Origin of the sequence: Paenibacillus lentus, assembly GCF_042714055.1 — a bacterium.
GTDB lineage: Bacteria > Bacillota > Bacilli > Paenibacillales > Paenibacillaceae > Fontibacillus > Fontibacillus lentus_A.
The window spans coordinates 1-57125 of the sequence record NZ_JBHGVC010000002.1 but is presented as its reverse complement, the minus strand read 5'-3'; the positions used below and the strand labels follow the sequence as shown (position 1 = coordinate 57125).

The 57125-nt window shown below is 49.3% G+C and carries 56 protein-coding genes, 2 tRNA genes, 1 pseudogene, 1 riboswitch and 1 other annotated feature (1 of these 61 running past the window's edge); of the genes and pseudogenes, 17 read left to right on the top strand and 42 right to left on the bottom strand.

Going from position 1 to position 57125, the window contains the following annotated elements:
* The 5 genes from ACE3MQ_RS03885 to metA all read right to left on the bottom strand — a co-directional run.
* Window positions 1–805, bottom strand: partial view of a putative sporulation protein YtxC gene (locus ACE3MQ_RS03885; RefSeq protein ID WP_379390845.1) — the 5' portion only. 107 nt of this gene lie to the left of the window's left edge; only the first 805 of its 912 coding nucleotides appear in the window; its start codon is at window positions 803–805; its stop codon lies beyond the left edge, outside the window.
* Window positions 806–1076: 271 nt separating this feature from the next.
* Window positions 1077–2213 carry a cyclic dehypoxanthinyl futalosine synthase gene (mqnC, locus tag ACE3MQ_RS03880; protein WP_379390843.1) on the bottom strand — a complete coding sequence of 379 codons (1137 nt, stop codon included), beginning with the start codon at window positions 2211–2213 and terminating at the stop codon, window positions 1077–1079.
* A gap of 190 nt (window positions 2214–2403) precedes the next feature.
* Window positions 2404–3594, bottom strand: coding sequence for a trans-sulfuration enzyme family protein (locus ACE3MQ_RS03875; RefSeq protein WP_379390841.1), 1191 nt, complete (start codon window positions 3592–3594; stop codon window positions 2404–2406).
* Window positions 3591–4775 carry an aminotransferase class I/II-fold pyridoxal phosphate-dependent enzyme gene (locus tag ACE3MQ_RS03870; RefSeq protein ID WP_379390839.1) on the bottom strand — a complete coding sequence of 395 codons (1185 nt, stop codon included), beginning with the start codon at window positions 4773–4775 and terminating at the stop codon, window positions 3591–3593. Before ACE3MQ_RS03870 ends, ACE3MQ_RS03875 begins: the two co-directional genes overlap by 4 nt.
* A 19-nt stretch (window positions 4776–4794) precedes the next feature.
* Entirely contained in the window at window positions 4795–5730 is a 936-nt protein-coding gene (gene metA / locus ACE3MQ_RS03865; protein ID WP_379390837.1) for a homoserine O-acetyltransferase MetA, read from the bottom strand.
* A 135-nt stretch (window positions 5731–5865) separates the two neighbouring features.
* Window positions 5866–5989: riboswitch (SAM riboswitch) on the bottom strand.
* A gap of 445 nt (window positions 5990–6434) precedes the next feature.
* On the opposite strand from metA, the gene corA reads away from it, so the two are divergent.
* A complete protein-coding gene (gene corA / locus ACE3MQ_RS03860; protein ID WP_379390835.1) occupies window positions 6435–7370 on the top strand; it encodes a magnesium/cobalt transporter CorA in 936 nt (311 codons plus the stop codon).
* Window positions 7371–7455: 85 nt separating this feature from the next.
* Here corA and ACE3MQ_RS03855 read toward each other — a convergent pair whose 3' ends face one another.
* Window positions 7456–8460: an HRDC domain-containing protein gene (locus ACE3MQ_RS03855; RefSeq protein ID WP_379391849.1), complete on the bottom strand. Its 1005-nt coding sequence runs from the start codon at window positions 8458–8460 to the stop codon at window positions 7456–7458.
* Window positions 8461–8713: 253 nt separating this feature from the next.
* Here ACE3MQ_RS03855 and ACE3MQ_RS03850 point away from each other — a divergent pair, with 253 nt between their 5' ends.
* Window positions 8714–9016 carry a DUF3055 domain-containing protein gene (locus tag ACE3MQ_RS03850; RefSeq protein WP_379390833.1) on the top strand — a complete coding sequence of 101 codons (303 nt, stop codon included), beginning with the start codon at window positions 8714–8716 and terminating at the stop codon, window positions 9014–9016.
* Window positions 9017–9240: 224 nt separating this feature from the next.
* Here ACE3MQ_RS03850 and ACE3MQ_RS03845 read toward each other — a convergent pair whose 3' ends face one another.
* From ACE3MQ_RS03845 to ACE3MQ_RS03800, 10 genes are all read right to left on the bottom strand, one after another.
* Window positions 9241–10344, bottom strand: a complete 1104-nt coding sequence (locus tag ACE3MQ_RS03845; RefSeq protein ID WP_379390831.1) for a phosphodiester glycosidase family protein — start codon at window positions 10342–10344, stop codon at window positions 9241–9243.
* On the bottom strand, window positions 10337–11254 hold the full coding sequence (locus ACE3MQ_RS03840; protein ID WP_379391848.1) for a 5'-3' exonuclease: 918 nt from the start codon (window positions 11252–11254) through the stop codon (window positions 10337–10339). The genes ACE3MQ_RS03845 and ACE3MQ_RS03840 overlap by 8 nt, the downstream gene beginning before the upstream one ends.
* Window positions 11255–11265: 11 nt before the next feature.
* Window positions 11266–11628, bottom strand: a complete 363-nt coding sequence (locus ACE3MQ_RS03835; RefSeq protein WP_379390828.1) for an arsenate reductase family protein — start codon at window positions 11626–11628, stop codon at window positions 11266–11268.
* Window positions 11629–11660: 32 nt separating this feature from the next.
* A complete protein-coding gene (locus ACE3MQ_RS03830) occupies window positions 11661–12629 on the bottom strand; it encodes an RluA family pseudouridine synthase (RefSeq protein WP_379390826.1) in 969 nt (322 codons plus the stop codon).
* On the bottom strand, window positions 12626–13195 hold the full coding sequence (locus tag ACE3MQ_RS03825; protein WP_379390824.1) for a cob(I)yrinic acid a,c-diamide adenosyltransferase: 570 nt from the start codon (window positions 13193–13195) through the stop codon (window positions 12626–12628). Before ACE3MQ_RS03825 ends, ACE3MQ_RS03830 begins: the two co-directional genes overlap by 4 nt.
* A gap of 168 nt (window positions 13196–13363) precedes the next feature.
* A complete protein-coding gene (locus ACE3MQ_RS03820; protein WP_379390822.1) occupies window positions 13364–13630 on the bottom strand; it encodes an aspartyl-phosphate phosphatase Spo0E family protein in 267 nt (88 codons plus the stop codon).
* Between the two features lie 126 nt (window positions 13631–13756).
* The gene (locus tag ACE3MQ_RS03815) at window positions 13757–14959 is read right to left on the bottom strand and encodes an aminotransferase class I/II-fold pyridoxal phosphate-dependent enzyme (RefSeq protein ID WP_379390820.1); all 1203 of its coding nucleotides are present in this window, start codon (window positions 14957–14959) and stop codon (window positions 13757–13759) included.
* A 13-nt stretch (window positions 14960–14972) separates the two neighbouring features.
* A complete protein-coding gene (locus tag ACE3MQ_RS03810) occupies window positions 14973–15473 on the bottom strand; it encodes an Lrp/AsnC family transcriptional regulator (RefSeq protein WP_379390818.1) in 501 nt (166 codons plus the stop codon).
* A gap of 187 nt (window positions 15474–15660) precedes the next feature.
* The gene (locus ACE3MQ_RS03805; RefSeq protein WP_379390816.1) at window positions 15661–16053 is read right to left on the bottom strand and encodes a spore coat protein; all 393 of its coding nucleotides are present in this window, start codon (window positions 16051–16053) and stop codon (window positions 15661–15663) included.
* A gap of 25 nt (window positions 16054–16078) precedes the next feature.
* Window positions 16079–16312: a hypothetical protein gene (locus ACE3MQ_RS03800; RefSeq protein ID WP_379390815.1), complete on the bottom strand. Its 234-nt coding sequence runs from the start codon at window positions 16310–16312 to the stop codon at window positions 16079–16081.
* Window positions 16313–16521: 209 nt separating this feature from the next.
* Between ACE3MQ_RS03800 and ACE3MQ_RS03795 the strand changes: the two genes are divergently transcribed.
* Window positions 16522–17769, top strand: coding sequence for an NAD(P)/FAD-dependent oxidoreductase (locus ACE3MQ_RS03795; RefSeq protein WP_379390813.1), 1248 nt, complete (start codon window positions 16522–16524; stop codon window positions 17767–17769).
* A gap of 27 nt (window positions 17770–17796) precedes the next feature.
* On the opposite strand, the gene ACE3MQ_RS03790 is transcribed toward ACE3MQ_RS03795, so the two are convergent.
* From ACE3MQ_RS03790 to ACE3MQ_RS03775, 4 genes are all read right to left on the bottom strand, one after another.
* A complete protein-coding gene (locus ACE3MQ_RS03790; RefSeq protein ID WP_379390811.1) occupies window positions 17797–18984 on the bottom strand; it encodes an MFS transporter in 1188 nt (395 codons plus the stop codon).
* Window positions 18985–19053: 69 nt separating this feature from the next.
* Window positions 19054–19590, bottom strand: a complete 537-nt coding sequence (locus tag ACE3MQ_RS03785; protein ID WP_379390810.1) for a hypothetical protein — start codon at window positions 19588–19590, stop codon at window positions 19054–19056.
* 128 nt (window positions 19591–19718) lie between these two features.
* On the bottom strand, window positions 19719–20090 hold the full coding sequence (locus ACE3MQ_RS03780) for a DUF350 domain-containing protein (protein WP_379391847.1): 372 nt from the start codon (window positions 20088–20090) through the stop codon (window positions 19719–19721).
* A 65-nt stretch (window positions 20091–20155) separates the two neighbouring features.
* Window positions 20156–22519, bottom strand: coding sequence for an endonuclease MutS2 (locus tag ACE3MQ_RS03775; protein WP_379390809.1), 2364 nt, complete (start codon window positions 22517–22519; stop codon window positions 20156–20158).
* 194 nt (window positions 22520–22713) lie between these two features.
* Between ACE3MQ_RS03775 and ACE3MQ_RS03770 the strand changes: the two genes are divergently transcribed.
* The gene (locus tag ACE3MQ_RS03770) at window positions 22714–23076 is read left to right on the top strand and encodes a phage holin family protein (protein ID WP_379390807.1); all 363 of its coding nucleotides are present in this window, start codon (window positions 22714–22716) and stop codon (window positions 23074–23076) included.
* 176 nt (window positions 23077–23252) lie between these two features.
* Entirely contained in the window at window positions 23253–23624 is a 372-nt protein-coding gene (locus ACE3MQ_RS03765; protein WP_379390806.1) for a cupredoxin domain-containing protein, read from the top strand.
* Between the two features lie 48 nt (window positions 23625–23672).
* Here ACE3MQ_RS03765 and ACE3MQ_RS03760 read toward each other — a convergent pair whose 3' ends face one another.
* The 3 genes from ACE3MQ_RS03760 to pheS all read right to left on the bottom strand — a co-directional run bounded on the left by ACE3MQ_RS03760 (window position 23673) and on the right by pheS (window position 28849).
* Window positions 23673–25223, bottom strand: coding sequence for a hypothetical protein (locus tag ACE3MQ_RS03760; RefSeq protein WP_379390804.1), 1551 nt, complete (start codon window positions 25221–25223; stop codon window positions 23673–23675).
* Between the two features lie 111 nt (window positions 25224–25334).
* On the bottom strand, window positions 25335–27785 hold the full coding sequence (gene pheT, locus ACE3MQ_RS03755; protein ID WP_379390802.1) for a phenylalanine--tRNA ligase subunit beta: 2451 nt from the start codon (window positions 27783–27785) through the stop codon (window positions 25335–25337).
* Between the two features lie 29 nt (window positions 27786–27814).
* Window positions 27815–28849, bottom strand: coding sequence for a phenylalanine--tRNA ligase subunit alpha (gene pheS, locus ACE3MQ_RS03750; protein ID WP_379390800.1), 1035 nt, complete (start codon window positions 28847–28849; stop codon window positions 27815–27817).
* 93 nt (window positions 28850–28942) lie between these two features.
* Window positions 28943–29240, bottom strand: a binding site (T-box leader).
* A gap of 170 nt (window positions 29241–29410) precedes the next feature.
* Here pheS and ACE3MQ_RS03745 point away from each other — a divergent pair.
* On the top strand, window positions 29411–29623 hold the full coding sequence (locus ACE3MQ_RS03745) for a YwbE family protein (RefSeq protein WP_379390798.1): 213 nt from the start codon (window positions 29411–29413) through the stop codon (window positions 29621–29623).
* Between the two features lie 67 nt (window positions 29624–29690).
* Here ACE3MQ_RS03745 and ACE3MQ_RS03740 read toward each other — a convergent pair whose 3' ends face one another.
* Window positions 29691–30398, bottom strand: a complete 708-nt coding sequence (locus ACE3MQ_RS03740; RefSeq protein ID WP_379390796.1) for a general stress protein — start codon at window positions 30396–30398, stop codon at window positions 29691–29693.
* 212 nt (window positions 30399–30610) lie between these two features.
* Here ACE3MQ_RS03740 and ACE3MQ_RS03735 point away from each other — a divergent pair, with 212 nt between their 5' ends.
* On the top strand, window positions 30611–30901 hold the full coding sequence (locus ACE3MQ_RS03735; protein ID WP_110933629.1) for a hypothetical protein: 291 nt from the start codon (window positions 30611–30613) through the stop codon (window positions 30899–30901).
* A gap of 190 nt (window positions 30902–31091) precedes the next feature.
* Here ACE3MQ_RS03735 and ACE3MQ_RS03730 read toward each other — a convergent pair.
* From ACE3MQ_RS03730 to ACE3MQ_RS03715, 4 genes are all read right to left on the bottom strand, one after another.
* A tRNA-Gly gene (locus tag ACE3MQ_RS03730) sits at window positions 31092–31165 on the bottom strand.
* 70 nt (window positions 31166–31235) lie between these two features.
* A tRNA-Pro gene (locus ACE3MQ_RS03725) sits at window positions 31236–31312 on the bottom strand.
* Between the two features lie 131 nt (window positions 31313–31443).
* Entirely contained in the window at window positions 31444–33564 is a 2121-nt protein-coding gene (locus ACE3MQ_RS03720; protein WP_379390794.1) for a putative bifunctional diguanylate cyclase/phosphodiesterase, read from the bottom strand.
* A 184-nt stretch (window positions 33565–33748) separates the two neighbouring features.
* Window positions 33749–34708, bottom strand: a complete 960-nt coding sequence (locus ACE3MQ_RS03715) for an aldolase catalytic domain-containing protein (protein ID WP_379390792.1) — start codon at window positions 34706–34708, stop codon at window positions 33749–33751.
* Window positions 34709–34914: 206 nt separating this feature from the next.
* Between ACE3MQ_RS03715 and ACE3MQ_RS03710 the strand changes: the two genes are divergently transcribed.
* From ACE3MQ_RS03710 to ACE3MQ_RS03700, 3 genes are read left to right on the top strand one after another with little or no spacing between them, the layout of a single operon-like run.
* A complete protein-coding gene (locus ACE3MQ_RS03710) occupies window positions 34915–35166 on the top strand; it encodes a FeoA family protein (protein ID WP_379390790.1) in 252 nt (83 codons plus the stop codon).
* Entirely contained in the window at window positions 35163–37184 is a 2022-nt protein-coding gene (feoB, locus tag ACE3MQ_RS03705; RefSeq protein WP_379390788.1) for a ferrous iron transport protein B, read from the top strand. Before ACE3MQ_RS03710 ends, feoB begins: the two co-directional genes overlap by 4 nt.
* Before the next feature lie 29 nt (window positions 37185–37213).
* Window positions 37214–37381: a FeoB-associated Cys-rich membrane protein gene (locus ACE3MQ_RS03700; protein WP_379390786.1), complete on the top strand. Its 168-nt coding sequence runs from the start codon at window positions 37214–37216 to the stop codon at window positions 37379–37381.
* Between the two features lie 25 nt (window positions 37382–37406).
* On the opposite strand, the gene ACE3MQ_RS03695 is transcribed toward ACE3MQ_RS03700, so the two are convergent.
* The 8 genes and pseudogenes from ACE3MQ_RS03695 to ilvB all read right to left on the bottom strand — a co-directional run bounded on the left by ACE3MQ_RS03695 (window position 37407) and on the right by ilvB (window position 45890).
* A complete protein-coding gene (locus ACE3MQ_RS03695) occupies window positions 37407–38549 on the bottom strand; it encodes an ATP-binding protein (protein WP_379390784.1) in 1143 nt (380 codons plus the stop codon).
* 321 nt (window positions 38550–38870) lie between these two features.
* Window positions 38871–39278 (bottom strand): hypothetical protein, encoded by a 408-nt coding sequence (locus tag ACE3MQ_RS03690; protein WP_379390782.1) that lies wholly within the window; start codon window positions 39276–39278, stop codon window positions 38871–38873.
* Window positions 39279–39559: 281 nt separating this feature from the next.
* Window positions 39560–39718, bottom strand: a pseudogene (locus tag ACE3MQ_RS03685) (peroxiredoxin); the annotation flags it as partial.
* 148 nt (window positions 39719–39866) lie between these two features.
* Complete coding sequence (leuB, locus tag ACE3MQ_RS03680; RefSeq protein ID WP_379390780.1) at window positions 39867–40946, bottom strand: 3-isopropylmalate dehydrogenase; 1080 nt, start codon at window positions 40944–40946, stop codon at window positions 39867–39869.
* 233 nt (window positions 40947–41179) lie between these two features.
* A complete protein-coding gene (locus tag ACE3MQ_RS03675) occupies window positions 41180–42286 on the bottom strand; it encodes a glycerol dehydrogenase (protein ID WP_379390778.1) in 1107 nt (368 codons plus the stop codon).
* 218 nt (window positions 42287–42504) lie between these two features.
* Window positions 42505–43497 carry a ketol-acid reductoisomerase gene (ilvC, locus tag ACE3MQ_RS03670; protein WP_379390776.1) on the bottom strand — a complete coding sequence of 331 codons (993 nt, stop codon included), beginning with the start codon at window positions 43495–43497 and terminating at the stop codon, window positions 42505–42507.
* A gap of 153 nt (window positions 43498–43650) precedes the next feature.
* Window positions 43651–44145, bottom strand: a complete 495-nt coding sequence (ilvN, locus tag ACE3MQ_RS03665; RefSeq protein ID WP_379390774.1) for an acetolactate synthase small subunit — start codon at window positions 44143–44145, stop codon at window positions 43651–43653.
* The gene (ilvB, locus tag ACE3MQ_RS03660; protein WP_379390772.1) at window positions 44145–45890 is read right to left on the bottom strand and encodes a biosynthetic-type acetolactate synthase large subunit; all 1746 of its coding nucleotides are present in this window, start codon (window positions 45888–45890) and stop codon (window positions 44145–44147) included. Before ilvB ends, ilvN begins: the two co-directional genes overlap by 1 nt.
* A gap of 686 nt (window positions 45891–46576) precedes the next feature.
* Between ilvB and ACE3MQ_RS03655 the strand changes: the two genes are divergently transcribed.
* A complete protein-coding gene (locus ACE3MQ_RS03655; protein ID WP_379390770.1) occupies window positions 46577–47032 on the top strand; it encodes a GNAT family N-acetyltransferase in 456 nt (151 codons plus the stop codon).
* A 15-nt stretch (window positions 47033–47047) separates the two neighbouring features.
* On the opposite strand, the gene ACE3MQ_RS03650 is transcribed toward ACE3MQ_RS03655, so the two are convergent.
* The 5 genes from ACE3MQ_RS03650 to ACE3MQ_RS03630 form a co-directional block, all read right to left on the bottom strand.
* Window positions 47048–47362 carry a hypothetical protein gene (locus ACE3MQ_RS03650; RefSeq protein ID WP_379390768.1) on the bottom strand — a complete coding sequence of 105 codons (315 nt, stop codon included), beginning with the start codon at window positions 47360–47362 and terminating at the stop codon, window positions 47048–47050.
* Window positions 47363–47673: 311 nt separating this feature from the next.
* The gene (gene rplT, locus ACE3MQ_RS03645) at window positions 47674–48033 is read right to left on the bottom strand and encodes a 50S ribosomal protein L20 (protein WP_125084392.1); all 360 of its coding nucleotides are present in this window, start codon (window positions 48031–48033) and stop codon (window positions 47674–47676) included.
* A gap of 30 nt (window positions 48034–48063) precedes the next feature.
* Complete coding sequence (gene rpmI / locus ACE3MQ_RS03640; protein ID WP_019639356.1) at window positions 48064–48264, bottom strand: 50S ribosomal protein L35; 201 nt, start codon at window positions 48262–48264, stop codon at window positions 48064–48066.
* Between the two features lie 76 nt (window positions 48265–48340).
* Window positions 48341–48835, bottom strand: a complete 495-nt coding sequence (gene infC, locus ACE3MQ_RS03635) for a translation initiation factor IF-3 (protein ID WP_379390765.1) — start codon at window positions 48833–48835, stop codon at window positions 48341–48343.
* Between the two features lie 262 nt (window positions 48836–49097).
* Window positions 49098–50336, bottom strand: a complete 1239-nt coding sequence (locus tag ACE3MQ_RS03630; RefSeq protein ID WP_379390763.1) for a glycosyltransferase family 2 protein — start codon at window positions 50334–50336, stop codon at window positions 49098–49100.
* A gap of 618 nt (window positions 50337–50954) precedes the next feature.
* Between ACE3MQ_RS03630 and ACE3MQ_RS03625 the strand changes: the two genes are divergently transcribed.
* Together ACE3MQ_RS03625 and ACE3MQ_RS03620 are read left to right on the top strand one after the other, a co-directional pair.
* Window positions 50955–51482 (top strand): phosphatase PAP2 family protein, encoded by a 528-nt coding sequence (locus ACE3MQ_RS03625; RefSeq protein ID WP_379390761.1) that lies wholly within the window; start codon window positions 50955–50957, stop codon window positions 51480–51482.
* Window positions 51483–51534: 52 nt separating this feature from the next.
* Window positions 51535–52668 (top strand): MGDG synthase family glycosyltransferase, encoded by a 1134-nt coding sequence (locus tag ACE3MQ_RS03620; protein ID WP_379390759.1) that lies wholly within the window; start codon window positions 51535–51537, stop codon window positions 52666–52668.
* A 115-nt stretch (window positions 52669–52783) separates the two neighbouring features.
* Here ACE3MQ_RS03620 and trmB read toward each other — a convergent pair whose 3' ends face one another.
* Window positions 52784–53491 (bottom strand): tRNA (guanosine(46)-N7)-methyltransferase TrmB, encoded by a 708-nt coding sequence (gene trmB, locus ACE3MQ_RS03615; RefSeq protein ID WP_379390757.1) that lies wholly within the window; start codon window positions 53489–53491, stop codon window positions 52784–52786.
* Window positions 53492–53866: 375 nt separating this feature from the next.
* On the opposite strand from trmB, the gene mnmL reads away from it, so the two are divergent.
* The 4 genes from mnmL to ACE3MQ_RS03595 are packed head-to-tail and all read left to right on the top strand — an operon-like array spanning window position 53867 to window position 56799.
* Window positions 53867–54817: a tRNA modification radical SAM protein MnmL/YtqA gene (mnmL, locus tag ACE3MQ_RS03610; protein ID WP_379390755.1), complete on the top strand. Its 951-nt coding sequence runs from the start codon at window positions 53867–53869 to the stop codon at window positions 54815–54817.
* A 1-nt stretch (window position 54818) separates the two neighbouring features.
* Window positions 54819–55400: a tRNA 5-(aminomethyl)-2-thiouridylate-methyltransferase MnmM gene (gene mnmM, locus ACE3MQ_RS03605; RefSeq protein WP_379390753.1), complete on the top strand. Its 582-nt coding sequence runs from the start codon at window positions 54819–54821 to the stop codon at window positions 55398–55400.
* Window positions 55401–55447: 47 nt separating this feature from the next.
* Window positions 55448–55849, top strand: coding sequence for a VOC family protein (locus tag ACE3MQ_RS03600; RefSeq protein WP_379390751.1), 402 nt, complete (start codon window positions 55448–55450; stop codon window positions 55847–55849).
* 23 nt (window positions 55850–55872) lie between these two features.
* Window positions 55873–56799, top strand: a complete 927-nt coding sequence (locus ACE3MQ_RS03595) for an alpha/beta hydrolase (RefSeq protein WP_379390749.1) — start codon at window positions 55873–55875, stop codon at window positions 56797–56799.
* Window positions 56800–57125 lie beyond the last annotated feature (326 nt).

The window sequence follows — 57125 nt, the reverse complement described above, 5'->3', positions numbered from 1 at the left end:
TAGCCAAAGCTTCGGGATCCCGCGTATGCAGTAGAATCCGTTCCGGGGATAAGGAAATCAGGGTGCTGACAATGACATCCTCCATCAACAATTCCTGATCCGCCATGCGCATGACTACGTCACCGGATGATGCTTCTATTTGCTTTAACCCTTCGTTGAGGATGACAAATTCACTGCCCCGCTTGTGCATGACGTGGATGAACGGAGTTAACGGCTCTTGAAAATAAACAAAGTACTGCAGCAGTCCGATAAAATCCTCATACTGCTTATCCAGCAAAAATTCCTCCACTGCATAATCGACCATTTCGCGCAGCTTCATTCCATAATCCTGCAGTCTGAACGTCACAAAGCCATCAAGATCCAGCGAGCTTTGCCCTTCAATCATTTCTCGAAACGCTGTCCAAACGAGCATGACTCGAGCTTTTCTAGCCTCAGCCTGTCCTTCTTCCATGCCAAGAAACCTGTGGCAAATCGCTTCAACAGCCTGTTTCTCGCTTTCGTCGAGTTCATAATCCTTTGTTAAGATTTTACGGACGATTCCCGGTTCCCGAACATCCACGACATACTCCGCGATAACGCGAGCTAATTCATCCATGATTTTTTTGCTGTGCTCCTCAGCCTGAGCACCCTTCTTCTTAGGCCGAAGACTAATGCTCCACTCCGCTCTTGAGTGTTTTGGCATGTACACAAAATCGGATTTTACGCTCCCTTTATGTAAACTCTTGGTCAGCCGCTTCAAATAATCGGCAAACTGGTTGGCTGACACGGCGGATTCGACATTCGTGCTAATCGTAAAAAAATCCATGAACTCGCCCCTTTCCGCTTCCTTCTCAAAGTATATGGTGAGGAGGAGGCAGATATACGGAGCGGCTCATGGAAACATAAGCAGCTATTCCATTGTTTTGGCAGTTTACCTTTTGATCACGAAGTATATCCTGGAGTAATTCGGCATCGAATCTTGCAATCATCCTTGAAGTCCAGTGCTCATGTAGGTTTTGCCTATACTCCGCTCTTTCCTTCTACGGATTCTCGCAACCTTCTTGGTGCTGAAAAGGTAACCTTTTGATCACGAAGTATTAGTTCTGCATAACAAAGTCTTTTTCGATTTGGCTTCCTTGATCAAACACCCGCAGAATTTCATATTTCGTATTCCGCTGCGCCGGAATTTTGCCAGCTTCACGTATAATGGACAGAATCGATTCAATGTTTACTTTATAGGTTGCTCCAGCAGAGGAGACGACATTCTCCTCAATCATCGTGCTTCCAAAATCATTGCAGCCGTACTGAAGCGACAGCTTGCCGATTTCAGGCCCCATCGTCACCCAGGACGATTGAATGTTCTTGATGTTGTCCAGCACGATTCGGCTGATGGCCACGGTTTTCAAGTATTCCCGCGGAGTTTGTCTCTCCCGCTTCAAATTCGTGTTATCCGGCTGGAACGTCCACGGAATGAACGCTAGGAAGCCCTCGGAATCATAACCATTCTGCAGGCATTCATCCTGCGCATCCCGGACGCGCATCAGATGAAGCGCACGCTCTTCCATCGATTCACCGAAGCCGATAACCATCGTAGCTGTCGTATTCATGCCGATGCGATGGGCCGTTTGCATGACATCCATCCAATCTCTCCACGAGCCCTTCAAGCGGCTGATTTTGCGGCGCGTCCGATCATCGAGAATTTCCGCTCCCCCGCCAGGCAAGGAATCCAGACCGGCCTCATGAATTTGCCGAACGACCTCTTCCAGCGACAAGCCGTCCGACACTTCCTTCATCTTCAATATTTCCGCTGGAGAGAAGGAGTGCATCGTGATGTCCGGGAATCTTTGCTTAATCGCCTTAAGCAAATCCGTATAATAACTGAACGGCAAATTCGGATTCGTACCGCCCTGCATCAATATTTCGGTTCCGCCTACATCGATCGTCTCTTGGATTTTCTGAAAAATGACTTCGTCCGGCAGCACGTATCCTTCATCCGAGCCCGGTCTGCGATAAAATGCGCAAAACCGGCAATAAACGTCACAAACATTCGTATAATTCACGTTTCGTCCGATAACGAAAGTCGTGATCGGTTCCGGATGCATCCGCTCCATCAGAATGTTGGCTGTGCGCCCCATTTTCTCCACTTCATCGGATTCGAATAAAGCGATCGTATCCTTCAGATCAAGCCGTTCTCCCCGAAGCGCTTTGTCTAATATATCGTCGATTGCAGTCATGGGCTGCCTCCCCTTCTCCTAAAGATTGATCTTTGAACTCTATTTCACTTGCCCTGATATAAATATAAATATTTAGAAATTTAATAGCACGGTTTTATCGTAACATAATCTGGACGGAAAAACAGCACCCGATCCGAGATCGAATGCTGTCATGTATTACGGGCTGATATACCCAAAAAGCCAAGGCCTTCTAGCTTTGCTCTAAGGCTTGCTTCAAATCAGCGATAAGATCATCGATATCCTCCAGGCCTACAGAGAAGCGAAGCAAGCCGTCGGTGATGCCGCGCTCATGGCGAACATCCTGCGGCATCGAGGCATGGGACATCATTGCCGGATAAGACAGAATACTCTCGACAGCCCCGAGACTGACGGCAACGAGCGGCAGCTTGACGCTGCTGAGCACCTGCTTGGCCCGTTCGCCGGAGCCGACGTCGAAGGAGACAACCGCCCCGTATCCCTTAGACTGCTTCTCATGAATTTCCCGGCCCGGGTGCTCAGCAAGACCTGGGTAGAATACCGCCTGGATATCGCTGCGCCGACTTAACCATTCAGCCAGCTTGCCCGCACTCTTCTCGCTATGAGCCATGCGTGCGCCCAGCGTCTTCATTCCACGCATGAGCAGCCAGGAATCCTGAGCCCCAAGCACGGTGCCAAGTCCGTTCTGCATATACTTCAGCTTGCGGCCGAGCGATTCCGTTCTGGTAACGGCAAGACCTGCCAACACATCGCTGTGGCCGCCAAGGAATTTAGTTGCACTATGCAGGACGATATCGACACCCTGCTCGATCGGACGCTGATAATAAGGCGTCATGAACGTATTGTCGAGAATGCTGAGCAAATCATGAGCATGAGCCCACTCCGTCACTGCGGCGATATCGGTAATTTTAAGCGTCGGATTGGAAGGTGTCTCGAGGTAAACTGCCTTCGTATTCGGTTTAAGCGCGGCCTTCACTTCATCGATTTGCGTCATATCCACGAAGGTCGCTTCGATTCCGAAACGATTCAAAATGCCTGTCAGCAAGCGATATGTCCCGCCATACACATCCTCCGTTACGATCATATGATCGCCTGCCGAAAACAGCATAAAAGTCGTCGATATCGCCGCCATTCCGCTGGAAAATGCAAAGCCGCGCTGACCGCCTTCAAGCACTGTAATATAATCCTCCAGCGCCTGTCTCGTCGGATTTCCCGATCGGCTGTAATCATAGGAAGGCGGATTATATATATCATGGTGATGGAAAGTGGACGCCTGGTAAATCGGCACACTCGATGCGCCTGTCGCACTGTCCACTTCCCCGCCGAAATGAATCAGCTTCGTATCAAACTTCTTGTCCTGTTTTTCTGCATCTGGTAGATCTTTTGAGCTGCCTTTGTCACTCATCCTTGCTTGCCTCCTTCAACTTCTGCCCGCGCCGCTTCCAACGCCTGTTCAAGATCCTGGATAAGATCATCGACATGCTCGATTCCAACGGAGAAGCGCAGCAGGCAATCGTCCACGCCTACAGCATCGCGTACCTCGATCGGTATGTCGGCATGGGTCTGTACAGCCGGGTAAGTCATTAAAGATTCCACTCCACCGAGACTTTCAGCGAAAGCGATCAGCTTCAAATGGCGGAGCACCGGATCAACATAACGCGCGTCCGATACTTTAAAAGAAAATATCCCCGTATTGCCGCTCGACTGGGCGTTTTGAATCTCATACCCTGGATGATCCGGCAGCCCTGGATAGAATACCTCCGTAACCTGGGGGTGGTTCTGCAAATACTTGGCGATCGCCAGCGCATTGCTCTGATGCCGTTCCATACGCAGGGCCAGCGTCTTCATTCCCCGCATAAGCTGATAAGAGTCGGTAGGTCCGAGAACCGCTCCGATGGAATTGTGGAGGAAGGCCATTTCCTCCGACAGCTCCTTTCCTTTAGTAACAATAAGGCCGGCCAATACATCATTATGTCCCCCGAGATACTTTGTAGCGCTGTGGACAACAATATCGGCGCCCAGCTCGATCGGACGCTGAAAGAAGGGGGTCAGCAGCGTATTGTCGACGATGGTCAGGAGCCCATGATCACGGGCCCACTGGCTGACCGCTTTGATATCCGTAATCATCATCAGCGGATTCGTAGGCGTCTCGATGAATACCGCCTTCGTTTTCGGCTTTCTGGCATCTTCAAGGGCGCTTAAATCATTCGTATCAACATAGGATGCGGTAACTCCGTATTTGGACAATACCCGCTCCAGCAAACGATAAGTACCTCCATATAAATCCAAGGAGACAATCAGGTGATCGCCGCTGGCGAACAAGGTGAACACTGTTTGGAGCGCAGCCATGCCGGAACTGCAGGCAAAGCCCGCATCGCCGGACTCCAGCGAAGCCGCTGCTTCCTCCAGCACCGCCCGCGTCGGGCTCTTCGTCCGCGAATAATCGAAGCCAGTACTCTGGCCCAGCCGTGGATGCCGGAAAGCCGTTGCCTGATATATCGGGTAGTTTACTGCTCCAGTGACCGGCTCCTCGACCGAGCCGATCTGCGCGAGTCTACTTTCAATACGGTACCTCTTCTCTGACATTTAACAATCCCTCCACAACCTAAATATGATAAATAAGTCCGCCCTGCTGATCTATATCATAAGGCGTCTCTTGATACACATAGTAGTTCAACCAGTTGGAGAATAATAAGTTAGCATGAGATCTCCAAGTAGACTTCGGTGTGCGAGATGGATCGTCATTAGGGTAGTAATTAACAGGAATGGCAACATCCAATCCTTTCGCCGCATCGCGATCATATTCCCATTTTAGGGAACAAGGATCATATTCTGAATGTCCCGCAACAAATATTTGCTTGCCGTCTTTCGTAGCGACGAGATAAATGCCTGCTTCTTCGGATTCGGCCAAAATGTCGAGCTCGGGCACCTTCTCGATGTCGCTGCGTTCAACATCTGTATGCCGGGAATGAGGCACCTGGAACACTTCATCGAAGCCCCGCAGCAGCTTGACATTGGGAATGTTCACCGTATGCGGGAACACGCCAAAGCATTTTTCCGCCAGAGGAATTTTTTTGACCCCATAATGATAATATAGTCCGGCCTGGGAAGCCCAGCAAATGTGCATAGTTGAAGTGACATGCGTCTTGCTCCATTCAAAGATCCCTTTCAACTCTTCCCAGTAGTTCACTTCCTCGAACTCCAAATGCTCGACTGGAGCTCCCGTAATGATTAGTCCGTCAAAACGGAGCGACTTGATTTCGTCAAAGGTCTTGTAGAACATTTCAAGATGCTCTGCCGACGTATTCTTGGACTTATGGGAACGGGGGTGAAGCAGGACGATATCTACCTGCAGCGGGGTATTTCCGAGCAGACGCAAAATTTGCGATTCGGTCGTCTCCTTCGTAGGCATCAAATTCAGGATGGCGATCCGCAGTGGACGTATGTCTTGGCGATAAGCACGGGACTCATCCATCACGAAAATGTTTTCGTTCTCCAGTATTTCTTTTGCCGGTAAATGATCAGGAACTTTAATTGGCATAGATTCTTCAACTCCTTCTTTGAAAAAAATTGGTGTTTGCGCAGTCATCCTATAGTAGAAAGCGGACGCATTCCATTCAAAAGAAAAACCTTTCTCACTTAGAGAAAGGTCTTCATTGATATCATGAATGCGCCTCTCTCATCTCTCAGAGACCGCAAACGCTGCCGTTTAACGGTTCTGCAAGAATTAGCACCGTACGATTAAATCGCCGGTTGCCGGGTATCATCGGGCCAGTCCCTCCACCTGCTCTTGATAAGATTTCGCCATATTTAATTATTCACGGAACGCTTCGGTTCCTTGAGAACACTTTAATGTATAAATAGGCTTCCGTCAAGAACCCGGCTTGGATAATCACCTTCCAAACGTTTTCGCCATAAGCTGAAAAATAGCCCCGCCTATACGATTATAGCTTGATCATGTCATAGGTCAGGGTTATACTAGACAAGTGTTAAAGACCTAATAAGGCAAAGAGGTGAAAACGATTATGGAAGGCGACCCGAGTCCGCAGAGAACTGCCCCACAACAACAACGGCATAGGAAATCGATCAGCAGAGCGCTCACGGATGGTTTGGGGCTCTTTCGTTCTCGTTTCCCGGTGTTTTCATAAAACGCCTGTTTAGGCGTTACCGGCTGCTGATCCTTTTTTCCTATGCTCTACAGAGCATACTTATCCGATAGGATTGGGAAAAAGGAGAGTGACACCCTTGAAAATTCGTCATGTCAAAGACGGCGTATTTACCACGGTCGATGATGTGGAACAGACAACCACAGCACCGGAGGAAGGATTTTATTGGATTGATGCGGACGGTGAGGATCTCACCATTTTACAACCGCTGTTCTCCCTGCATGATCTGGCTGTAGAAGATTGCTTAACGGAAGAAGAGCAGCGTCCAAAGATCGAAACATATGACAATCATTACTTCATTGTCGTAAACAGCATTCGCTTCGATGACGAAGAAATTTTTCTGCGGGCCCTGAACATTTTTCTCGGCCGCCATTACATCATTACGGTGACAAAGCAGAAAATTAACGAGCTCCGCGCGGTTAAACCGATTTTGTGGGAGCAGGAAGTAAGCGAGCCTGACCGTTTCCTGTACTTGCTCATCGACTTGGTCGTTGACAATTACTTTACCGTCAGTGATCGAATCGAAGTGAAGATCGAGAAGCTTGAAGAGGACATTCTGATGCATACGAAGCGTTCTCATTTAAGTGAGATTATCGGTTTGCGAAGCGAAATTTTGTGGCTTAAGAAAATGCTGGGGCCGCAAAAGGAAGTTATAAATATTTTAAATAAAAAGGACTTGCGCCTGATCGATGATCAGCTCCAAAAATATTTCAGCGACATTTACGAGAACGCCGTAAAAATCTCCGAGAACTTTGAGACGTTCCGAGAGCTGATGGGCAACCTGCGGGAAGCCTACCAGTCCTCCATTGCCAACCGGGCGAACGAGATTATGCGCGTGTTTACTGCTATTACGACCATTTTCATTCCGCTGACCCTGATTACCGGTATTTACGGAATGAACTTTGACAACATGCCTGAATTGCACTGGAAATATTCTTATTACGTGGTGATTGGGATCATGGTCGTTCTCGGTGCCGGGATGTACTACCTGTTCCGTAAACGGGATTGGATTTGACACATAACAAGGACGAAAGAGCTCCGGATTGTTGGAGATTGCTTTCGTCCTTTTATTTTTATAAAGATGGCATCTCTTAGATATGCTAGCCTACGTCTCGTACGCTGCTTCCCTCCCTGCGGAAACGAATTCGAATGAGACGAAGACGCTCATAGAGCAATTCCTGCTCCTCGGCCTCTGCCGCCTCCTGACCATATACCCGTTGAAGCACCGGCTTCAAAAATGCATCCCCGAGTTCTTCATACGCCTGCATGACCGCTGCCTGCTCCTGATCAGGCATTTCTTGCAATTCATTCTTCACCAGCTGCTCTATGCTGTACCCATCCTTCTCCAGCTCTTCGAGCATTTCAATGATTTCCCTTCGTCCCATAGCGACACGTTCTCGAATTTGTTCAAGATTAAACCCCTCGGCAATCCCTTCAAGCAGCTTGCGGCGCACCCCGTATTTCTCCATTTCGACCCGAAGCTTCACTTCCTTCTGCTTGTAAAGCCAAGAACGCAGCTTTTCCGGATCTATCGCTTCATCTACCCAATCTAATGGAAACGAGGTCGTTCGTACATGATTCCGTGTCATGGCAAGCAGCTCATCTCCGAATTCCGCTGCTTTATTCTGTCCTACTCCGGGAAGCTGAAGCAGTTCTTCCAAGGTATGCGGCAAAAACACGCTAATCAGCCTGAGCAGGCGATTGCTTGCGATCAAATACGGCGCCTTACGCTCGGCAGAAGCCTTCTTCCTTCTCCAATTGCACAACTCGGCATATAACGGTTCATTCTCGTGCTGTTCACTATAGCAGATCAGTTTCTGTGCAGTCATCGCCTTGCCGCGAATCTGTTCTTTCTCTTCCCAAATTCCCTCAATCGTAGGCTGGTAGCCTTCCCCCAGCTTAATGACCAGGTGATGACGATAGACATGAAGCATCTCCGACCAGGATGAACCCTCATACCATATGTACTCCTGCTCCCCTTCAGCCGTAATTTCATTCCATCCCATACGCCACGTACTGTCTTCCTCTCCCATCCAGACCTGTGCGCTGCCGACGACAGCACCCGCCTCCCGCTTCTCCAAGCTGTTCAAGAATATGATCCGCACCATTCTTCCCCTCCTTTAAGTTCAGTACTGAACGGACATCGTGATCCTGTACCCAAAAATGCACGCAAAAAAGCACCCCTCCTGCAAAAATACAGAAGAGGTGCTTCCTCCATTCATATACTGTTATTTCCAATGATACCATTTTTCAGATCACTGTCAATCCCTGAGAGGTTTTTCCCCATAAGCCTTCAATATCCGCTATAATGTCTAGGAGTAATAGATACACGCATTAATGTACAAGGAGGCAAAATCAATGACTGACCAGCACAAAGAGTTGGATTTCCTCTCCGACAGTACCGAAAGCACCTCGACTAGGTTCGTGACTTTTATTGGAGAATCCCTTAAGCGCTTCGATCTGGCTGTTACCACGACAAACCGCTTCTACGGAAAAAAGCTGGTAACGGATTTGCAAAGCGGCAAGACAGCGATTCTAGGTACGGATGACCTGGAAGAAGAAGGTTATCTGGAGCATGTCTACAATCTTGAAGAGGAAGAAGCCGAAGAACTGAAATCCTTCCTATACCAGGTTGTAGGCGATACTTATTTTACCGACTAAGACTAATACGTCGAGCTTTATAATCGTCAGACCTGCCCGTAAGCAGTTGACCCCGAATTCACGGAATCTACCGCCAATGCATTGGCGGTAGGCAGCGTCTGTATCCGTATCTAAGTCTACTTATGTGCTCAGTTCGATGTCTGCTTCTCCCGTCTGTCTCATCCCTGCATTTCCCTAAACCTGTTCATCGCTTACCGTTCAAGCAAATTCCATAGCATACAGCATCAGTTCTTCAGGCCTGAGCCGAACACAAGCGTGTTACTGAGATCACGTCCCGCCGTGGTCAGCATTTTTCCTCCCCCGTATAGAGCCGAGGAGGCGCCCCCGTCTAAATTCATCGCTTGCTTTGCTCCTAGCGATTTCATGATATCCGCCCACTGCTTCATCGTAGCCCCTGACACGGTGGCCAGCATAATAGATCCATCCTGCATAATGGCGATGCCGCTGCGCGCTGCCGAACTCGTCAGAATTTTTGCATCGTTGAAGCCTTCTGCTGCCGCATTCAGGGCGACCTTGCTGTCCTTAACGAGGCGAGGGCCAGCGCCAACGGCTGTAACTACATCCTCCCAAGCAGGCAGCGGTTCACCCTCAGCATTCTTATAGCTGATCGTCAGATTCACTTCGCTGCCGATCACAAAGCGCTCTGCCGAGCTCTTCTCCGATCCGGTGAAGACGAGCACATACCCGTTCTTCGGGATTTCAGCATTCGCATTAACCTCATTTTTGACAACCTTACCCTCATCTACAGTAACAGCAATGCCGCCCGAGAACCCGACCTTGCTTCCACGGGCTGGCGTAAACATGATGCTGGTGCTGCTTCCCGCAAGAGGTACCCGGTTCATGAACGTGGCATACCATCCCTTGGATTTCCCTTCGGGAGAAAGAACCGTTCCGGTAATGGAAATGCGGAGCTCATCCATTATTGCCGTCCCATCCTTCTTAAAGCCTATCGTTGTGCCGTTTCCGCCTTTATGCATCACTTCGTTATTCGCGATAAGCGTGCCGTAGGGATCTGGCGGCCCGCCGTAGGCTTCAAAGAAAGCGCCGTTGATCGCTGCCTCTGCCCCGTAGCTTTTGACGATCGCGGCAAACTTCTCCGTACTGCCAACCTGCCCTTTGGCAAGCCCTACGGTGACCGGCGTACCTTTAGGAATTCGAACCGTTTGCACGTTAAAGCTCTTATTCCCGATTTTTACTTTCTTATTTTCATGCTTGATGCTTGGCGGCTGGGCTGCTCCCGCACTTCCCGAGCTGGCCGCAAATACGCCTAATATAATGAAAACAGCCATACAGGTGGAAGCCCATTTTCTCCAATTATGATTATTCATTCGTCGCTGCTACCCCCATCCAGTTGCAAATACTCGCCATTTCCAGCTCTTCGAATTTAGCGGCGACCTGTGCATGATTCAGCTCAAAGAGGCAGGCATCCTGATCGCATACCAGCTCGACATCACAGCGGATTTCCGCTAGCTGCCTTGAAAGATGCAGCATGTCGAGGTCAGCCTCAATCTTGGCGCGAATCGATTTTGACAGCTTGTCCAGATTATTTAGAATGCCTTCGACGGATCCGTATTCCAGCACCAGCTTCAATGCCGTTTTCTCGCCGATCCCTCGAACACCGGGATAATTATCGCTCGTATCTCCCATCAATCCTTTTAAATCAACAATTTGGGCAGGGGTCAGCTGCTTCTCCTCCATTAAGCTTTGAGGGGTATAAACGCTATAATTGCCATGGCCTTTTCTCATAATAATCACGCTTGTCGTCTCATTCACCAGTTGGAGCATATCGTGATCGCCCGTCAAAACATAAACCTCCATTTGTTTAGCAAAACGCGTGGCAAGCGTGCCGATACAATCATCAGCCTCATATCCGACGGCACTTATGTTCGGTATTCCCAGGCTATCCATCACTTCCTGTATGACCGAAAACTGCGGGATCAGGTCATCCGGAGCTTCCGAGCGGTTGCCTTTGTAAGCTGCAAACTGCTCCGTCCGAAACGTCTTGCTGCCTAGATCCCAGCAGCAGGCAATATGGCTCGGATTGAATTTCTGCACCGCATCCCAGAAATACCTCATAAAACCGTATACCGCATTCGTCGGCAGTCCGGCCTTTGTTCTGCGAATATAGCCCGTAGCTGCCGATGCGTAATAGGCTCGAAACATGAGCGCCATGCCATCTACAAGCAAAATGCTATCTCTACCATTCGGTTTAACTGTCAAAATACTCTCTCCCTGCATCGGAATGGCTGCTATTTGCCCCATACCCGTTCATATTCCTCCGCTTTAAAGCCAACCGTGACCTGCTTGCCATCGCTCACAAGGGGACGCTTGATCAGCATTCCGTTGGAGGACAGCAAAGCGATCTGCTCCTCACGCGACAAGCCTGGCAGCTTGTCCTTTAACCCTTCCTGTCTGTACACTTCTCCCGCCGTATTAAAAAACTTCTTCAGTTCAAGTCCGCTTCGATCGACCCATTCGGACAGCTCCTTCTCCGCCGGCGGCGAATCCTTAATATGACGGAGCTCCAATTCATGTCCTTGCGCCTCTAGCCATTTCACCGCATTTCGGCAGGTGCTGCATTTGGGATATTGATAAACAATCAGCTTGCTCATAGCTGCAAAACCTCCTGATCCATTCATAATGTTTATGTCAAAGCAATCAAGGCCTGCTCCAATCGCTCCATATCCGGCGGAAACGGAGCATGAAAGGTCATGTATTCTCCGGTTAACGGATGGCGAAAGGCCAGCTCGGAGGCATGAAGCGCCTGACGTTCGATCCAATCATCCAATTCTCTGCCTAGATCGGCACGCTGCAAGTCCTTGCTCTGCTCAAACTCATTGCTCGCTCTCCGGTACATCTTGTCCCCGATTAGCGGGTGGCCGATCGAGGTCATATGTACCCGAATCTGATGCGTTCGGCCCGTTCCCAGCTGAAGCTCAACCTTGGAAGCGGGCCCCATAATGCGGGCAGTCGAATAAAAAGTAAACGCCGGGTAGCCGGACGGAGTGACGATCCGCCGATGCGGCTCCTCGGGATCACGATCAATTGGCCCGTCAATCCTTCCTTCCAGCGGGTCCGGCGTTCCATGCACGAACGCGACATATTTCTTCTTCACCTGTCCCGCTATCATCTGCTCGGAAATATGCTGATGCACATAAGCATTTTTGGCAATGGCCAGTACGCCGCTCGTCTCCTGATCCAGGCGATGCACCGGCCGAAAACGGAACATCTCCCCTTTTTCCTGCCAATAATGAACGACTCCATTCGCCAAAGTATCCGTATAGTGTCCGTGGGTTGGATGAACGATGATTCCCGGCGCTTTATTCACGATTAATAGAGCATCGTCCTCATAAATACAGTTAAAAGGGATCGGCTGCGGCAATATGTCCCCGGAAGTCTCCTTCTCCAGAGAAATTGCGGCTACATCCCCGCTCTTTACCGGCACGCTGATATACACTCTTTCCCCGTTCAGCGTTATCCCCTTCTCGGTCAGCTTCAGCCGTGACATTAGTTTTCTGGACACGCCGAGACGCCGCTGCAGAACCTTCTTAAGCTGCCAGCCGTCCTCTTCATCCGTTACTATATATACAATCGGGTCATAGTATAGCGTCATGATTTCCGACCAAATACCTTTGCACTGCGCACGTATTCCGTATCCTCGACCTGCATGCGGGCGTTTGCCGTACGGGCCGCGGCGAAGAAATAATCCGACAGCCGGTTCAGATATGTCAGGACGTCAGGATTAACCGTATGCTGCCTGCCCAAAGTAACCGCTCTGCGCTCGGCCCGGCGGCATACGGTTCTGCACACATGGAGCACGGCAGCCAAAGCAGTCCCTCCGGGTAAAATGAATTTCTCAAGCGGCGGATTATCGCTTTCGTGACGGTCAATCCATGCTTCCAGACGCTCAGACAGCCCGGCTCCGACTTTATAGCGATCCTCGCTCAATTTGGCATAAGCCAGATCAGAGCCGCAATCGAACAGTTCATGCTGAATTTGCAGCAGCTCCTCTTTAAGCTCAGCAAAAACCCCGGAGTCGATCAAGCTTGCAGCCTGACCAACGAAGCTGTTCAACTCATCGATTGTCCCGTAAGCCTCGATTCGCGCATCGTCTTTATCAACTCTGCCGCCGATGATGGAGGTTTGTCCCGCATCGCCGCCTCTAGTATATAATTTCAACTTCATCCCTCCGTCTTCGCTCTTTCAGTGATCAGAAATTCAGGTATGTCCAATATACCATAAAACACCCCTTCGCTAGCCTTCCCGTACATAATTATGAATGCAAAAGAGGTGATCCATAAGCGGATCCCCTCTTTGCGGATAATGCTATTGACAGACGAGCCTGAGTTATTTCGATTTCTGACTCTTCATAAATTCATTGATCTTTAAATCAAGCAAGCTGCTGATTTCGATGACAATGTCTGAGGTAAAAGACTTCTCCTCTAGAAAAATCTCTTCCATTCTAGTTCGGAGCAGTTGAATTTCATCCTCCAATGTCAATGCTTGTGGTGATATCGTCCGGCCTTCTTCGTCCATCCATTGATTCGTTTCATTGCCTTCAGCAATATGACCGCCTATCATCTCGTACGGCATGTTGTATTCACCACAAAACAAAAGATATCCCTCCCTGAAGAAACTCAAACCTCTTCCAAAATCAAATTATAACATGATTATTGGACAATGATCAATTAATAAATGAAAGATTTGTTAAATACCCCCATTTATATGGATCGTTGGAACTTAGCCTTGTTTCAATTTATGAACGAATTGCCCCATGCGGTCTAGAGCCTCATTAATTTGATTGACCGAGGTCGCGTAGGAGCAGCGCAAGTATCCTTCGCCGCCAGCACCAAAAGCAGTGCCGGGCACGGCAGCCACTTTAGCCTCCATAAGCAAACGCTGAGCAAATTCATCCGAGCTAAGTCCAGTAGTTTCTATACCAGGAAAAGCGTAAAAAGCCCCTTGCGGCTCATGACAGGATAAACCAATGTCCCGAAGCCCTTGAACGATCAGCCTTCTCCGTTGATTATAGGACTCAACCATCTGATCCTTCTCTTCCAATCCATTCTTGAGTGCCTCTAAAGCGGCTACCTGTCCCATAACAGGAGCACACATGACGGTGTACTGATGGATTTTAAGCATGGCATAGATCAGCTCGGGATGGCCGCAAGCATAGCCCATCCGCCAGCCGGTCATGGCAAATGCTTTGGAGAAGCCGTTGACTAGGATCGTACGATCCTTCATCCCCGGAAGGGATGCAAAGCTGACATGCTTCCCGCCGTAAGTAAGCTCGGCATAGATTTCGTCGGAAATGACGATCAGATCATGCTTTTCAACTAATTTAGCGATCGGAAGCCAGTCTTCATAGGTCATAATTCCACCCGTCGGATTGCTTGGATAATTCAAAATGAGCACTTTGGACTTAGGCGTTATCTTCGCTTGCAGATGCTCTGCCTGCAGTTTGAAATTATCCTTTGCATATGTCTCGATTTCAACGGGAATCCCTCCCCCGATAAAGGATATCGGCGAATAGGAAATGTAACAGGGAGCCGGGACAAGGATTTCATCCCCCGGCTCAATAAGTGCGCGAAGCGCCAAATCAATCGCTTCACTCCCGCCTACTGTTACCAAAATTTCATCCTTAGGGCTGTAGTTCAGGTCGAACCCGTTGTACAAATACTCTGCAATGGCCTCACGCAGCTCGGGCGTACCTGCATTGGAAGTATAGCTCGTATAACCTCTCTCCAATGAGTATACGCAGGCTTCCCGGACATGCCATGGCGTAATGAAGTCAGGCTCACCCACACCCAAAGTAATGATATCTTTGCTGCCGCTGGCAAGATCAAAGAACTTCCTTATGCCCGAAGGCTGAATTTCTCTTACCCGGGGAGCTAAATAAGATAACATCGATTTGTCGGATTGTTCTTGCGATTGTACTTTCATAACATTACTTCCTTTACGGAGAAATCATGAGACGACGATCTTCTTCGGGATCTTCGAAGATAATGCCATCCTGTTTGTATTTTTTGAGTATAAAATGCGTCTTCGTCGAGAGCACGGATTCCAGTGTCGACAGCTTGTCGGACACAAAGCTCGCCACCTCTTTCAAGGTGCGCCCCTCGACTTCTACAAGCAAGTCGTAAGCTCCTGACATGAGATATACCGATTTGACCTGCGGGAACAAATAGACGCGCTCAGCAATGGCTTCAAATCCTCGCCCTCGCTCCGGCGTAATTTGCACCTCAATCAAGGCGGTCACTTTCTCATCGTCCAATTTGCCTGAGTTGACAACGGTGGCGTATTTCACGATGACGTTGTCCTCCTCCAGCTCTGCGATCGCCGCGGATACCTCATCCGCAGTTACTCCAAGCAAGGTTGCCAGAAGAGCAGGGCTTCTCCGGGCATCTTCTTTCAGAAGATCCAGCACTTTCAGCTTCAATTCGCTAAGTGGTTTCATGCTTCATCCTCCAGCGCTGATCCGATGAACGGAATGCTTACTATCTTGCTCATCGGAATCTAAATTTAATACTTATATTACATGAATTTAGGAGTCCTGCAAAGAAAAACCGTTCGTTGCGGGAGACCTTCCCTGAAACGAACGGTTCTTCTTAGAGTTCTGGTTGAACGATGCCTAAGTGGTTTAATTAACTATAATTGTGGCTGCTCACATTGGGCTGCACATTAGCCTGGGAAGCCTGTACATTGCCATTAAACTGCGCCGTGCGCTGCTGCGTGAACTGCTGAACCTTCTGCTGGGTTTGCTGAGCCTCCTGCAGCTTCTTGTCTACCTCGGTGCGAATAGCCTTCGAAGGGGCTGTGTACATGTTATGGCTGCTCATTAATTGGTACAGCTGGCCTTGCAGCTGCAGCGTGCTGTCCGTCAATTGGGTAAACATTTGGCGGACGGATGGGCATGCAGATTCTGTTGTCGCTGTCGTATATTCCCGGACGGTTCTTTTTAGGTCAGCTAGAACGACATTCAGTAAATCTTCCTCAGGAAGCAGGTTTGCATTCTGAAATTGAGAAGTTGGGGTCACGAAAATTCCTCCTATTTGATGTGAATTAATGGGCTTGCGTCGGAGCGAGCGGCTGATGCTGCGAAACCGATTGTATGAGCTGATTAATATGCTGCTCATGGGTGCGCATCTGACTTATGATCGCATTTTGAATTTCAGCATTCTGGGATACCGCAGAAGCGGCTGCCGTTAATTTAAGCAGCATCTCCTCATTGGAAATCGAATCGGAAATATACTCTAATTCCTTGGTTGTTAACGGCTGCATTTGCGAAGCGTTCATGTTAGGTTACCTCCTGAAAGTTGGTTGCATTCACATTCAGGCATATTATATCCAGGAGTTCCATGAATATGTAACAGGGATAAAGTGCAGAAGCCTGATACATATGCCATTCGTTTTTGTGCATTCTTTTAATTACACGGGAAGTTCAAGGCCCACAGCTGTTGTTTGCCAGCATTTATAAAAACAGGACAAAGGAGCAATAGCTAAATATGAAGCTGCATAGCGGCAATTTTGCCTGGCCAGACACCTTGCTTCATTTACCAGAATACCCGGCGCTCCAGCAAAATATATCATGTGATTGCCTCATCATCGGAGGAGGAATTAGCGGGGCGTTATGCGCCTATCTTCTCGCTGAATCCGGCATAAATGCCGCGCTGATCGAGAAGCGGGCCATAGCTGCCGGAAGTACCTTGGCGAATACCGGGTTAATGCAATACTCGAACGATAAGACATTAACATCGCTCATTCATACGTTTGGAGAAGAGCCGGCAATCCGTTTTTATAAAATGTGCCGGGAGGCGGTGGGCAAGCTGCTTAGGCTTAGCCAAAGCTTGCGCAGCGAAGCTCATTTCATTTCGAGGAACAGTCTATATTTCGCCAGTTCGGAGAAGGACTTAAACCTGCTTCATGAGGAGTATGAGACACTCCGTAAATATCGTTTTCCTGTCGAATGGTGGGAGAGGACGCTTATTGCAGAGCGTTTTCCCTTTGAGAAGCCGGGAGCCATTTATAGCTATGGGGATGCAGAAGGAAATCCCTTCGCTTTTGTCCATGGTCTGATCGAGGCAGCTGCCTCCAAGGGAGTTTCCGTCTTTGAGAATACAGAAGCGACCGGGTTCGAATTTCGGCAGGACGGTGTCCTGTGCCGAGCCGGGGAGCATGCAATTCACGCTAAGCGTATTATTTTCGCAACGGGCTATGAGTCCTGGCAATTTCGTAAGGAAAGAGGCTCTCATCTGACAGCGAGCTATGTTATGGTCAGTGAACCCGTTGAACATTTTGATGATTGGTTCGAACGCTGTCTCATATGGGAAACGGCCCGTCCATATCTTTATATGAGAACAACTCCAGATAACCGCATCATGATGGGCGGGCTGGATGAATCGCTGCCTGGCGGCAAGCTGGATGAAGCCCGTTTCCTGCATCAGGGGGATGTTCTGCTGAAGAAGCTGCATGAAATGTTTCCGGAGAAACGGCAGCTGAAGGCAGCCTATTCGTGGGGTGCCATTTTCGGCCAAAGCCGGGATGGCCTTCCGTTCATTGGTGCTCATCCAAGCTATCCTCATTGCTATTTTTTAGAGGGATATGGAGGGAACGGCACTGTTTACAGTATGATCGCCGCCGAAATGATTACCGACATACTGACAGGCAAGGCCCGGCCGGACATGGAATGGTTCTCGCTGACAAGAACCGCGAAACCATCTCCACCAGCAAAACGTACAAGCCGTAAGCCTTGAAGTCTTAATCGGCAACAGCATTTAGGGTTAAGTGGCCAGCAGCTTCCGCATCGCAAGCCAGCTAACGAGCGGAGCTGCCCCGAGTCCGGCCATCAGCCATAAGATCGTGGTCATATGGGGAGAGCGGGAATAGAACCAGATAAACACAATAATGCCCGCTAACCTTCCGATCATCATGCTGATCTCCCGCAAAGCGATCAATTCCACCCTATCCTCAGCATCCCCTGCATCTCGACCCATTAAATCGAAGACCGACGAAATCATCGGGATAATGTATAACGGCATGAACAGTGACGTGCCTACTCCAAAAATAATCAGAGTAGCATAGCTTACCTTCCATAATAAGGGGAGAACCGCCAGCGAAATCATAAGCGCCCCAATTAACATTTCTATGTTGCGATGGCGAATCGCGAGCCATTTACCCGCAGCCCAGTAGCTAAATAACGATACTAAGGAAGTAACCAGCATATATTGTCCGACCTTCCATTCCGAAGAAGTGCTTATATAGACAAGTAAATTTATCAAGAACAAGAAAACTCCTTCTCTAAGGCCGTAAGCTATTGAAGCAGGAACCGCCTGCCTCCAGGGGCTGCCAGCTCTCAAGCGCCGTACAGGCTCAAACCAGCGGTATACTCCTCCCCTCTCGCGTTTCTTCAAGCGGAAGCTTAACAAGACGCCTACCCCATATATAATTAAGGATATCGAAAAAATAAGCCTGTAGCCCCGCTCGCCCGGCAAAGCTGAAATTAGCCATCCGGACAGCCAGGGGCCACAAATTCCGATCATGGAACCCATGATTCCTACCCAGCCATTAAAGAGATCACGGTTCGTTCTATCGGTCACTTCAAAGTAAACTACGTTAAACGTCAGCCAAAAGATGCCTGCCCCAATGCCTGATACGATCCCTAACGGCCAAATATAATGCACCATTTGGCTACCACTGGCCAGCACCAGCATATAGAATAGCCCGGAGATGATGATCCCCAGCCGCAATATAATCATTTTATCGCGTTCCTTCACCCATTTCCCCGCAATCCAGAACGTGAGGCCGATAGCAATCTGTTGACTGAAAGCGAACCAGCCGATCATCATAAAGTCCTGCCTGGCCTTCCACAAATATACATTCAAAAAAGTGCCTGACAGCGCCCCGGCAAGCACAAACAAGCTATTGACGGCTAACAGCAAAATGCATTGTCGGTCTAGCGAGCTCTTCATTCCTGCTCCTCCCCAGGTTCTTTATTTCCCCAGTAAGGATGCCCAAAAAAAGAAAAAAGCATGATAAAATCATGCTTTTTCGCTTACCGTCCGAATCAAAGAGTTCCGGTCTTCCTCGGCCAAAAACCGGCTTACGCTGAAGCAAGCAGAACAAACATATACGTTCAGCTTCATCGTATTGGATAACAGGGGAGCCGACATTCCCTTAGGAACGATAGGCTCAAACGAGCCGTCGCTGATCGCCTGCTGGCCTATATGCAGCATATACTCCCGGCAATGCGGGCATTCAGGCACCTCATCTTGTCCGTCCAGCACCTTCTCGACACCGGATTCATAAGCCAACAAGTCGCCGCCTCCGGCCACAAAGCTCTCAACACGGCGAATCGCTTCAAGATGATCATGATCGCCTTCTTCCCAATAATCTGCATCTTGATCGCCGTCGGCGTGCTCTGCCTCCTCCTCGAATTCCTCTTCATTTCCGAGTTGGATGTTCAAGGTTCTGTAGCCTTTTAGCTCATTATGGCAATAGGGGCATTCTTCCTCCGGTCCCAGCTCCTCATCCCAGACAATTTCGGTTTGGCACCAGGGGCAAATCGTTGTTTCCATACACAGCCCGTCCTTTCTTCACTCTTTATGACTTCCACAGAAACACGATACCGCCAATCAGGAACAATACGGCGGCCACAAAAATGACGCTAGTCAAATTTTTAATAAAATTTCTCATGACGCACCCCCTAACCTATGCAGGCTCCGATCAAAAAAGATACCGATACGGACACAAACATCGCTATAATCCCCACAGCGACATTACCTTTCGCGATTTCCTCATCGATTCGAAACACCGGGGTCAGAAATTCAAATAAAATATAAGCGGCGAACAACAGTACAGCCCCGACAAAAGACCAAATCATAAATTCATAAATCGGGGTATGAACTGCCGCATAACGAATGACATTACTGATTCCGAATATTTTACCACCCGTGGCAATCGATGCCGCAACATTTCCTTGCTTGATTTCTTGCCAGCAGCGATATTTGGTTACCAATTCGAAGCAGGACAGAAATACGATCAACTCCATGACAGCGATAGATAGGTAACCGATCATTAGCCCAAACGGCTGCTCCAGCAACGGTTCAATATTTCCTGCCAATCCGCCTTCGCTCCTCCCGCTTATTTCAGCTCGGCTACCGTGACTCCTGTGCCGCCTTCTCCATAGTTGCCAAGCCGATAGCTTTTAATATGTTTATGCTTACGGAGATAGTCCGATATACCAGTTCGCAATATTCCCGTCCCTTTGCCGTGGATAATATAGATTTGCCCGAGATTACCGAGGTACGCCTCATCAATGAAGCGATCCACCTCAATCAGCGCCTCCTCCAAGTTCGCGCCCCGAAGATCCAACTCGCTGCGTACGTTATCGTCGCGCGTCCGCTTGACATTCGTTACGATTCGCTGCGCTGCCTTGGCCGCAGACGGAGCCGCGATTAACTCCAGATCATCCAAGCTGACCTTCATCTTCATGATTCCCAGCTGAACGAGCGCTTCCTTGCTGCCGGCAAGCTCAACGACATGCCCCTTCTGGTTCAAGCTGTAGACCATAACCTCATCTCCAGCCTGTATTTTACGAGGGGCTTTGGCCGCCTGGCGGGTCGGCCCGGTTTTCTTCCGCTTCGGCTCCGCCTCCTCCAGCTCCTTCCGAGCGGCAATCAGCTTATGCTCCTTCACAGAAGCGCCTTCTTCCAGCGCTAGCTTACGCAGTTCGTCGATAATACGCTCGGCCTCGCTGCGAGCTTTAGCGACGATAGCGATCGCTTCTTCCTCAGCCTTCTCAATCCGCTTATCACGCTCGCGCGTCAGTTTATCCAGCTCGGCTTCATGCCGTTGTCTGAGCTCCTCCAGCTCTTTGCGGAGCCGTTCGGCCGTCTCTCGTTCCTGTTCGGCGCCTAGCCGATTTTCTTCGAGTGAAGCAATCATATGCTCGACCCGCAAATCCTCTTCCTTCACCTCGCCGCGAGCAAAATCCAGGATTTGTTCCGACAGCCCCAGTCGCTCGGCTATAGCAAACGCATTGCTTCGTCCAGGTACGCCGACGAGCAGGCGATAAGTAGGACTTAGGGTGTTCACATCGAATTCCATACTGGCGTTGATGACGCCTTTTCTTTCATATGCATAAGCCTTGAGCTCACTGTAGTGTGTGCTCGCTACCATACGGCAGCCCAGCGAATGAATATGCTCCAGGATGGCGATAGCGAGAGCGGAGCCTTCCGCTGGATCCGTTCCCGCTCCGACCTCGTCCAGCAGCACCAAGCTCTTGGCTGTCATACGCCGCAAAATGGAAATGATGTTCGTCATGTGACTGGAAAATGTACTGAGGCTCTGCTCGATGCTCTGCTCATCGCCGATATCGGCATAAATGGCATCGAACACACAGAGCTGGCTTCCATCCTCCGCTGGAACGAACAACCCCGACATGGCCATCAGGCTAAGCAGCCCGATCGTCTTCAAGGTGACCGTTTTTCCCCCGGTATTCGGGCCCGTAACGATGATAGAGGTGTACTGGTTGCCCAGCTCTACATCAATCGGAACGACCTGGTCGGCAGGAATGAGCGGATGGCGCCCCTTCTTTAGCTTCAGGAACCCGCGGTCATTCATGCGCGGCAGCGCCGACTTCATCTCTCGTGCCAGGCGTGCCTTGGCAAATATAAAGTCGAGCTGGGCCAGCACGTCGCTGTCATAGCCCAGAAGCTCGGCCTGCTCTCCAACGAGCGCAGTCAGCTTCTGCAGAATCACTTCAATTTCACGCTCTTCCTTCAGCCTCGTCTCGCGCAGCTTGTTGTTCATCGCCACGATGGATTCAGGCTCAATAAACAGGGTGGCTCCCGAGCCGGATTGGTCATGAACGATTCCGCCGAAATGAGCGCGATATTCTGCTTTGACCGGAATAACAAAGCGGTCTCCCCGGATCGTAATCAGTTGATCCTGGAGCATCTTGGCGACGCTGGACGAACGAATCATCGCATCCAGCTTCTCCCGAATCCGCACCTCGCCGCCGCGAAGCTCCCGGCGAATTTGCGCCAGCTCCGGGCTGGCTGAATCGAGCACCTCTGCGCTCTCATCGACGCAGCGTTTAATTTGATCCTCCAGCGGCTTCTGCTCGCTGAGCATATCGCTTAGCGTAAACAGCAGCTCTACGGGCTCTTCCTCATGAATATTGGAAATGTACCGCTTGACGCGGCGCGAGCCTTCGAGCGTTGTCGCAATGCCGAGCAGCTCATGCGGATTCAATGTTCCGCCGATTCGCGCCCGTTTCACCGCAGGCATGATGTCAACGATCCCGCCGAAGGACGGAGCACCCTTAAGACGATCTACCTTGAAGGCTTCGTCCGTTCCCTGCAGCAGCCGTTTGACTTCCTCCAGATCAGATACGGGGCCAAGGCGTTCGGCAGCCATTTTCCCTAGCGATGTCTGGGCATATTTTACAAGCATATCTATGATTTTATGATATTCCATCGTTTTTAAAATTTTCTCATCCAAAAACGATCACAACTCCCCTCGGGACTATGTTCTAATCTTACTCGTGATCAAAATGGAGCTTTTTGAACAACTTCTATTATAGCGAAATCGTACATTTTACGCCATTTTGCAAAGTTGCGCACATAAGAATTGGATTTACGGAACATTATATACACGTATACGAAACGTTAACTTGATAAAGGAGGCCTTGTGCCATGAATTTCCTGGGACACGTCGTTCGATTTATCGTATCTGCTCTGGTACTGCTTGTCGTAGGTTGGCTCGTCCCGCAATTCAGCGTAGGCGGATTCGGCAGCGCCCTTCTGCTCGCTCTGGTCATTGCGCTTCTCGGATGGGCTATCGAGGGAATCTTCGGTAGAAGAGTTACCCCTTTCGGCCGCGGTATCGTGGGCTTTCTCGCCAGCGCCCTAGTGATCTGGCTTGCACAGTTCATCATTGCCGGAGTATCCGTGTCGATTCTTGGAGCGCTGCTGGCGGCTCTCGTTATCGGGATTATAGACCTGTTCATTCCGATCGGCTCGCCCTTCGAAGCGGGAAAAAACAAATCAGACCGCTAACCCACAAGAGCCATATAGCCGACCGCAACAGCTCCCTGCCTACCTAAGCAGGGAGCTGTTGCGCTTAAGTGCAGAGAGTTCATGAAAATTTCAAAAACTTGGCAGTCATGTCCAGTTTTTTGCGATATGATATATATAAATTTGTCACAAAAAACTTGACATTGAGGGGGATTTTTATGAAAAAAGCCATTGCTTTTATGATTAGTTCTATGTTATTGGTTGTCCTGGCTGCTTGCGGCAACAGTTCCGGCGGCGGTGCCGAAGAAAGTAACCTGACGCCGGAATCAGAAATCGTGATTGAAGCGACAAACTTCAAATTCGACCAGGAAGAGTATCGCGTGAAGAAGGATTCACCGGTGAAAATTACGTTCAAGAACGTAGAAGGCAATCACGGGATCATCATTCCAGGGCTGAAGGTAGAGCTGAAAGGCAAGAGTCAATCCAAAGTAGTCGTTCCTAAAGAAGCCGGAGAATACGAAATCGCCTGCTCGATTATGTGCGGTGCCGGTCACTCCACGATGGTGTCAAAGCTGATCGTCGAGGAATAAGCCATAACGAAGAGCCTTCGGTCATCCGAGGGCTCTTTCACTTCGTCATCATTCATTTCCTGCTTGTTCAATCAGCTCGATCCACTCATTGAACTCCGTTTGAAGCTTCGTATAATCATCCTTTAGACGGTCATACTCTTCCTTCGTCTTCTCTATGCCCTCACGCTCCATCTCACGGGCTGTTTGCAGCAGCCTGTATTCATGCGAAACAACCTCATAGCTGTCCGACATCTCTCTCAGCTGTTGTTCGAGCCGCGACTTCTCTTCTTCAAGCTCACGGAATTGCGAAGACAAATCCATAACCTGCTCCCCGCCTGCCGCACACTGCTGCTGCCATTCCTGCAGCTGCCGCTGAAGATCCGCCTCCGTCTCACGCCAGGAGACGAGCTCCTGCTCTGCCGATGCGAGCTGCTGCCTCCACTCCTGCTCTCTTCGCTCTGCCGCGAGGCGGGAGTTCTCCTGCTCTTCGGCCAAGGTAATATAGCCTTGCATTTCCCGCTCCAGCCCGGTCAGCTTGTCGCCAAGACGCTGTACTTCCTCTCTGAGGCGAGAATTTTCCTGCGCTGTCGTGCCTGCGGATTGCAGCGCGTTCTCATGCTCCTGATTGATCCGATTCAGTTCGGATTTGAGGAATTCCGCTTCCTTCGCAAGCTTGGCCGCATTTGCGTGTTCGCTCTCAAAGCTCTCCCGTGCAGACGCAGCTTCCTTCTTCGCAGAATTCAGCTCGGCCTGCAGCTGCTCCCTACGCTCTGAGGACTCTAACAGGCTGATTTCTAACCGGCTGATCTCCTCATTGCGTTTCTCGGCCAGCTTCTGCCACGACTTCTCGTTCTGAACCGCCTCAGCAGCTTCCGCCCGCAGCTTCTCCTCGCGAGTCTTGGAATCCTGCAGCAGATCCTGCTGCCGTTTCTTCTCGGCTTCAGCCGCTTGCAGCGACTGCTGCAGTCCTTTCGTCTGCTGCTCCAGCTTGGTTGCGCTCTCTTTCAGGCGCTGCTCAGCGGCCTTGGCGTTCTGTTCACGCTGCAAGGAGCTCTTAAGCTGCTCGGCCAGCTTCTCGCGCTCCTCCTTCTCCCGCTTCGCTTCCTGCTCGGTTCCCCGCAGCTTGGCCTGCAGCTGGGAAGAGCTTCCGCGCTGCTCGTTCAATTGGCGTTCCAGCTCACTAATTCGGGAGTTAAGCTTGCGAATATCCGCTTCCTGATTCTTAAGCACCGTCTCGGCCTTGGACAGCTGCTCACCTACTGATTTTTTGTCGCTCTTCAGTTGATGATGCTCCTCTTGCAGAAGCTGATGCGCCTTCTCCTGCTTGGATTGAAGCGCCTGCATAACGGATATTTCCTGAGCAAGACCCGCCTTCTCCTGCTCCATTTTCTGCAGCTCGTTTTGAAGCTGCTCCGACTTCATGGCCTCTTCGGCCATGCGAACGGCAGCAAGCACCGCCAAGCGCGGGGTATCCAAATGAGAATACATTTTGGAGATAGCCTGCATATGGTTATCAACGCGGCGAGCAACCTCCTTCATATAATCAGCGCTGCTGCCCACGATTTTATAAGATGTACCGTAAATTTCAACATTTACACTAATACGGTCAGGGGTAGTCAAAATGTTGTGCCTCCTTCGGTCCTTACGTTTCATCTAAGCTGTCTGTCCTTGCACGAAAGTCACATCGAATCGATACTTAACTTGATTCGATGTGACTTTGTTCAATTCCTGCTATTTTCTTAATTCGGCCGCAAAAGTTTGCTCCAGCATCGACACAACCTGCTCGTGCACGGAAGTAATCTCCTCATCGGTCAGCGTGCGTTCCTTGTGGCGATATACTAAAGACAAGGCTACGCTCTTCTTGTTCTCGCCCAGCTTGCTGCCCGTATATACGTCAAATACACCCAGCTCTTCCAGCAAATCGCCCGCCGTATTCCGAATAGCAGCAAGCAGCGCCCCGGCTTCCACGTCAGCGTCTACAACGACAGCAATGTCCCGCTGCATGGAAGGGAATCGAGGCAGCTCGCGATATACAGCAGTATCCCCCGCATACTGGTATACCGGCTCAAGCAGCAGCTCAGCGACATAAGTATCGTCAAGATCATGTTCACGCTGCAGCTCCGGATGGAGCTGACCCAGCGAACCCAACCATTGCTTGCCTGACGGCGTGTTTAAATATACGGAAGCCGAGCGGCCGGGATGGAAGCCTTGCGGCGCATCCGCTTCATAGCTGATAAGCTCGCTAATTCCAAGGTAACCGAATACGCTCTCCAGCGCACCCTTCAGGTCGAAGAAATCAACTTGTTCAGAACTTGCATTCCAACGCTTCTCTTCACGATCCCCTGCAAGCAGCAAGCCCAGCACAGGAATTTCCCGAGGCTGCTTTGTCAATTTCTCCTCATCCGTTTGAAACACACTGCCCATTTCGAACAGGGCAAGATTATCCTGCTTTCGATTGCGATTATAGGCGGCAATATGGATCAATCCGGGAATTAAGCTCATTCGAAGCACGCTGCGATCCTCGCTCATCGGCATCGCCAGCTTCACTTCACGTCCTTCTGCTCCCAGCTTAGGGAATTTAGGGCCATAGCCTTCATGGATGAAGGAATATCCCATGACTTCCTGCCAGCCTCCATGCACCAGCAATCCTCGCAAAGCACGGCGAAGCGCTTGCGGCTTCGTGTACCCGCCAGCCGTTGTCGGCCCTTCGATCAAAGTCGTCGGAATGTTGTCGTAACCGTACAGCCGGGCAACCTCTTCTATGAGATCAACGTCCCGCGTAATATCGCCGCGGCGAGTCGGCACGCGAACTTCGAGGGAATTTCCCCCTATGTCTCCGCACTCAAAATGCAGGCGGGCGAAAATTGCTTTTGTCTCCAGAGTCGAGATATCCGTTCCCAAATAGGCGTTCAATTTCGTCAAAGAAAGAGTAATGACTTTGTCTTCCGCCTCGGAAACAACAGCCTCAACAACACCTTGGAGCACTTGGCCTCCCGCAAAAAGAGCCATCAGCTCAGCCGCCCGATTCAAAGCAGGTATTACCGCGGCCGGGTCGACCTCCTTCTCGAAACGTAGAGAAGCCTCGGAACGCAGGCCTAAGTGACGCGAGGTTTTACGGACTGAGCCGCCGTCGAATTTAGCCGATTCGAGAACAATGTTCACGGTGCTGTCAGTAACCTCCGAATGGAGTCCCCCCATAACACCGGCAAGGCCGACTGGCTCATTCTCACCGTCTACGATCAATAGCGCGCCCGTCTCCAGCTCTCTTTCCTGACCGTCCAGCGTGAGCAGCTTCTCGCCTGCTTTTGCTTCACGCACCCCGATAACGCCGCCCTTGATGGTATCCGCATCAAAAGCGTGCAGCGGCTGGCCATATTCCAGCATAACGTAGTTGGTAATGTCCACAATATTGTTAATTGGACGAATTCCAGCCGCCATCAGGCGGTTCTGCATCCATTGCGGGGAGGTGCCGATCGTAACGCCGGAAATGTATCTGACCGCATAGCGGCTGCACAGCCCGTCCGCTTCGATTTTTACAGCAATCCGCTCCTTGGCAGGCTCCGCAACCTCTATGAGTTTCTTACCCGGCTCGGGCAGCTTGATTTCTCTGCCTAAAATAGCCGCGACCTCATAAGCTGCTCCGAGCATGCTCAGACAGTCGGATCTATTTGGGGTAAGATCAAAGTCGAGCACCTTGTCGTCCAGCCCTAGCAGCTGCGCGATCGGCGTGCCGATTTCAGTGCCCTCAGGCAGGACGAGAATGCCTTCCTGCTGCTCCTTCGGAAGCAGCTTGTCATTAAGGCCGAGCTCCTTGGCCGAGCAAATCATCCCTTGGGAGAGCATGCCGCGCAGCTTGGCTTTCTTAATGTCCAGACCGCCTGGAAGCTTTGCCCCGACGAGTGCGACAGGTACTATTTGACCGGCATCAACGTTTTTTGCGCCGCAAACGATTTGCAGCTCTTCCTCCTGGCCGGCATCGACGATGCATACGTTCAGCTTATCCGCATCAGGGTGCTTCTCCTTGCTCTTCACAAAGCCGGCAACTACTTTAGTTACTCCTTTATTCCGCTCTTCGATCGCATCGATCTCGATGCCGGAACGGGTAATTTGCTCTGCTAATTCCTCAACGTTTACTTGATCCAATGATACATATTCCGACAACCATTCGGTTGAAACTTTCATGCCAAGTTCCCTTCCTTCTTATACAGGATTTAAATTCGGGCAAATTGCCCCAAGAAGCGCAAATCATTATTAAAGAAATGGCGGATATCATCTACACCGTATTTCAGCATCGCAATTCGTTCTACGCCCATGCCAAAGGCAAAACCGCTGTACTGTTCAGGGTCGTAACCACTCATTTCCAGGACGCGAGGGTGAACCATGCCGCTTCCCAAAATCTCCAGCCATCCGGTATTTTTACATACCCGGCAGCCATCCCCGCCGCACTTCATACAAGTAACGTCCACTTCGACACTAGGCTCGGTGAATGGGAAAAAGCTTGGCCGCAGCCGGATTTGCGTATTCGCCCCGAACATTTCGCGTGTAAATTGCAGCAAAGTGCCCTTCAGGTCGCTCATACGGATATTTTTGCCGATAACGAGACCTTCGATCTGATGGAACTGGAATGAATGCGTAGCATCGTCATCATCCCGTCGGTATACGCGGCCCGGGCAAATGACCTTTACAGGCACCTCGCCCTTCATCGCTTCCATCGTCCGTACCTGTACCGGAGAAGTTTGCGTACGCATCAACAAATCCTCGGTCAGGTAGAAGGAGTCCTGCATGTCGCGGGCAGGGTGATTCTTAGGTAAATTAAGAGCCTCAAAGTTATAGTAATCGGTCTCTACTTCAGGCCCCTCAGCGATCCGGTAGCCCATCCCGATAAAAATGTCTTCAATATCCTGAATAACCTGGTTCAATGGATGTACGCTGCCTTGCTTCAATGGACGTCCCGGCAATGTGACGTCTACCTTCTCCGCAGCGAGGCGTTGTTCTGTTTCAAGCCGCTGAAAATGCTGCTGCTTTTCTTCGACCAATGCTTCGATCGCGGTACGAACTTCGTTCGCTACCTGTCCGATGACAGGGCGTTCCTCAGCGCTTAATGCACCCATGCCCCGTAAAATTTCAGTTAATGCGCCCTTCTTGCCCAAATATTTAACCCGAAGGTCGTTCAATTGAGCTGCATCGGCCACCGCATTCAATTGAGCCACAGCCTCGTGTTTGAGTGCTTCCAAACGTTCTTTCATGGATAATCCTCCTTAGGTTGAATAAGAAAAACGTCGTTCTTGCTTCGAATTTATACATTCTGGTATCTAAACAAAAAAAGCCTTTTCTCCCTGAAAAGGGACGAAAAGACCGTGGTACCACCCTTGTTAGAGTCTATAGCAGGAATTGCAAAATGCAGCCATCACGAAGGATGGAACATTACAATCAGCCAGCCTGCCAGTTAACTCTCACTCGAACGACATAACGGGTCGCAGCCGGTATCCCCTACTTCGCGTCTTCAAAAAACAGACGGTTCAAGGAACTGCTCCGGAGTGAACTTCGGCAGTCTGTTTCCCTAGAGACGCTCTCAATCTGCGGCGGCTCTTCCCTGTAAGGAGGCTTCTGCTTACTCTTCTCCATCATTGCATTTACATTTAAAGGTCAATCCAATCAACAGCCAAACGGCGATGGCTTATTTGTTATTATATGCAAAGTTTGCAGCGATGGCAAGGTGCCTGTCTTCTTTATAGCAAGCTTCCTTTTATCAAGACTCGGATTTATGCTAAATTAGAAGCACTGAACATCACCAAGGAGCTGAAACAATGAGCGGTACTATACGCAGCAATATTAAGCAAGGCCTAACCGTAGATATTGTGCTTAAAAAGGATCAAGCCACCGGGCGGCTGACCCGCGGCATCGTCAAAGATATTCTGACCAATTCGGCAAACCATCCGCATGGAATTAAGGTTCGTCTCCAGGACGGCCAAGTCGGCCGTGTCAAGGCGGTGATCACGAACTCCGATGGCGAGACCTAAGCGGAATTCCATAAGGGTTGAAATTGCAAAAAGAACGGACAGCGTAACTGTCCGTTCTTTTATATTTTTACCAGGATCTGCGATCTTGTCCGGTATCTCTCGACCTTCGGTAATTTTGTTTATCCCTATCTTTATCCCGCTCACCTTCGGAAAGGTCACTGTCTCCTGGCGGTATTTCCTGATAAAACGTTCCCGCTGTTTCTCTCGTCTCCATTCCAGTACGTGGCACTCCAGTTTCTCTATGAATAGCTGTATTCGTTAGATGATCATGGGTTAGTCCGAAATTTTGCGAATTCAGTGCGCGGTGATTCTGAAAAATTTGATAAATATCGTTTCTGTGCGCTTCATCCGCATCTACGAGCACAAGGATCCTTCCATGCTCTACATAGCTGCCGTATTCCTTCGCTTCATTCTCGGGAATGCCCAGGCCGATTAAACCACCGACCAGCCCTCCTGCCCCGGCCCCTACCGCCGCTCCCGCTAATGCAGCCGCAATAGGCCCGGCCGCCACGATGGGGCCTATCCCCGGTATTGCCAATACGCCCAAACCTGCCAATAGTCCTGTAAGACCGCCTACGATACCACCTGTAGCCGCTCCCGAGGCCACTCCTTCCGGCGCTTTCGTCCCGGTCTCCTCCTTCATGGAATCCATATGTTCTTTGTCCCTGCCGACGACTGATATATCATCAATCGAAAAGCCGTACCGTTTTAAATCCTCTATTGCATTTGTTGCATCCTGTTCCGAAGCAAAGACGCCTACGATTTTCTTCATCATATCAGCTACCTCCTCAGGAATGTCTGCTCTAAATACGCTACACTGGTTAATTAACCACTGCATCGACATTTAAACGGAGCTTGGGAAATGTATTTTCCCGCTAATCGCCACGTCTACCCGCTTACACCAATCGCATTTCCGAAGCATACAGTATATTTCAAAGGGATTTTCTTTACCTAAACAAATATCTAAAGCGGAAGAAGGGAGTTCATATGGCTTCTCCGTCAAAAAACGGAAAATCAAAAACTTCCTCATCCAAATCCAAAAAAAACAAAAGCCTGGAGTATACCGTTGCAGCGCTTTTATTGACCGGCAAATTAAGAGTTGATTCTGTACAGCTGTTCAGGGAAGCATCGCTTGTCATTACCTTGACTGGCCAATACAAAACGCTGGCTATGAACGGAACGAATATAGATAAAATGGTTAAGTTTTTGGATAACAACGGGGATATGACTTTGAACGAAGTGATTGAAGCTTTGAAGAAAAAATCGAATAATTCATAGATTTTAGGAGGAATGGAGATGAGCAGCTTCGATGGAGAGGCATTCGCCGAGCTAGTCATCATTTTGATCATTGCCGGATTATTCTTCTATGGGTCGACAGATATCGAAAATCTCACGACCGCACCAACAAATGATTAGGTTGACGGCTATAAAAACAAAAAAACTGCCATAGGCAGTTATTATTCACATATGGAGCGGGTGATGGGAATCGAACCCACGCTATTAGCTTGGAAGGCTAAAGTTCTACCATTGAACTACACCCGCAAATATATCACAAAAGTGACGATATGCTCTGCAGCGGATTCCGATTACTCTTGTGGATCCGACTGTATTATGGTCGGGACGACACGATTTGAACATGCGACCCCCTGGTCCCAAACCAGGTGCTCTACCAAGCTGAGCTACGTCCCGAAGCTTCAAAACGAGCAGGCTGCTCATGAAGACAAAAATAAATATACCACTTCTTTTACATCAATGCAACAGCTAATTTATTACAGTTTCCCGTTTGGAGGAGAGCATGAGATTGGCCGAGCCTATCGCTCTTACCCGGCAATGCGGGTAAGGAAGCGACGCTCGAACAATCCGGCAGGCAGTGGCTTGCTGAATAAATATCCTTGTCCCTCGTGGCAATTCTGGAGCTTGAGGAATTCAAGCTGCTCCTGGTTCTCCACCCCTTCTGCCGTTACCTTCAGCTTCAAATGATGGGCCATCATCGTAATGGTAGAGACAATAGCGGCACCGCTACCGTCCAGCATGACCTCTTTGACGAAGGATCGGTCGATTTTTAGTCGATCAATCGGCAGCGTCTTCAAGTAATAAAGCGAGCTATAGCCTGTTCCAAAATCGTCGATGCTAATATGAACACCTAGCCGCTTCAGCCTTTGCAGCTGATCAAAAGCTGTATCGATGTCGAATGTCATGCTTTCCGTCACCTCCAGCTCCAAATACTTCGCTTCCAGGCCTACCTCTCGAAGAATTTCATCGATCTTATCGACCAAGTTATGCTGGCGAAATTGCCGCATAGACAAGTTTACGGAAACGCATATAGGATCATAGCCATCATCCTGCCATTTCTTGTTGTAGCAGCATGCGGTACGAAGCACCCATTCCCCCAGCGGAACGATAAGCCCGCTATCCTCGGCGACTGGAATGAACTCCCCGGGCGAAAGCAGCCCTCTGCGCGGATGATTCCAGCGTACCAAAGCTTCCATTCCGACTACATGGCCGTTGTCCAGGCTGACCTGGGGCTGGAACTCAAGGAAGAACTCTTCCCGGTCCAAGCCTTTACGCATATCGTTCTCCAGCTCAATTCTGGACTGGGTCTGATTTTTGATGGCCGGCGTATAACGCATGAATTCGAGACCTTGCTCCTTCCCGTTGTGCACCGCCATATCCGCATTTTGAATGATTTGATCTACGCTATTGCCGTCATTTGGAAAAATGGACAGTCCCATGCTCAAAGAAATGTGGTATTCCGTGCCTTCGATCGTCACCGAAGGGTCAATCGACTGAAGCAGCTGCAAGGCTCTGATCTCAATTGCGCGCGGGTCGGAATATTCTGGAATGATTATCGCAAACTCGTCCTCGTTCATGCGATAGACGCCTTCCTCCGGCAAGCAGCGTCGGCTTAAACGGGCCCCGACCTCAGTCAACAGCTGATCGCCAGCCCGGTATCCAAAGGAATCATTGATCGCCTTAAAGCGATTGATGTTCATGACGACTACTCCCGTGCAAAGCCTGGCCCTGCTTTCAGGCGCAAGATGCACTGCCAGCTGCTCCTTTAATCGACGGAGGTTAGGCAGGTTCGTTAAATCATCGTGATAAGCCATATACATCATCTGAGCCTCCGCAAGCTGTTGGCCGCGAAACGGCTCTTCTATCGTCAGACGATAAACCCCTTTTAGCACGTAGTAATAAGAAAAGCTCATGAACCATTCTCCTGAAACATGAGCAATACCGGTTCCGAGCGGATCAGCAGTCGTGATCAAAATATGCCCGATCATCATAAACAATAGGGCACTGACGACCGTTAATGCTGCAGGCGGGCGCTCCTTCCGGTATCTGTAAAGAATTGTGAAAATCCCGAGGGCATACAAAAACGGAATTCCAATCCACATCGCTTGCTTAGTCGTTCCTAACGCCTGATTGCCAAGCAGATGCGGGAGCTGAGGCTGATAATTATACAGGAGCGTGATACCGACAAGCAACAGAACAGCCGACATAGAAAACACCGCTGCTTTATGACGCACGGACACCTGCTTGTCCGGCACACTGAAAATGAACAGCATCCCTGCCGCCCCGATCAGGTGCGATAACAGCATGAACCAAGCGGAAATCGTATATCCCGGCATAAAACCAAACAAAGATACACCGCTAAATGTAGCGATATGGAGCACATCGAGCGTACCGACTACGAAGAACAATACGGCAGAATATAAACGTTGTCGGGACAGCTTATCGGTGAACAGCATCCACCCCTGCGCAAATACCGCAAAGGCAACCGCCCCATAAGCCAGCCCGGCCAACAGGTACATCGCCTGGCGAGCAGGCGCGGAAATGACAGGATAATCCACTGTCGTGGAAAGATAAATTACACCCAGCATAGCCAGCAAGCCGATTGTCCCTTGAATGATTGCTGATTTCTCTTCTTTCCTGATTCGCATAGTGTCAACCCCCGGAAATGGTAAAATGCGGTGCCCCGTCGTGATGCGTATAACGAAACTGGATATTATCCCGATGGTTATGCAAATAGACTGTTAAATTAGAATAATTCAACATTTTTCGTTTATTTTCCTGCTTCTCTGCAAAAAAAGCGCCATGGCTTTTTCAACCACGGCGCTTGCTTCATTATTTCTTTTCGAAGCTGACTTCAGGCGTTGTTAACTTATCATAGAACTCAACCGCTTTGTCCTTATCCTCGGAGGCCCGCAAAGCCATGGCGGAACGCGGATGCTCATCCAAAGTTCCCGTAATCATATAAGGGATAAGGTAGCCCCACTCTTCCTTCTCGCGAAGCGGGATCAACAGCTCCTCCAACACCTCAAGTACTGGGCGAAGATTGTAGTTCGTATTCTTCAAATGAGTGACCAGCAGCTCTGTAGGACAGTTCCCTGCCGCGCGGCCCATTCCGTAAACGGAAGCATCCAGCAATTCTACTCCATTCTCGGCAGCAACCAGGGTATTGGAGAACGCTAGCTGCATATTATTGTGCGTATGCACACCTAGACGCTTATTCGGCAAATGCGTCTTGAATTTATTAATCAAATGCCCCATGTCTTTGTAATCAAGGCTGCCGTAGGAATCTACAATATAAACTACGTCTACGACACTATTTTTAATCATTTCGAACGCTTCCAGCAGCTCATGCTCCATCACGTTGGACAATGCCATGATATTGATCGTCGTCTCGTAACCGCGGTCATGAAATACTTGCACCAACTGCAGCGCTTTATCTACATCTTTAGCGTAGCAGGCTACGCGGATGAGATCGAGAAGGCTCTCGCTGCGAGGCAAAATATCATTCTCGTCAACACGTCCGATATCTACGAGAGCCGATAGTTTAGTATGGCCCTTCTGCGGAATAACCGTCCGCAAAAAATCATCGTCCAGGAAGCGCCAAGGCCCAGCCTTGTCTGCACCTTTCAACAATTTGGGAGAGTTTTTATATCCGATTTCCATATAATCAACACCAGCTTCGTTCAGACCGGCATACAGCTTCTGTACAAACTCCACGCTGAAGTCCCAATTGTTGACTAAGCCGCCGTCCCGAATGGTACAATCTACGATCTTACTCTGATTCACTTTCATGTTACCGATTCCCTTCGTCATTTGTTTTACTATCCATCTTACTTTAATAGAATTAAAAAAGTAAAGTAATTATTGTCATGAGCTTTGTCACAGTGATGAAAAATCGATCATGCTATATTAATTTTACACCTAATTGAGATTGATTCTCACCATTAATTAACCTCCCACAGATAAATTTGTTTCATTTTTAAAGGAGTCGATGTGTGATGTACTCTAGCGACACTTGCTGTAAGTGCTTGCTAAAGCTTGAACCGGGAGCCTCTGGCTGTATTCGGAATTTCGGCAAAATGGATACTTTGCTAAAGCAGCGGCTCGCCGATCTTGGAGTTACGGAAGGAGCCCGCGTTACGGTTAAAAGCTATTGTCCATGGGGCGGGCCTGTTACTTTAGAAAGCAATGGCCAGCTTCTCGGCATTCGTAAACAGCAAGCCTCACACATCGAGGTGGTCGTATCATGATCCAGGCAGCGCTGATCGGGAATCCAAATACGGGGAAGACTTCGTTATTTAATAAGCTGACCAGCTCCTACGAATATATCGGCAACTGGTCTGGCGTTACCGTGGAAAAGAAAATCGGCCAACTGCGCAATAAGATGGGGCATCTCACCGACCTTCCCGGCATATATACGCTCCAGCCTTTATCCAAGGATGAAGGAGTGGCAGCATCTTACCTCATGATCGAATCTCCCGAGCTGTTGATTAACATCGTTGATGCCTCACAATTGGAGCGCAATTTACAACTTACCTTTCAAATACTCGAGTATGGCCGACCTGTCATTTTAGGTCTGAATATGATTGATGTCGCCGAAGCAAACGGTCTGTCCATCAACCCAGAGCTGTTAGCAGAGCGGCTAGGGATTACTGTTGTGCCCTTGATTGCCAGGAAGGGAACGGGCACTGACATATTATTAGAAGAGATAAATTCTGCTGCTGATACTTCACCTCAGTTTCGTCTAGATTATGGGGATGTCATTGAAGAGGCAATAACGTTAATTTCCCGGGAATTAATCGCTTTTCCCCCAAATTGCCTGAACTTTGTCTCAGAGCGTTGGCTGGCCATACAAATCCTTGAGGGAAATCCTCTGGTGGTTTCCTCCCTGTCTGCCTATTCACAGATGGGCAAGCTTCTCTCCATCCAATCCGAGGCCAACGATAAGCTAAGGAAATCAGGCAACGAGAATTCGCTTAAAGATAGAATCCGCACTATTCGTACGGCAAGGATTCAAGAACTATGTCGAGAGGTCGTCGATGCATCCAGCAAGAAACCCCATAGCCTAACCGAGAAAATAGATGCGATTGCGGTACATCCGGTGTGGGGCATTCCGCTCTTCCTTATAGCTATGCTGATCGCCTTCCAATTGACCTTTGACTGGCTTGGCAATCCGCTATCCGATCTGCTGGATGCCTTCATTAGCGGCCCGCTCAGTCAGCTCGCAGAACAGGCTCTTATAGCCGTCGGCGCCTCTTCATTTACCCAATCGCTCATTATAGACGGAATTATCGCCGGGGTAGGGGGAGTGCTTGTCTTCCTCCCGCAAATCTTTATATTGTTCCTCATGATTTCATTCATCGAGGATTCCGGTTATATGGCTAGAATAACGGTCATGATGGACAGATTAATGCAGCTGGCGGGATTAAATGGAAAGGCCATGATCCCCTTCATTCTTGGATTCGGCTGCAATGTCCCTGCCATAATGGCTTCCCGCAGCATGGAGCAGCCCAAAGAACGGACATTAACCATGCTGTTAATCCCGCTCATGTCCTGTTCGGCCAGACTGCCCGTGTATGCATTATTTGCCGGCATATTCTTTGCAAAGCAGCAAGCGCTTATTGTGCTCTCCTTGTACATGCTAGGGATTATTCTCGCGCTTGTGCTGGCCAAATTATTCTCTTTAACGATGTTCAAGGACAAGCATTCCTTCTTCATGATTGAGCTTCCACCGTATCGTATGCCCCAATCTACCACTTTGCTGCGAAGTACTTGGGAAAAAGGGAAGGGGTTCCTTCGCAAGGCTGGAACCTTCATCCTCGGGGGTACTGTGCTTATTTGGCTGCTTACGTACTTTGGCCCTGGCGGAGCCGACGCAGCCATGGATGATAGCTATCTCGCTGTCATAGGTGGCTGGTTTGCCTCTGTGCTGCATCCGATTGGCTTTGGAACATGGCAATCCGGAGCCTCGCTTGTAACTGGATTCATGGCGAAGGAGGTAGTCGTATCCACGATGAATATCATTTATCATGTATCGGATACGACTGGGCTGCAGGAGCAAATCGCCTTATTCTTCACGCCGCTTCAATCCTACAGCTTTATGGCCTTCGTCCTTCTGTATACACCTTGCCTGGCCACCGTCGGCGTACTTCGCAAAGAAACGGACTCTTGGAAATGGACGCTGTTTTCCATTGGATATTCGCTGCTGCTCGCATACCTTGTATCGTTTATCATCTACCAGGGCGGCAGATGGATTGGTTTCATCTAGCTTGAATAACCTGAAAAGGAGTTTTAGTCATGATCGATATCCTTATCATTACCATCGTGTTCGGTTATGCCGGCTGGGCTGTTTATAGAGGCTTTAAAAAAGGCAAAAAAGGCGCCTGCGCCTCCTGCTCCCAGCAACGTTCCTGTTCAGCAGGCTGCGATAACTCATCAGCACCTTCCCTAGACAATAAATTATAATATTACATTCAGGAGAGCTGCGTTCTTAACGCTGATCTCCTGAAGCTTTCAAATCTTTGTAGGATACAATTGGAAGCGCTATCACAAAAACTGTCCCGATCCCTTTCATACTGTCCACAGAAATATTCCCTCTGTGATTTCTGATAATACGGTAACTAACAGACAGACCCAATCCGGTTCCTTTCTCCTTCGTCGTGAAAAAAGGATCGAATAATCGACTTAACAATCCTTTGTCCATGCCATTGCCGTTATCCTGTATGGAAATATGCACATAATTGCCTACTGCCTTTGCGTCCAGATGTATTGCCCCGATATGCTCACCGTCATCTACTTCCTCAATAGCATCCATGGCATTCTTGATGATGTTCAGCAGAACCTGTTTAATTTGCTTTACGTCGATAGACACATGCATTTCTCCATCCATCACATCCAAATGGATCTCGCACCCTTTCATCAGCGCCTCGCTCTCGGTCAGCAGCACGACCTCCTTCAGTAAAGAAGAAACGCTGATCACGCTTTTCTGGGGAGCCGAGGGCTTTGAAGAGTTCAGAAATTCATGAATAATATCATTGGCCCGATCGATTTCCGCTAAAATAATCCGTGCGTACTCATCACGGCCAAGCTGGATCAAATGCGGACGTAGAAGCTGGATAAACCCCCGGATAGCGGTTAACGGATTGCGAATTTCATGGGCAATCGCTGCGGAAATTTTACCGAGCATCGCGAGCTTGTCATTCTGGTAGGCAGTCTGTTCAATCTGTTTGTAATCAGATACATCCTTCACGCTAAGCAAATAATCTCCATCCATTTGATCACCGTAAGTAATTGTTATTAACCAATGGCGACCGTATTCATCAATGAGCTCATGATATTTTTTGCGATGGAAAATAGCCTCTCTGTATATTCGCAATATTCTTCGTTTCTTGAAACGACTAAGGTGAGGGTGACGAAGCATCTGCAACAAGTTACAACCGATGAGCGACTGGCGGGGCATCTCCATAAGCTTGGCCATTTGTACATTAATAAATGTCAAAACGCCTTCGCTATCGAACAGCATTATTCCGCTATCGAGATTTTGTAGGACATTCTCATACTTGTTCTTGACAAGCTGCGTCGATTGAAATGCTTTGACAGACTGCAGCAAAGTTTCCTGGAATTCACTTAACAAGTTGATTCCCCCTTTTCCCACAATGGTATTCCTGCCAATTCGACAACATTCAACCTACTCAAGACATTACCTTACCATTTCAACCTTTTAATTCCCGTATTTCCGTGAAGCATATTATTCTCCTAATCATCACGGAGCTTGTCCATCAATTTAACATTCATCACCCATGCCGCTTGATTGAGATTTTGATCACTATAATCATAGTAAACTTTTCCAATTTGCGTCAATCAGAGATACTGTCGAAAAAAGATAGATCATCACTAATATTTATAAATAAAAAATGAAATAGTCCCCGGCGTGGGACTATTTCATACCTGCGACCTATTTATTGTAATGCAGCCTGGCTTTCCGGCGACTCATCACGGCCAGCCGTTTCTTCAGCTCGCCCTCCCATTTCGTATCCTGAATTCCTTTCGCTACTGCAAGGAGATCCAGCGCCATGTCAATTTGACTCTGCACAATGTCAATCGGGTTCTCATCTTCTATATTGACACAATTGCCAAAAATCGTTTCTTCATCCTCCATAATAAAGTCACCGAAGTCGATTTCTGATACACCGTCCCCATGCGCATATTCCGCCAATATTTCATATTCATGCTCGACTTTATAATGTACTTCGACCCGATGACATACCGGACAAAGCAGCAGGGGAACATTATGAACCTGTGTGCGATAATGCTTTAACGTCCCCTTAGTTCCAACCATACTGGCTCCGCAGCAAAAACTCATTCCCCATCACCCTTTCCCGAGTTAGGCTTCGGTATATATTAAGGTATCCTTATATTGCATTAGACTTCCTTTAATTTATTCGTGACTGCTACTTTAGATTCCTTCGAATAATCGTAATTATAACTCATTTTACAAATATTAAGCTTAAAGAACTAATTTTCTTTCATGAGAAGAGCACTATCGACACCTAACCGAAGAATTGGTCGAATCCATAAAAAGGGGAGATAAAAGCCCCCGATCTCAAGGCAAAGCGCCAGACAGGGGGCATCGTTAGGTACCGTTTAAACGTTCAGGTTGTTGTCGCCTGACTTTTCGTTCATCGGGCACAAACCGCCGGATTGCAATGCTTGAAGAAAACGAAGCGTCTCTTCTACGCTACGACTAACATCATGATGTTTAACCGCTTGATATTTCAGCTCGCCTTCCGGATCGATGATGAACTGACACAATTTCCATATTGAAGTCTAGAGCGGGTTTGCCTACTAAACGTTTGCTATAAATTAACCCCCCTAAAATATGTAAGAAACGCAGCGAACTGCGTTTCAATAATAGAAAAACTATGAATAAAATAGTAATCATTGATGAACTTTATTTACGGATTGCCGCTACAATCAGATCGCCCATTTCTTGAGTTCCGATCGCTTTGCTCTTGTCTACCGCAATATCTCCCGTACGGTGTCCGGCATCCAGTACCTCGGCTACCGCTGCCTCGATGGCATCCGCTGCATCAGCATAACCAAAGGTCAAGCGGAACATCAGAGCAACGGACAAAATCGTAGCGATCGGGTTCGCCAGGTTCTGTCCGGCAATGTCAGGCGCAGACCCGTGCACCGGCTCATACAAACCGAAGCTGCCTTCCCCAAGGGATGCAGAGGAGAGCATGCCGATCGATCCGGTCAGCATCGCCGCTTCATCGCTGAGAATGTCACCGAACATATTTTCCGTAACGATAACGTCAAAGCTTGAAGGGCGGCGCAGCAGCTGCATTGCGCAGTTGTCTACAAGCACATGCTCCAGCTCAACGTCCGGGAACTCAGGAGCAATCCGATTTACGACTTCGCGCCATAAGCGTGATGTCTCCAAAACGTTGGCTTTATCGACGGAAGCCAATTTCTTGCGGCGCTTCTGGGCAATTTCAAACGCTTGGCGTACAATGCGCTCAACCTCATTAACATTATATGCGCAAGTATCCACGGCTTCTTGTCCATTCTCGGTCTCGCGACGGAACTTCTCGCCGAAATAAATACCGCCTGTCAGCTCACGAACAACCATCAGATCGGTTCCTTCAAGAACTTCGGGCTTTAGCGTAGAAGCATCCTTCAAGCAGTCAAAGACAACCGCTGGGCGAAGATTCGAGAATAGCCCAAGCGCTTTGCGAATACCGAGCAGACCTGTCTCCGGACGCAGCTCCTTGGGATTGTTATCCCATTTCGGGCCTCCAACAGCTCCAAGCAGCACAGCATCGGCACGCTGACAAATCTCCAAGGTTTCTTGAGGCAGCGGGGTGCCCTTCTCATCGATGGCAATCCCCCCGAATAAGGCATGCTCTGTTTCAAAACGGTAACCGAACACTTCCTCCGTACGTTTCAATACCTTCTCCGCTTCAGCGACTACTTCCGGACCAATGCCATCGCCGGCGATTACCGCAATTTTCTTCACTTCTGTCATGACTTACAACTCCCTCTCATCCATTGTACTTTTCGAACAAATACTCTTCTTCTGTTGTAACATAACGGGTAAGGTTAGACAAAGATATAGAATCTATTAATGCTATAGGTTTTAACTATAGCAGATATTGACGTGCAATATAAGCTTATTGGAAAATGCAAACAGGGATTAATCTGGCGTATGCCGATTAATCCCCTGTAGCTGCTGTCAATACCTCTAAATCCGGAAAAAAATTAATCTTCTCGATACGACTCAGCTATAGCATTCGCCGCCACGATGGCATGGTACACATCGTCGGGGGTTACCGGGAATGGCATATTGCCCATCGTATCCCCTTCGGCACAGGCAGCCTCTGCCACTTGCCGCCATTCCTCCTCTACGAATTTCGTAACGCCGAGATCCTTTAAGGTCAGAGGAAGTCCAACCTCTTTTACGATGCCGATCACCGTCTCCAGCTCTTCCATAGGAGCATTCTCTAGCACAAGCTGGGCAAGCAGCCCAAAGGTCACTTTCTCCCCATGCTGTGCCTTATGGAGCGCCGGAACCGCGGTCATGCCATTATGTATGGCATGGGCTGCTGCAAGTCCGCCCGACTCGGCTCCGACACCGCTCAAGTAGATCGTTGCCTCGATCGTGTCCTCCACGGCCCTTGTAGCCACCCCTTGCTCTACAGCGCGCTGTGCTTTTACTGCATTTTCGAGCAGGGCTTCGTAGCATAGCCGAGCTAAGCCCAGTCCGGTTGTCGATGGCTTCATAAGCGCCAAATTGTCACCGTAAGACTGATAGCAAGCCCGCGCTTCGAAATACGTTGCCAAAGCATCGCCAATGCCGGCCGCAAAAAACCGCGGCGGAGCAGCTGCCAAAATTCCAGTATCGGCCAACACGATATCCGGATTGCTTGGCAAAAACAGATATTCGTCAAAGGAGCCATCTTTCTTGTAAATTACCGCCAGCGCAGTACATGGTGCATCGGTTGAGGCGATGGTAGGAAAGATGACGACCGGCAGCTTCTCATAATACGCCGCAGCTTTCGCGGTATCGAGTGTCTTCCCCCCGCCGATGCCGACGATAATGTTAGCACCGGCTCCGCGGGCCAGCTCGCGATGGCGGTTGATTTCTTCCTTCGTGCATTCATAATTGAATTTTTCAAAAACCGCTTTATTGCCGCCTTCCTCGATCGATTTCCCCGCCTCTCGCTGAGCCCGCTCTAGAATAAACTCGTCGCAGATAATATAAGCGCTGTCTCCAAAAAACTTCATATACTCATTGAAGCTGGAAAGAAGCTGCTGTCCCGAAATGAATTTTTTGGGGGAGGTTATCGATTTTACGTTGTTTTTCATGCTTGTCTCGTCTCCTTTTGTAAAATTACTACTGCGGTTCCCCCTTAAGATAAACTAATTATCTTGAATTTAAACATGCTTTCCTCCTAGAATCACAGCATGATTTCGCAGTCACTGACAGGCAGAACGAGCAGTGCAACCAAATGAATTTAGAATTCATCTAAAAAAGCCGCGGAGAATAATCTCCACGGCTTTACTCAAAACATATAAATAAAGTATTATTTCTTGATCCAGTGCATCAGACCGCGAAGCTCTTCACCAACAACTTCGATTGGATGGTTGGCTTCGTTACGGCGAGTAGCCGTTAAGAATGCACGGTTGGATTGGTTTTCCAGGATGAAGTCGCGTGCGAATTTACCTTGTTGGATATCGGCCAGCACTTCTTTCATCGCTTTCTTCGTTTCTTCGGTTACGATGCGAGGACCTGTAACATAGTCACCATACTCCGCTGTGTTGGAGATGGAATCGCGCATCGTAGCAAGGCCACCTTCATAGATCAGGTCAACGATCAGCTTCAATTCATGCAAGCACTCGAAGTAGGCCATTTCTGGAGCATATCCAGCTTCTGTCAATGTTTCGAAGCCAGCTTTGATCAGGGCGCTTACGCCGCCGCACAGAACAGCTTGTTCACCGAACAGGTCCGTTTCTGTCTCTTCGCGGAAGGAAGTCTCGATAACCCCTGCACGAGTACAACCAATGCCTTTGGCATAAGCAAGACCGATTTCTTTCGCTTTGCCAGTCGCATCCTGGTGGATTGCGATCAACCCAGGAACGCCGAAGCCTTCAACATACGTACGGCGAACCATGTGGCCTGGCGACTTAGGAGCAACCAGAAGAACGTCGTTGTCTTTGGAAGGAACGATTTGTCCAAAATGCACATTAAAACCGTGAGCGAACAATAGTGCAGCGCCTTTTTTGAGGTTAGGAGCAATTTCACTATGGTATACCGCCGCTTGAGTCTCGTCAGGCATCAAAATTTGTACAACATCTGCACGGCTAGTTGCTTCAGCAACTGGCAATACCTCGAAGCCGTCTTCTTTCGCTTTGTCGAAGGATTTACCTTCGCGAAGACCGATAACTACGTTAAGTCCGCTGTCACGTAGGTTTTGAGCATGAGCATGGCCTTGGCTTCCGTAGCCGATAATCGCAATTGTTTTTCCTTTCAATACGCTAAGCTCTGCATCTTTTTCATAGTACAAAGTAACTGCCATTTCTTATAGCCCTCCTAAAATTTACGGGGCCGCCTTTAGCGGACTCCCTTATATTAGTTTCTATCCCCATGGTGAGCGGGTGTTTCAAAGGACCGTGTCATCTGATCCCCTCAAACCCCCGCTCACCAAAGTGGAAATGAAGATAAAGCTTACTTAGGCGTTGCCGCGGATCATCGCGGTCAATCCGGTGCGAGACAGCTCCCGTATTCCGTAGGGATGAAGCAGCTCGATCATAGCGTCGATTTTCTGCGTATCGCCGACAACCTGCACGATCATGCTGTTTGTACCGATATCAACTACAGCAGCGCGGAATGTCTCGACGACGCCCATAATTTCAGGACGCTCCGATGGCTCCGATTTTACTTTAATCAGGGCCAATTCCCGGGCTACCATCGGTTTGGAGCTAAGATTAACGACTTTAATAACATCGATGAGTTTATACAATTGTTTCTCGATTTGTTCAAGCGTCTTGTCGTCGCCTTGGGTCACAATGACCATCCGGGACAATCCTTCTTCTTCCGACTGACCCACCGTAATGCTCTCGATATTGAAGCCGCGTCGGCCGAACAGGCCGGACACACGCTGCAGAACGCCAGGCTGGTCATTCACTAACACCGCTATCGTATGGCTTGTCATTGTCGTCGTCATTATTCACAGTCCCCCATCAGCATTTGATCAATAGTGGAACCCTGGGTGACCATCGGATATACGTTTTCCCCTTTGCTAACCACGAATTCCACCAGCACCGGCCCCGGCGTGTCCATGGCTTCCTGCCAGGCCTGCTTTGCTTCTTCCTTATTCGTAGCCCGCAGACCCTTCACGCCGTAAGCTTCCGCCAATTTCACAAAATCCGGACTTCCGGCCAAGTCGATATGACTATAGCGATTCTCATAAATCAGCTCTTGCCACTGGCGCACCATGCCGAGCACCTGATTGTTGATTACGACGACTTTAACCGGAATGTTGTTAATGGCGCAGATTGCAAGCTCTTGAGCGCACATTTGCATACCGCCGTCACCGTTAATCGAAATAACGAGGCGATCCGGATGGGCCATTTGCGCACCGATGGCTGACGGGAATCCGAAGCCCATCGTGCCCAAACCGCCGGAGGTGATCCAGGAACGCGGCTGATTGAACTTGTAATACTGAGCGGCCCACATTTGGTGCTGGCCTACGTCAGTCGTTACGATCGCCTCGCCCTTCGTAGTATCATTAAGCAGCTCAATAACCCATTGTGGCTTAAGCACTGTATCCGAATCCTTGTACTTGTAAGGCTTATCAGCCATCCATTGACTAACTTGGCTTCTCCAAGCATCCGCTTTGTCACTCCGGCCCACTAACGGATTGAGGAGTTCAAGTACTGTCTTCACATCGCCGACTACCGGAATTTCCGTCTTCACGTTCTTGCCGATTTCCGCAGGATCGATATCGATGTGTACTACTTTAGCATGAGGAGCAAATCCGTCAAGCCGTCCTGTAACGCGGTCATCGAACCTGGCCCCGATGTTGATCAACAAATCCGATTGCTGGATGGCCTGGTTAGCCGTATACGTTCCGTGCATTCCCGGCATACCCATCCACAGAGGATTTCCGCTCGGGAATGCTCCTAAGCCTAGAAGCGTAGTCGTGATGGGAATTTCCGTCCGAGTAACGAACTCAAGCAGTTCTTCATGGCCTCCGGAGTATACGACACCCCCGCCAGCAAGGATCACCGGACGCTCCGCTTCTTGAATCGCCGCTGCTACCTTTTCCAATTGATGATGGTTCGGAACAACCTTAGGATTATAGCCGCGAAGGTTAATGCTTTGAACCGGCTCGAACAAAGTCTTGTTCGCGGATACGTCCTTCGGAATGTCGATCAATACCGGCCCCTTGCGACCCGTATTCGCGATGTGGAATGCTTCATGAATGACACGCGGCAATTCCTCTACGCTACGAACCAGATAGCTATGCTTCGTAATCGGCATCGTAATGCCGGTAATATCCGCTTCCTGGAAGGCATCCGTACCAATCAAACTAGATACGACGTTCCCGGTAATGACCACCAGAGGCACCGAGTCCATGAACGCTGTAGCAATACCGGTAACCGTATTCGTCGCTCCCGGTCCCGAAGTTGCGATGCACACGCCTACTTTGCCGCTCGCCCGCGCGTAGCCGTCCGCCGCATGAATCGCTCCCTGCTCATGTCTTGTCAGCAAGTGATGAAAATCCTTAAATCCATACAGTGCATCGTAGATGTACAATACGGCCCCACCCGGGTAACCGAAGACGCATTCGACACCTTCCAACACCAAACTCCGAAGTAATATTTCTGATCCCGAAATGACTTCCGGTTTCATCCATTTCTCACGTAATTGTTCTGTAGACCGCACTGCTGGTATTTGCGCGCTCATCAGTCATCCTCCTTCCAAAATTTAAGTATTTCTAAAGAAATACAACAAAAAAACCTTCCGCCCGCCAGAACAGTCTCCTGTTCCGAGGGACGAAAGGTTATCGCTTCCGTGGTACCACCCATGTTCACCTGACGCTTCACAGTGCCAAGCCTTGACGAGTAGAGACAGCTATGTCCTTACCCGTGGTCTCTAACGCAGACCTAACGATTTTCCCTAATAGGCTCGCAGCAGAAATATCATGATGATCATTCTCCGGCTTCGCTTTTCAGGAAAACAGCTCCGAGGTGAGCTCGCATTTAAGGGGTAATGGCGGGTGGTCTCAGCAAATCCATCCACTCTCTGAGCAAAGAGCCCTTAAACCTTCGTCCTCTTCATCGCAGATTTACTATAAACGTTAAAAATGTTTAGACACATTATATGATTAGTTCACGCATAGAGTCAATACCCTTTTGCCACTTGTTTTGGCGCTATTCTCAAAAACACCTCACCACACTGCTGAATTACAGGGATAAAAGGTTTTTTTCAAACTTATTTTTCCGAGCCCTTTCTTTGACTTTTAAGCTCCTCCCAGGAATTATATTCCTTTAACGAGAGAAGATTGATTATTGCTGGAACCCATCCGCTCTGCTTCTTCATATGATGTATTAAAGTGCCTAAATACGCAGGGCAAGGAGGAGTGCGGGCGAATGATCCGATATAGAAGACCTAAACAGGATGATCCGGTGATCTTCCATCTTATCAAGAAAGAGCTTGTCCCCCATTCGAGCATGTCCCAGCCGGATTTGGAAAAGGTGATTCAGGATATTCCCAAGCGGCTTACACGTGGCGTAACGCTTGTCGCCTCGCCCGATTATGAAGCTGATCCGGTAGCTTTTATCCATTTCATGATCCATGGTGAGCTGCTGTACATCGATATGATGGCCGTCGCTTCCCATCAGCAGCGCAAGCGTCATGGCAAAACCTTAATCGCGCACGCTGAAAATCTGGCAGGCTCTAGAGGCTGTACTCGAGCAAAGGTGATGGTGGACCAGGATAATGCCCGGGCCCACCTTTTTTACCAAAAGTCCGGATATGAAGTCGTCCGATATATTCCCCTTTCCCGATGCTATGAGCTCGAAAAGAGACTGCTTCATCGGCTCTAAGCCGCTTGCTGACGACTATCGATAATAGCCGTATGGATAGCCCCCGTAGCCGTATCCTCCGTATCCTCCGTAGCCATAGCCGTAACCGTAAGGATATCCCCCGTAACCATAGCCGTAGCCGTAAGGGGCCGTTCCGATGGCAAGCAAATCAAATAAAACAAGAGGAATGAGTGCCTTCGTCTTTACTTTTTTGCCGGGTTGGCGAACGATAAGACGATTACCGCTTATTTTGACCAGTTTGCCCGTAACGATACTTCCATCCTTCTTGACGGCAGTAATCGATTTGCCAAGCCACTTCTCGGCTTCCTTTCTCGTAACCGATTTGCTCACGTCTATCTTCCTCCTCCAATAGAGTTTACTTCTAGATCCGAGACAAAACGATCAGCCATCGCGCCCTTCAAACATTCGCTTCGTCTTCATGTCAGTGTATTCATCAGGAGGTTCTTTCGCTTCCACCATCGCCTTTACCTATGTAAAAAAGCGGCAACACCCGCCTTTACAAAAATACTGGCGAGTTGTAGTCAAAGACAGCTTGCCATACGGCAGCGGAGTTGTTCCACTTGAACTAGGCTATCCTGTTTCTAAGAAACACAATAAAAACAGGCGCCCCAAAGGGGCGCCTGTCCTGCGCTATAGAATAATTATGCGTTGATTTTCTCTTTAGCTACAGCAGCCAAAGAGTTGAATGCGTTCAAATCGTTAACAGCGAGATCAGCCAGCATTTTGCGGTTGATGTTCACCTCAGCCAGCTTCAAGCCGTGCATCAATTTGCTGTAAGTCAGTCCGTTCATACGAGCTGCAGCATTGATACGCACGATCCACAATCTGCGGAAATCGCGTTTTTTCGTACGACGGTCACGATATGCGTACAGCAGGGATTTCATAACCTGCTCGTTAGCTGTTTTGAAAATACGGTGTTTCGAGCCAAAGTAACCTTTAGCAAGCTTCAATACTTTTTTATGACGACGACGAACAACGAATCCGCCTTTTACTCTTGCCATATCAATAAACCTCCCAGAAATTTAAGTGAATTACTTCAGATTTGCAAGTTGCTGTTTCAAACGTCTAACATCCCCAGCATAAGCTACAGGGCTGTTCGCCAGAACGCGTTTACGACGGTTTGACTTGTGGGACAGCAGGTGGTTGCGGTTCGCTTTGTAACGTCTAACTTTACCCGATCCTGTAATTTTAAAGCGGCCTTTCAGGCTGCTGTGGGTTTTCATTTTAGGCATTGTACTTCCCCCTCAAAGTTTGTGGGCACAGCTTAGCAGCAGCTCCTGATCAGCGAAGCTCCGCGTAAGCGCGCAATTAGTTTTTCGGTGCCAAAATCATGATCATGCTGCGGCCTTCCAGCTTAGGAATCCGCTCAATCGAAGAAATTTCTGCAACCTCATCTTTCACGCGATCCAGAATTTTCTTTCCGATGTCGGCATGAGCAATTTCACGGCCACGGAAACGCACCGAGCATTTCACCTTGTCGCCATCTTTTAAAAATTTGATCACATTGCGCAGTTTGGTCTGGAAGTCATGCTCGTCAATATTCGCACGAAACCATACTTCCTTAATGTCCACTGTCTTCTGATTCTTACGGGCTTCCTTCTCTTTCTTCTGCTGCTCGTAACGGAATTTGCCGTAATCCATGATTCGGCATACCGGCGGCTTAGCCGTCGGCGCCACGTTCACCAAATCCAGATTCAGATCGATGGCCATTTGCAGTGCCTCGCGGATCGGCTTAATGCCGATTTGTTCACCTTCAGCGCCTACCAAACGGACTTCCTTCGCCCGTATCTCATCATTGATCAAATGTTCCTTACTGATAATTCTACACCTCCACTATTAATCTTCGGTCTTTATGACCTGTTTTTAAAAAATAAATAAGGGATGCAGGCGTACACCCGCATCCCAGATTGATCATCAATTCATCATGAATATCAACATTCATAAGTCATCGGATCAAAACCAGCCGACATCATCGGACAGGTGAGAAGACAGCGCCTCTGCTTACAATCCATTTCTTTTTTCCATGCTCAAATAATTTACCACATGATCAAGCAATAGTCAAGCATTAACCTTGCTTGCTCTGAACTTCCTCCAAGCGGACGACGCGCGTATGCTCGGTGTGGCTCCACTGCTTGTTGTTTTGCGTAAAGAACGCATAAAAAGTAATCGGCCACCACGAGATCAGGTACAGTGGGAACAAGACGAGATAAGCATATACCTTCTTCGACTTAACCTGCTCCAGCACCATCGCGGCAAGGAAAATGAATACGTTGGCCGCAATCGCGACAAACGATATCCACAGCGGCAAATATCCGTACAGCGTCGCGATATTCGGCCCGTTAAAGAAGGATTGGTCGATCCAAATCAAGGCCGTGAGCAAGAACGTAATGAGCACGATGTATACGTTCGCCCCGTAAAGCGCCATGTCCAGCTTCACCATGCTCCGCTCCTTGATGCTCTGCCAAAGAAGCGGGAAGAAATAGCGGCGGGCCACCGTAAAGTGCCCCTGCATCCAGCGCAAGCGCTGGCGTGCCGACGCTTTGAATGTGAGCGGCTTCTCGTCGAACAGCTTCGCGTCATAGTTGAATACGGGGTGAATCCCTTTCTCGACGCAGCGCATCGTGAACTCGAGATCCTCTACCAGGCTCGTTGCGCCCCAGCCGATTTCCTTCAGGAGCTCCGTCTCAAAGCACATGCCCGTTCCGCCAAGGAAGTTTGCCAGGCCCAAATTGTGACGCGACAGCTGCCATAGGCGGTTGCAGTACCAGTAGGAAATGCCGTAGGCGGCAGTGATCCAGGAATCCTCCGGATTTTTCGTATCGATATAGCCTTGAATGACGCGAGCGCCGGAGCACAAATCATTATTCATTTCGCTCAGGAAATCGGGATGCGCCAGGTTATCAGCGTCGAACATGACGACCGCATCATATTGGCGCGGCATTTTCCAGAGCTGCTTCAGCATCCATTCAATCGCGTAGCCCTTGCCCCGCAAATTCTCATTCGTGCGAATGCAAGCATTCATGCCGTGATTGCGCACGATATCTACCGTTCTGTCGGTACAGTTGTCACAAATAACAAACACATCGTAAAGCTCTTTCGGATAATTCAACTGCTTCAGGTTCTCCATCAAGGCTCCGACTACGGTCTCCTCGTTGTGCGCGGCTACAAGCACCGCAAATGACTTTGTTGGCGGGTAATGCACTTTTTTCTTTTTCTTGTACATTCCGAACAACGCCAAACCAAATTGATACACTCCAATTACGGCCAGTACGATTTGCAACGATATCAAAATGGTGTCCATCATGATTTCGTATTACCCCCTTTAACCCCTTTTAAATTTACGATTCTTTTTTTCTCTAAGTGGGATTTCTGTTTCTCATTGCCATGACCCTGCGTATTCATCGATTCTGTAAAAAATAATTCTTCTGTAGCGCATTAAGATTTTCTATGACTTTGCAGCATTTGTCAAAGTTCATCTCGCGCCATCCTTCCGCAAATACAAGCGAAGTCGCGCTATATTCGCATACGACGCCACCGCTACCTGCACAGGGTGCGGTTATTTCTTATTTTCATCAATTTTGGCGTTTTTTATTTCATCTGAACCTGATGAAATATGAGCGTGAGCAGCCATACACACAGCCTCTTGTTAACATAAACGAAAAATAAAGGATAAAAGTTTACTAAATTGCTCATTTTACTTTAAACTTTTTTGGTATGATTTGAATCATTGTATAGGGTGGATAGGCGTAAAGTCAAAATTCGGGTAATGACTTCAAACAAAAAAAGACCTCCGTCCTTGAAATGATCACGGAATAAAAATATGATAAGTCTAACCTGAAAATGCCTTGCTGCGTTTGACGGATTGGACCCATAGCAGTTTCTTGGGCCGTACTCGCGGTCAACTATAGCGCGGAGGGATTATATGACTCGATTATTACAAATATTAAAACAGCTGGATCAAAAGCTTTTTGTGGGAATTAACGGCCGCCTGCACGGTAGCTTTCTAAATTTTTGGCTTTATTACCTGACTCATTTGGGCGGGGCCACATTTACGATCAGTTCCTCGCTCCTTGTGTGGATCCTGACACCGAAGCCTTGGAGCACCGTAGGTCTTCAGTCCTGCGTGGCGCTGGCTGCCAGCCATATTCCCGTAGCGCTTGCCAAGAAGACTTATCCGCGGGTTCGTCCTTATTTAACCCTTCCGGGTACAAAGACATTCCGCAATCCACTGACGGATCATTCTTTTCCATCAGGCCATACGACAGCGATCTTCTCCGTGACGATGCCGTTCATGCTGCTCGAACCGGGGCTCGCGTTCATACTAGGACCGATTGCGCTGTTGGTTGGCATATCTAGAATATATCTCGGCTTGCATTACCCTTCGGACGTCCTGGCAGGCGCCGCTGTAGGTACTTTAACGGTCTTTGGTACAGTTGCATTATGGCCTTAAAGGGGATATTGTTAAGTCGAGGAAAAACCTTCCGAGAAAAGGTGAAACTAAAGTGTCTAAACAAAGAGTCTTGCTTTTATCTGAGGGATTTGGAGCCGGTCATACCCAAGCAGCCTATGCGCTTTCCAGCAGTCTACGCAAGCTGGCACCTCACATTCAAACGAAGGTTCTGGAACTTGGCAGCTTTCTAAATCCTAGAATGGCTCCACTGATTATTACGGCCTACAAAAAAACGGTGTCATCGCAGCCACGTCTCGTACGGATGATGTACCGAAGCAATTATAAAAGATCCTTGAACCGATTGACGACAGCGGCGCTTCATCGAATATTTTATACCAGAACTACCCAGATTATCCGCCAGCTGCATCCCGATGTAATCGTATGCACCCATCCGATTCCGAGCGCCGTCATTTCGCGAATGAAGCGGCTTGGGCTGAACGTCCCCCTTTGTACCGTCATAACGGATTATGACGCGCATGGGACATGGGTCAGCCGGGAAGTGAACTGTTATCTAGTCTCTACGGAGCAGGTCAAAGAGAAGCTGCTTGAACGAGAGGTAGATGAGAGTAAAATCCGGATAACCGGCATTCCCGTTCATCCGAACTTCTGGGAGAGACATAGCAAGGAAGATATCCGCCGACAGTTCGCTCTCAAAGATATGCCTACTGTCCTAGTCATGGGCGGCGGCTGGGGATTTATGAAGGATGAGGCGGTCAATTCATTACTCGCTATGCATAGCGATAAAATCCAGGTCATTTTTTGCTTCGGAAGCAATCAGAAATCGCTGGAGAAGATGAAAAAAGATCCCCGATTCATTCATCCCAACATCCGCCTTCTCGGCTTCACCCGAGAAATTGATAAATTAATGGAAGTGTCCGACCTGCTGATTACGAAGCCCGGGGGCATGACCTGTACAGAAGGCTTGGCTAAAGGCATACCGATGTTGTTTCACAAGCCGCTCCCCGGACAGGAGGAGGAAAATTCCCATTATTTCGAATCGCAGGGATGGGGAACTTTGATCAACTCGCTGGACGATATTACGGAATGGATCTACCGGCTGACCGATCATTACGAGGAGGTTAGCCTTGCTAGGGAGAAGGTGCTGGAGCAAATCGCCAAATACCATCCGATGCAAAGCGCCCAAGTGATCATGGACTTGCTGGAAGAGAATAAAGTGCCCTCCTGAAGAGAAAGAAAATGAATATCAATGAGATGCGCCCCGCCTTGTGGAGCCAGTCCTCTTCCCAAGCAAACAGGCCACCGACTGATCGGTGGCCTGTTCTATGTTCAAACTCAAGGCTTTAGAACTGCTCCATCTTATGCTCATGATAGCGAGACAGAGCCGCTTCTCCAATAATGACCTCGCAGCGGTGAATATTCACGCCCTGATTGACGAATTTGGTCTCGTATTCGGTCATGACATGCTCTTCGTTGATGCCTTCATGATGCAAATCCAGCGAGATGTTGTTCATTTGCAGCCCACAAGCCGCAAATGCGTTCAAGGAGAACTGGAACAGCGCCCTTGAATCCGTCTTGAAGTGAATCTCTCCGTTCTCGTTGAGCAAGGAGCGATATTTATTCAAAAATCTCGGATGAGTCAGCCGGCGGCGGCCATGTTTCTTTTTCGGCCACGGATCGCTGAAATTCAAATAAATCCGTTCTATTTCCCCCGGCGAGAAGAACTCCTCGATCGATTCAATATTTCCCAGCGCCAGCCTTACGCTTTGCGGTTCCTCCTGCCCCCGCTCCTGCCAGACTCCGCGCACCTTCTCGCTCGCTCTGCGAATCAGCTCATCATACATGTCCATGCCTATAAAATTAACATCCGGGTGCTTCACACTCATCCCGCTTATAAACTGTCCTTTTCCCATTCCCAGCTCGATATGAATCGGGCGGTCGTTGCCAAAAACCTCAGACCAGCGTCCCTTGTATTCCCGTGGATCCAAGATAACGAGATGTTTCTGCTGCTCCAGGTTTTCCCGAATTCCTTTTCTGCCGCGTAACCGCATGTCATTCCTCCGCTTTCTATATTCCATGACTGTAGCTCATGCCACAAGTTTTCTGATACTGCAATTATTGTGCCGAAGATCGCCTCTCTTGTAAAGGGGAGAACAGTGAAAAAGGAATCTCACGGCCGCCGGGGAGACGGTTTACGAAGATTCCTTTTTCGATATATTTGGAATTGGGGTCCAAACCTAATTTGTAATACATTCAAAATAACATAATCTGTAATCTATCGCAAGAAAGTAGCGTGGGCCGGTTCCCATTTTTCCACATATTTTGATACAATAAAGCAATGGCAACCCCAAATTAATGCGGCTTAACGGGAATTGTTTCATACAGCACATTTTTGTGACAATTTGTGACAATATAAAGGAGTTATGATGAATATAGAACTAATTTCCTCTCCCAAGCTATGGGGAGATAAACGTTTTCACACCTGGAATTCCGAGATGCGCGAGCAGTTTGGCGGAAAAATATTCAAAGTCATGCTGGATGCGGGCTTCACCTGCCCAAACCGGGACGGCTCCATCGCCAAAGGCGGCTGCACGTTCTGCAGCTCCCGAGGTTCCGGTGATTTTGCGGGCAGCAGACGCGATGATCTTGTGACACAATTCAACAAAATTCGTGACAGACAGCATTTAAAATGGCCTCAGGCCAAATACATCGGCTACTTCCAGGCCTACACCAACACGTATGCTCCGGTCGAGGTGCTGAGAGAGTACTACGAAGCCATTCTGGAGCAGCCGGGCGTAGTCGGCTTGTCGATCGCTACGCGTCCGGACTGCCTGCCTGACGATGTTATCGACTATTTGGCCGAGCTCAATGAAAGAACTTATCTTTGGGTTGAGATGGGGCTGCAAAGCATTCACGAATCCACTTCCCAGCTGATTAACCGGGCCCACGATACGCAATGTTATTTGGATGCGGTCGAGAAGCTGCGGGCACGCAATATTCGTGTATGCACGCATATCATTTACGGGCTGCCGCAGGAAAGCCATGAAATGATGCTGGAGACCGGCCGAGCCGTAGCGGCTATGGATGTGCAGGGCATCAAAATTCACCTGCTGCATTTGATGCGCAAGACGCCAATGGTCAAGCAATATGAAGCGGGGCTGCTTCGTTTCCTGGAGAAGGACGAGTACGTGAAGCTCATCGCCGATACACTTGAATTTCTCCCTCCTGAAATGATCGTTCACCGTCTCACCGGCGATGCGCCAAGGGAGCTTCTCATCGGCCCGTTGTGGAGCTTGAAGAAATGGGAAGTGCTGAACGCGATCGATGATGAGCTGAGACAACGCGACACCTGGCAAGGAAAATACTGGAGGGGATGAGATGGGCTTCATGTCTGTACTGAGCTTCGCCCATAAGCTGATCGGCGAACGGCTGCAGCCGGGAGATCGGGCGATCGACGCTACGGCGGGCACCGGCCAGGACACCCTCTTCCTCGCTCGTATTTCCGGCCGGCGCGGGCAGGTGTATGCCTTCGATATCCAATCGGAGGCGCTTGCTCTTACTCGGAAACGGCTGGATCGGGAGCAGGAAGCCCGGCTGGCCGAGGTTACGCTGCTGGAGCGAAGCCATGCGGAGTTGGAAGAGGCGCTGCCAGGAGAGCTGCGCGGCACAGTGGGCGCCATCATGTTCAATCTCGGCTATCTTCCTGCCGAGGGAGCTGACGCTAATGTCATTACACTGACGGACAGCACGCTGGCGGCACTGAAATCCAGCCTAAGGCTGCTGCGGCCGAGAGGTATTATCACGATCGTTCTTTACCCGGGACATGCAGGAGGAGACGCGGAAGCAAACGCAGTAGAGCAGTGGGCTGCTTCACTTCCTGCCTCTACCGGGCAAGCGATCGTGTATCGGCAAATCCAAAAGCCAACCGCACCCTATTTGATCGCCATCGAAAAAAGGTAGCGGCGATTGGACATATATCCTTACCAAAAAATGAAGGGGAGTTTAATATGACGATTCGGAAAATTGAACACATCGGCATCCGGGTCTCTGCGCTGGAGGATTCCATCGAGTTCTATGAGCGGGTGATCGGTCTGAAGCTGCTGTATATTCTCGGCGAAGTGGAGGACGAGCTGCGCCTGGCCTTTCTCGCCTTCCCGGGCCAGGAAAACGTGGAGATCGAATTGATTTACGTCCGGGGCGGCGAGGAGCTGCCAAGCGAAGGGCGCGTGCATCATATCGCCTTTACCGTCAGCCATATTGAGGAGGAATACAAACGAATTGCCGGCTTAGGCCTATCGGGCTTGGATCCTGAGATCCGTTCGATTTCAAACGGCAGCCGCCTCTTTTTCTTTAATGGGCCCGACGGAGAGCGGATCGAGTTTTTTGAACCCGTGCATTTAGCGGAATAATGATACAAAAAGGGGTGTAGCGGTTGCTCGAGCAAGCTTTTACTTTCACAAATGATGCGCAAAAGGAAGTGTTCGTCTATCAGTGGTCTCCGCAGGATACCTTCATCCCGCCTACAGGCGTGCTGCAAATCGCACATGGCATGGCTGAAACGGCTAAACGCTATGAGCGTCTCGCAAACGTGCTTACTGCAAAGGGCTGGATCGTTTACGCTAACGACCATAGAGGGCATGGAAGAACGGCTGGAGAAGAGGCTGAGCTGGGCTGTATCGGCAAAGATGGGTTCGGCGGCATGGTGCGGGATATGAGTGCGCTTAGTGCGATCATCCGGGAGCAGCACCCCGATTTGCCCTTATTTTTGCTGGGGCACAGCATGGGCTCTTTCCTGACGCAAAAAATAATGTATACCGCGCCGGAGCCTTATTCCGGCTTCCTTCTGTCCGGGACAAACGGGCCGCGCAGCATGCTTGCCTTGGGTGAGAGGCTGGCCCGGCTGCAATGCCTCCTGCAAGGGGAGCGCCATCCAAGCTTAATGCTCAATGCCCTTGTATTCGGAGCTTACAACAAACGCTTTCTCCCGCCCCGCACGCCGTTTGACTGGCTCTCCCGGGACGAAGCTGAAGTGGATAACTACGTGAATGACCCCAATTGCGGGTTTCTGTGCAGTGCCGGCTTCTTTCATGGCTTCTTCTCCTTATTGCAAGAAATCCATCGGCCTAAACGGATGAGAGGAATTCCGAAGGACAAGCCGATCTATATTTTTTGCGGCGACGAGGATCCGGTAGGCTTGCGGGGCGATGGCGTAAAGAAGCTTGCTGCGCTGTACAATCTGCTGCTGATCCGGGACATCGAGCTCAAGCTCTATCCGGGAGGCCGGCATGAAATGCTGAACGAGACGAACCGGGACGAGGTCATGCGTGATCTCGTCAACTGGCTGGAGCGCCACGTCTAGACATAAAAGAACCGTCCGGCAATGAACTGCATTCCAATTGTTAGACACGATCTAGCATTGGAGGTGTAGTTCAGAAGCCACCGGACGGTTCTTTGCAGTTCTTTGCAGTTCTTTTGCTTGCGGGTTTTACCCCGACCTGCTTAAAATTGGCGTGATGCCGATTTAGCTTGGCCTGCTCAAAAATCGGCACACTGCTGGATCTAAGTGCATTTCTTGTATTTATTTCAGCTCTTTTGCCGCATTTCCTCGAAATAACTGTATTTCATGCACCTAAAGCATTGCTCTTAGCCCCTACCACCTTTAAAACTGTAATCTAACGACAAGAA

Excerpts from the sequence above, each read along its gene's own strand:
- ACE3MQ_RS03835 (WP_379390828.1), bottom strand. The coding sequence starts at position 11,628 with ATGAGCAAGCTGATTGTTTATCAATATCCCAAATGCAGCACCTGCCGA.
- ACE3MQ_RS03795 (WP_379390813.1), top strand. The coding sequence starts at position 16,522 with ATGAAGCTGCATAGCGGCAATTTTGCCTGGCCAGACACCTTGCTTCAT.
- metA (WP_379390837.1), bottom strand. The coding sequence starts at position 5,730 with ATGCCAATTAAAGTTCCTGATCATTTACCGGCAAAAGAAATACTGGAG.
- ACE3MQ_RS03625 (WP_379390761.1), top strand. The coding sequence starts at position 50,955 with ATGACTCGATTATTACAAATATTAAAACAGCTGGATCAAAAGCTTTTT.
- ACE3MQ_RS03720 (WP_379390794.1), bottom strand. The coding sequence starts at position 33,564 with ATGCGAATCAGGAAAGAAGAGAAATCAGCAATCATTCAAGGGACAATC.
- ACE3MQ_RS03780 (WP_379391847.1), bottom strand. The coding sequence starts at position 20,090 with ATGATCGGTTACCTATCTATCGCTGTCATGGAGTTGATCGTATTTCTG.
- ACE3MQ_RS03710 (WP_379390790.1), top strand. The coding sequence starts at position 34,915 with ATGTACTCTAGCGACACTTGCTGTAAGTGCTTGCTAAAGCTTGAACCG.
- feoB (WP_379390788.1), top strand. The coding sequence starts at position 35,163 with ATGATCCAGGCAGCGCTGATCGGGAATCCAAATACGGGGAAGACTTCG.
- ACE3MQ_RS03740 (WP_379390796.1), bottom strand. The coding sequence starts at position 30,398 with ATGATGAAGAAAATCGTAGGCGTCTTTGCTTCGGAACAGGATGCAACA.
- ACE3MQ_RS03815 (WP_379390820.1), bottom strand. The coding sequence starts at position 14,959 with ATGAAAGTACAATCGCAAGAACAATCCGACAAATCGATGTTATCTTAT.
- pheT (WP_379390802.1), bottom strand. The coding sequence starts at position 27,785 with ATGAAAGTTTCAACCGAATGGTTGTCGGAATATGTATCATTGGATCAA.
- ACE3MQ_RS03830 (WP_379390826.1), bottom strand. The coding sequence starts at position 12,629 with ATGACGCTATACTATGACCCGATTGTATATATAGTAACGGATGAAGAG.
- rpmI (WP_019639356.1), bottom strand. The coding sequence starts at position 48,264 with ATGCCTAAAATGAAAACCCACAGCAGCCTGAAAGGCCGCTTTAAAATT.
- mnmL (WP_379390755.1), top strand. The coding sequence starts at position 53,867 with ATGAATATAGAACTAATTTCCTCTCCCAAGCTATGGGGAGATAAACGT.
- ACE3MQ_RS03715 (WP_379390792.1), bottom strand. The coding sequence starts at position 34,708 with ATGAAAGTGAATCAGAGTAAGATCGTAGATTGTACCATTCGGGACGGC.
- ACE3MQ_RS03790 (WP_379390811.1), bottom strand. The coding sequence starts at position 18,984 with ATGAAGAGCTCGCTAGACCGACAATGCATTTTGCTGTTAGCCGTCAAT.
- mqnC (WP_379390843.1), bottom strand. The coding sequence starts at position 2,213 with ATGACTGCAATCGACGATATATTAGACAAAGCGCTTCGGGGAGAACGG.
- ACE3MQ_RS03810 (WP_379390818.1), bottom strand. The coding sequence starts at position 15,473 with ATGAAACCACTTAGCGAATTGAAGCTGAAAGTGCTGGATCTTCTGAAA.
- leuB (WP_379390780.1), bottom strand. The coding sequence starts at position 40,946 with ATGACAGAAGTGAAGAAAATTGCGGTAATCGCCGGCGATGGCATTGGT.
- ACE3MQ_RS03870 (WP_379390839.1), bottom strand. The coding sequence starts at position 4,775 with ATGTCAGAGAAGAGGTACCGTATTGAAAGTAGACTCGCGCAGATCGGC.
- ACE3MQ_RS03675 (WP_379390778.1), bottom strand. The coding sequence starts at position 42,286 with ATGAAAAACAACGTAAAATCGATAACCTCCCCCAAAAAATTCATTTCG.
- mnmM (WP_379390753.1), top strand. The coding sequence starts at position 54,819 with ATGGGCTTCATGTCTGTACTGAGCTTCGCCCATAAGCTGATCGGCGAA.
- ACE3MQ_RS03745 (WP_379390798.1), top strand. The coding sequence starts at position 29,411 with ATGAGCGGTACTATACGCAGCAATATTAAGCAAGGCCTAACCGTAGAT.
- ilvC (WP_379390776.1), bottom strand. The coding sequence starts at position 43,497 with ATGGCAGTTACTTTGTACTATGAAAAAGATGCAGAGCTTAGCGTATTG.
- rplT (WP_125084392.1), bottom strand. The coding sequence starts at position 48,033 with ATGGCAAGAGTAAAAGGCGGATTCGTTGTTCGTCGTCGTCATAAAAAA.
- pheS (WP_379390800.1), bottom strand. The coding sequence starts at position 28,849 with ATGAAAGAACGTTTGGAAGCACTCAAACACGAGGCTGTGGCTCAATTG.
- ACE3MQ_RS03630 (WP_379390763.1), bottom strand. The coding sequence starts at position 50,336 with ATGATGGACACCATTTTGATATCGTTGCAAATCGTACTGGCCGTAATT.
- ACE3MQ_RS03785 (WP_379390810.1), bottom strand. The coding sequence starts at position 19,590 with ATGGAAACAACGATTTGCCCCTGGTGCCAAACCGAAATTGTCTGGGAT.
- ACE3MQ_RS03655 (WP_379390770.1), top strand. The coding sequence starts at position 46,577 with ATGATCCGATATAGAAGACCTAAACAGGATGATCCGGTGATCTTCCAT.
- ACE3MQ_RS03690 (WP_379390782.1), bottom strand. The coding sequence starts at position 39,278 with ATGAGTTTTTGCTGCGGAGCCAGTATGGTTGGAACTAAGGGGACGTTA.
- ACE3MQ_RS03700 (WP_379390786.1), top strand. The coding sequence starts at position 37,214 with ATGATCGATATCCTTATCATTACCATCGTGTTCGGTTATGCCGGCTGG.
- ACE3MQ_RS03850 (WP_379390833.1), top strand. The coding sequence starts at position 8,714 with ATGACTGACCAGCACAAAGAGTTGGATTTCCTCTCCGACAGTACCGAA.
- ACE3MQ_RS03800 (WP_379390815.1), bottom strand. The coding sequence starts at position 16,312 with ATGAACGCTTCGCAAATGCAGCCGTTAACAACCAAGGAATTAGAGTAT.
- ACE3MQ_RS03765 (WP_379390806.1), top strand. The coding sequence starts at position 23,253 with ATGAAAAAAGCCATTGCTTTTATGATTAGTTCTATGTTATTGGTTGTC.
- trmB (WP_379390757.1), bottom strand. The coding sequence starts at position 53,491 with ATGCGGTTACGCGGCAGAAAAGGAATTCGGGAAAACCTGGAGCAGCAG.
- ACE3MQ_RS03840 (WP_379391848.1), bottom strand. The coding sequence starts at position 11,254 with ATGCAGGGAGAGAGTATTTTGACAGTTAAACCGAATGGTAGAGATAGC.
- ilvB (WP_379390772.1), bottom strand. The coding sequence starts at position 45,890 with ATGAGCGCGCAAATACCAGCAGTGCGGTCTACAGAACAATTACGTGAG.
- ACE3MQ_RS03770 (WP_379390807.1), top strand. The coding sequence starts at position 22,714 with ATGAATTTCCTGGGACACGTCGTTCGATTTATCGTATCTGCTCTGGTA.
- ACE3MQ_RS03735 (WP_110933629.1), top strand. The coding sequence starts at position 30,611 with ATGGCTTCTCCGTCAAAAAACGGAAAATCAAAAACTTCCTCATCCAAA.
- ACE3MQ_RS03875 (WP_379390841.1), bottom strand. The coding sequence starts at position 3,594 with ATGAGTGACAAAGGCAGCTCAAAAGATCTACCAGATGCAGAAAAACAG.
- ACE3MQ_RS03845 (WP_379390831.1), bottom strand. The coding sequence starts at position 10,344 with ATGAATAATCATAATTGGAGAAAATGGGCTTCCACCTGTATGGCTGTT.
- ilvN (WP_379390774.1), bottom strand. The coding sequence starts at position 44,145 with ATGACGACGACAATGACAAGCCATACGATAGCGGTGTTAGTGAATGAC.
- ACE3MQ_RS03600 (WP_379390751.1), top strand. The coding sequence starts at position 55,448 with ATGACGATTCGGAAAATTGAACACATCGGCATCCGGGTCTCTGCGCTG.